The organism is Stenotrophomonas sp. JAI102 (assembly GCF_013409105.1).
Classification (GTDB): Bacteria; Pseudomonadota; Gammaproteobacteria; order Xanthomonadales; family Xanthomonadaceae; genus Stenotrophomonas; species Stenotrophomonas maltophilia_AA.
In genome coordinates this window covers 170,146-227,816 of record NZ_JACCCI010000002.1, presented here as the reverse complement: position 1 = coordinate 227,816, position 57,671 = coordinate 170,146, and the positions used below count along the sequence as shown (strand labels likewise).

39 protein-coding genes, 1 tRNA gene and 1 pseudogene (2 of these 41 only partly in view) are annotated in these 57,671 nt (G+C 68.8%); 21 read left to right on the top strand and 20 right to left on the bottom strand.

Annotated features, from left to right (window positions below; genetic code table 11):
- Together HDC96_RS09605 and ubiA are read right to left on the bottom strand one after the other, a co-directional pair.
- Positions 1–152, bottom strand: partial view of a TIGR00366 family protein gene (locus tag HDC96_RS09605; RefSeq protein ID WP_179459805.1) — the start only. The gene continues 1,273 nt to the left of window position 1, outside the view; the window shows 152 of its 1,425 coding nt (coding positions 1–152); its start codon is at positions 150–152; its stop codon lies off the left edge, out of view.
- A 121-nt stretch (positions 153–273) separates the two neighbouring features.
- The gene (gene ubiA, locus HDC96_RS09600; RefSeq protein WP_179459804.1) at positions 274–1,167 is read right to left on the bottom strand and encodes a 4-hydroxybenzoate octaprenyltransferase; all 894 of its coding nucleotides are present in this window, start codon (positions 1,165–1,167) and stop codon (positions 274–276) included.
- Between the two features lie 158 nt (positions 1,168–1,325).
- On the opposite strand from ubiA, the gene HDC96_RS09595 reads away from it, so the two are divergent.
- Positions 1,326–1,402: transfer RNA gene (locus HDC96_RS09595), tRNA-Arg, on the top strand.
- A gap of 186 nt (positions 1,403–1,588) precedes the next feature.
- Here the strand turns inward: HDC96_RS09595 and HDC96_RS09590 are convergent.
- The 10 genes from HDC96_RS09590 to HDC96_RS09545 form a co-directional block, all read right to left on the bottom strand.
- Positions 1,589–2,377, bottom strand: coding sequence for a SapC family protein (locus HDC96_RS09590; protein WP_179459803.1), 789 nt, complete (start codon positions 2,375–2,377; stop codon positions 1,589–1,591).
- A gap of 67 nt (positions 2,378–2,444) precedes the next feature.
- Positions 2,445–4,175, bottom strand: a complete 1,731-nt coding sequence (locus HDC96_RS09585; RefSeq protein WP_179459802.1) for a putative porin — start codon at positions 4,173–4,175, stop codon at positions 2,445–2,447.
- 50 nt (positions 4,176–4,225) lie between these two features.
- Positions 4,226–4,918 (bottom strand): energy transducer TonB, encoded by a 693-nt coding sequence (locus HDC96_RS09580; protein ID WP_343203008.1) that lies wholly within the window; start codon positions 4,916–4,918, stop codon positions 4,226–4,228.
- A gap of 4 nt (positions 4,919–4,922) precedes the next feature.
- Complete coding sequence (locus tag HDC96_RS09575; RefSeq protein WP_088433529.1) at positions 4,923–5,336, bottom strand: biopolymer transporter ExbD; 414 nt, start codon at positions 5,334–5,336, stop codon at positions 4,923–4,925.
- 10 nt (positions 5,337–5,346) lie between these two features.
- Complete coding sequence (locus HDC96_RS09570; protein WP_179459801.1) at positions 5,347–7,158, bottom strand: DUF2341 domain-containing protein; 1,812 nt, start codon at positions 7,156–7,158, stop codon at positions 5,347–5,349.
- A gap of 37 nt (positions 7,159–7,195) precedes the next feature.
- Positions 7,196–8,824 (bottom strand): ShlB/FhaC/HecB family hemolysin secretion/activation protein, encoded by a 1,629-nt coding sequence (locus HDC96_RS09565; RefSeq protein ID WP_179459800.1) that lies wholly within the window; start codon positions 8,822–8,824, stop codon positions 7,196–7,198.
- A gap of 151 nt (positions 8,825–8,975) precedes the next feature.
- The gene (locus tag HDC96_RS09560; RefSeq protein ID WP_179459799.1) at positions 8,976–22,550 is read right to left on the bottom strand and encodes a filamentous hemagglutinin family protein; all 13,575 of its coding nucleotides are present in this window, start codon (positions 22,548–22,550) and stop codon (positions 8,976–8,978) included.
- Between the two features lie 189 nt (positions 22,551–22,739).
- The gene (locus tag HDC96_RS09555; RefSeq protein ID WP_179459798.1) at positions 22,740–23,765 is read right to left on the bottom strand and encodes a DUF4880 domain-containing protein; all 1,026 of its coding nucleotides are present in this window, start codon (positions 23,763–23,765) and stop codon (positions 22,740–22,742) included.
- Positions 23,762–24,292 (bottom strand): sigma-70 family RNA polymerase sigma factor, encoded by a 531-nt coding sequence (locus HDC96_RS09550; RefSeq protein WP_179459797.1) that lies wholly within the window; start codon positions 24,290–24,292, stop codon positions 23,762–23,764. The genes HDC96_RS09555 and HDC96_RS09550 overlap by 4 nt, the downstream gene beginning before the upstream one ends.
- Entirely contained in the window at positions 24,292–25,056 is a 765-nt protein-coding gene (locus HDC96_RS09545) for an STN domain-containing protein (protein ID WP_179459796.1), read from the bottom strand. The genes HDC96_RS09550 and HDC96_RS09545 overlap by 1 nt, the downstream gene beginning before the upstream one ends.
- A gap of 71 nt (positions 25,057–25,127) precedes the next feature.
- Between HDC96_RS09545 and HDC96_RS09540 the strand changes: the two genes are divergently transcribed.
- Positions 25,128–25,475: a hypothetical protein gene (locus tag HDC96_RS09540; protein WP_179459795.1), complete on the top strand. Its 348-nt coding sequence runs from the start codon at positions 25,128–25,130 to the stop codon at positions 25,473–25,475.
- A 3-nt stretch (positions 25,476–25,478) separates the two neighbouring features.
- On the opposite strand, the gene HDC96_RS09535 is transcribed toward HDC96_RS09540, so the two are convergent.
- From HDC96_RS09535 to HDC96_RS09520, 4 genes are all read right to left on the bottom strand, one after another.
- Positions 25,479–25,943, bottom strand: a complete 465-nt coding sequence (locus tag HDC96_RS09535) for a hypothetical protein (protein WP_257018682.1) — start codon at positions 25,941–25,943, stop codon at positions 25,479–25,481.
- Between the two features lie 99 nt (positions 25,944–26,042).
- Complete coding sequence (locus HDC96_RS09530; RefSeq protein ID WP_179459794.1) at positions 26,043–27,398, bottom strand: Gfo/Idh/MocA family oxidoreductase; 1,356 nt, start codon at positions 27,396–27,398, stop codon at positions 26,043–26,045.
- A 53-nt stretch (positions 27,399–27,451) separates the two neighbouring features.
- Positions 27,452–30,424 carry a TonB-dependent receptor gene (locus HDC96_RS09525; protein WP_179459793.1) on the bottom strand — a complete coding sequence of 991 codons (2,973 nt, stop codon included), beginning with the start codon at positions 30,422–30,424 and terminating at the stop codon, positions 27,452–27,454.
- Positions 30,425–30,557: 133 nt separating this feature from the next.
- Positions 30,558–33,917, bottom strand: coding sequence for a TIM-barrel domain-containing protein (locus HDC96_RS09520; RefSeq protein ID WP_179459792.1), 3,360 nt, complete (start codon positions 33,915–33,917; stop codon positions 30,558–30,560).
- 332 nt (positions 33,918–34,249) lie between these two features.
- Here HDC96_RS09520 and HDC96_RS09515 point away from each other — a divergent pair, with 332 nt between their 5' ends.
- From HDC96_RS09515 to HDC96_RS09490, 6 genes are read left to right on the top strand one after another with little or no spacing between them, the layout of a single operon-like run.
- Entirely contained in the window at positions 34,250–35,407 is a 1,158-nt protein-coding gene (locus HDC96_RS09515; protein ID WP_179459791.1) for an SIS domain-containing protein, read from the top strand.
- 6 nt (positions 35,408–35,413) lie between these two features.
- The gene (locus HDC96_RS09510; protein ID WP_179459790.1) at positions 35,414–36,340 is read left to right on the top strand and encodes an ROK family protein; all 927 of its coding nucleotides are present in this window, start codon (positions 35,414–35,416) and stop codon (positions 36,338–36,340) included.
- A gap of 23 nt (positions 36,341–36,363) precedes the next feature.
- Positions 36,364–37,692 carry a D-tagatose-bisphosphate aldolase, class II, non-catalytic subunit gene (locus tag HDC96_RS09505; RefSeq protein WP_179459789.1) on the top strand — a complete coding sequence of 443 codons (1,329 nt, stop codon included), beginning with the start codon at positions 36,364–36,366 and terminating at the stop codon, positions 37,690–37,692.
- A gap of 34 nt (positions 37,693–37,726) precedes the next feature.
- Complete coding sequence (locus HDC96_RS09500; RefSeq protein WP_176987900.1) at positions 37,727–38,503, top strand: DeoR family transcriptional regulator; 777 nt, start codon at positions 37,727–37,729, stop codon at positions 38,501–38,503.
- Positions 38,500–39,615: an N-acetylglucosamine-6-phosphate deacetylase gene (gene nagA, locus HDC96_RS09495; RefSeq protein WP_179459788.1), complete on the top strand. Its 1,116-nt coding sequence runs from the start codon at positions 38,500–38,502 to the stop codon at positions 39,613–39,615. Before HDC96_RS09500 ends, nagA begins: the two co-directional genes overlap by 4 nt.
- Positions 39,616–39,668: 53 nt before the next feature.
- Positions 39,669–41,474, top strand: coding sequence for an MFS transporter (locus tag HDC96_RS09490; RefSeq protein ID WP_179459787.1), 1,806 nt, complete (start codon positions 39,669–39,671; stop codon positions 41,472–41,474).
- 25 nt (positions 41,475–41,499) lie between these two features.
- On the opposite strand, the gene HDC96_RS09485 is transcribed toward HDC96_RS09490, so the two are convergent.
- Complete coding sequence (locus HDC96_RS09485) at positions 41,500–42,000, bottom strand: hypothetical protein (protein ID WP_179459786.1); 501 nt, start codon at positions 41,998–42,000, stop codon at positions 41,500–41,502.
- A gap of 81 nt (positions 42,001–42,081) precedes the next feature.
- The gene (locus tag HDC96_RS09480; RefSeq protein WP_179459785.1) at positions 42,082–42,795 is read right to left on the bottom strand and encodes a ComF family protein; all 714 of its coding nucleotides are present in this window, start codon (positions 42,793–42,795) and stop codon (positions 42,082–42,084) included.
- Positions 42,796–42,865: 70 nt separating this feature from the next.
- On the opposite strand from HDC96_RS09480, the gene bioB reads away from it, so the two are divergent.
- The 5 genes and pseudogenes from bioB (at position 42,866) to bioC (ending at position 47,119) form a co-directional block, all read left to right on the top strand.
- On the top strand, positions 42,866–43,900 hold the full coding sequence (bioB, locus tag HDC96_RS09475; RefSeq protein ID WP_179459784.1) for a biotin synthase BioB: 1,035 nt from the start codon (positions 42,866–42,868) through the stop codon (positions 43,898–43,900).
- A 62-nt stretch (positions 43,901–43,962) separates the two neighbouring features.
- On the top strand, positions 43,963–45,174 hold the full coding sequence (bioF, locus tag HDC96_RS09470) for an 8-amino-7-oxononanoate synthase (RefSeq protein ID WP_179459783.1): 1,212 nt from the start codon (positions 43,963–43,965) through the stop codon (positions 45,172–45,174).
- A 16-nt stretch (positions 45,175–45,190) separates the two neighbouring features.
- A complete protein-coding gene (bioH, locus tag HDC96_RS09465; RefSeq protein WP_179459782.1) occupies positions 45,191–45,952 on the top strand; it encodes a pimeloyl-ACP methyl ester esterase BioH in 762 nt (253 codons plus the stop codon).
- Positions 45,953–46,011: 59 nt separating this feature from the next.
- A pseudogene (locus HDC96_RS09460) lies at positions 46,012–46,182 on the top strand (SDR family NAD(P)-dependent oxidoreductase); the annotation flags it as partial.
- A gap of 52 nt (positions 46,183–46,234) precedes the next feature.
- A complete protein-coding gene (gene bioC, locus HDC96_RS09455) occupies positions 46,235–47,119 on the top strand; it encodes a malonyl-ACP O-methyltransferase BioC (RefSeq protein WP_179459781.1) in 885 nt (294 codons plus the stop codon).
- Between the two features lie 52 nt (positions 47,120–47,171).
- On the opposite strand, the gene HDC96_RS09450 is transcribed toward bioC, so the two are convergent.
- The gene (locus tag HDC96_RS09450; protein WP_179459780.1) at positions 47,172–47,786 is read right to left on the bottom strand and encodes a YdcF family protein; all 615 of its coding nucleotides are present in this window, start codon (positions 47,784–47,786) and stop codon (positions 47,172–47,174) included.
- Positions 47,771–48,730 (bottom strand): pyridoxal-phosphate dependent enzyme, encoded by a 960-nt coding sequence (locus HDC96_RS09445; RefSeq protein ID WP_179459779.1) that lies wholly within the window; start codon positions 48,728–48,730, stop codon positions 47,771–47,773. The genes HDC96_RS09450 and HDC96_RS09445 overlap by 16 nt, the downstream gene beginning before the upstream one ends.
- Before the next feature lie 147 nt (positions 48,731–48,877).
- On the opposite strand from HDC96_RS09445, the gene HDC96_RS09440 reads away from it, so the two are divergent.
- From HDC96_RS09440 to HDC96_RS09405, 8 genes are all read left to right on the top strand, one after another.
- Positions 48,878–49,411: a hypothetical protein gene (locus tag HDC96_RS09440; RefSeq protein ID WP_179459778.1), complete on the top strand. Its 534-nt coding sequence runs from the start codon at positions 48,878–48,880 to the stop codon at positions 49,409–49,411.
- A 491-nt stretch (positions 49,412–49,902) separates the two neighbouring features.
- Positions 49,903–51,792, top strand: coding sequence for a tRNA uridine-5-carboxymethylaminomethyl(34) synthesis enzyme MnmG (gene mnmG / locus HDC96_RS09435; protein ID WP_179459777.1), 1,890 nt, complete (start codon positions 49,903–49,905; stop codon positions 51,790–51,792).
- A 61-nt stretch (positions 51,793–51,853) separates the two neighbouring features.
- Positions 51,854–52,384 (top strand): gamma carbonic anhydrase family protein, encoded by a 531-nt coding sequence (locus tag HDC96_RS09430; protein ID WP_179459776.1) that lies wholly within the window; start codon positions 51,854–51,856, stop codon positions 52,382–52,384.
- 153 nt (positions 52,385–52,537) lie between these two features.
- Complete coding sequence (locus HDC96_RS09425; RefSeq protein ID WP_179459775.1) at positions 52,538–53,227, top strand: RDD family protein; 690 nt, start codon at positions 52,538–52,540, stop codon at positions 53,225–53,227.
- A complete protein-coding gene (locus HDC96_RS09420) occupies positions 53,224–54,216 on the top strand; it encodes a stage II sporulation protein M (RefSeq protein ID WP_179459774.1) in 993 nt (330 codons plus the stop codon). The genes HDC96_RS09425 and HDC96_RS09420 overlap by 4 nt, the downstream gene beginning before the upstream one ends.
- Positions 54,206–55,897, top strand: a complete 1,692-nt coding sequence (locus tag HDC96_RS09415; RefSeq protein ID WP_179459773.1) for a DUF4129 domain-containing protein — start codon at positions 54,206–54,208, stop codon at positions 55,895–55,897. Before HDC96_RS09420 ends, HDC96_RS09415 begins: the two co-directional genes overlap by 11 nt.
- Positions 55,894–57,072, top strand: coding sequence for a DUF4350 domain-containing protein (locus HDC96_RS09410; protein ID WP_179459772.1), 1,179 nt, complete (start codon positions 55,894–55,896; stop codon positions 57,070–57,072). The genes HDC96_RS09415 and HDC96_RS09410 overlap by 4 nt, the downstream gene beginning before the upstream one ends.
- Positions 57,069–57,671, top strand: the 5' portion of a protein-coding gene (locus tag HDC96_RS09405) for a MoxR family ATPase (RefSeq protein WP_257018680.1). The gene runs 411 nt beyond the window's last position; 603 of the gene's 1,014 nt are visible here — the first part of the coding sequence; it begins with the start codon at positions 57,069–57,071; the stop codon falls past the right edge of the window. Before HDC96_RS09410 ends, HDC96_RS09405 begins: the two co-directional genes overlap by 4 nt.

Below are 57,671 nucleotides of genomic sequence, written 5' to 3'. Positions count from 1 at the left end.
GTCGCGCCGAAGCCCATCGCGGCGGCGGCGACGATGACCACGCCGAGCACCGCGAACACGTAGGCGTCGGGGAACCACTTTTCCGCCCAGGCCGCCGAGCGCAGTGCCGCGCGCGCCATCCAGCCGTCCTGTACCACCGTCGACGTGCTCATCGTCCCGCCCTCCCCGATCATTCAATGGGAGGGATTCTGGGCGTTGGGACCGGCGCTGTCAGTCGCCTGATGGTCGTAGTGCGCCTTACCGGTAGCACCCGACCGTTGGTCGGGCGTCGCCTCAGCGCACCGCCAGCGACACCGCGATGCCGGCGAACAGCGCCGCACCGACCCAGTTGTTGTGCAGGAAGGCCTTGAAGCACGGGTCGCGCTCGCGCTTGCGGGCGATCCAGAACTCGTAGGCGATCAACCCCGCCGCAACGCCTACGCCGACGCCGTAGTGGAACCCCAGCCCGGCCCGCAGGCCGACCAGCGCCATCGTGCCCAGGAACAGCGCGTAGAGAATGCCCTGGATCACCAGGTCCAGATCCCCGAACAGGATCGCGGTGGAATGCGAGCCCATCTTCAGGTCGTCATCGCGGTCGACCATGGCGTACCAGGTGTCATACGCGGTCGACCACAGGATGTTGGCGCCGTACAGCAGCCAGCCGATCACCGGCACCTCGCCCTGCACCGCGGCGAACGCCATCGGGATGCCCCAGCCGAAGGCCATGCCGAGATAGACCTGCGGCAGGTGGGTGTAGCGCTTCAGGTAGGGGTAGCTGGCGGCCAGGAACACGCCGATGAAGCTCATGCCGATGGTGAGCCAGTTCAGGGTCAACACCAGGGCGAAGGCGACGATCATCAGCCCGGCGAACAGGGCCAGCGCCTCGCGGCCGGAGACGGCGCCGCTGGCCAGCGGGCGGTCCTTGGTGCGCTTGACGTGCGGGTCCAGCCAGCGGTCGGCGTAATCGTTGATCACGCAGCCGGCCGAGCGGGTCAGCCAGACGCCGGCGGTGAACACGAACAGCGTCCACAGCGGCGGCAGCCCGCCGGAGGCCAGCCACAGCGCCCACCAGGTGGGCCAGAGCAGCAGCAGGGTGCCGATCGGGCGGTCGGCGCGCATCAGTTTCCAGTAGTGCCGCCAGCGCGACGGGGGCGCCGCCTCGGGCGCCTCAAAACGTTCGTAAGCCATCGGTAAAGGATACCCGCTGGGCTGGCCGGGCGCGCCGTCGCCCGGCGCATCGGTGCGGGGGGCAGACCTGCGCGGCGTTTACGGATAGAATGCTCCTCCCGCGCCGCTTTGGCGGTCCGTGGCCCCATCAGGCGGCCCGGCGGGACGCAGGACACAACGCGCTCGTAGCTCAGCCGGATAGAGTAGTGGCTTCCGAAGCCATTGGTCGGGGGTTCGAATCCCTCCGGGCGCACCATCCTCGCCATCTTCCCTTGCAGGTAGTTCCGCTGCTGCGCGCCTTGGTGCGCTCGGACGGAGTGCCGTGCCGGCTGCCGCGCGCGGACGCACCGGATCGGGTGCCGCACAGGTGACGCCACTCGAAGGGCTGGTCTTCCCACCGGCCTGGAGTGACGGCACCTGCACGGCGCCCCGGTAGAACAGATCAGCCTGTGGCGAGGTCGGCGAAGCGACCCAGCGAAGCCAGGTGGAAATACGCCGGCGCCAGCCAGCCCTGGCGATGCCAGTGCACGAGGGTGGCATCCGGCAGCGCATCCAGGCGCGCAGGATCGACGACATGGAAGCCCTGCAGGCTGTGGCGGCGGCCATCGGCCAGCACCACGTCAGCCTGGCGCTCGATCAGCACGCCGGCCTCGGCCAGCGCGGCACTGAAGGCGCGGGTGGCGATGTCTTCGCGGGTGAAGGCTTCGCAGAACTGCAGGGCGTGACGCGTCATCGCCGAAGGCTGGTCACCCTCGAACAGCGGCTGCCCTTCCTCGCCCTCCTGCACGATCATGTCCGCGTCGGCATCGATGGCCAGCACGTAGCCGTCCGGATCGGTGGTGCGTGCGAACACGAACGGGTAGCGCCGCACGTAGGCGGGAATGTAGGCGCCGGCCTGCCACTGGTCGGCGATGACGAAGCGGTTCTGCTCCGCCTCCAGGCCGAGCACGGCGATCGGCAGATGCTCGGGACCGGCGAAGACCAGCGGATACGCGCGCGAGGCCGCGGCGAATTCCCCGATCATCAGCGGAATCGAGTGACTGCCGGCGGCGAACGCGGCGCCGGTCTGGCGCACGCGCCAGTGGGCATGAAGCTGCGACGACAGCACCACCGGGCGGCGGTAGAGCATGGGCCAGCTGGCCGGTGGCGTGATGCTATCGGCCGCTGCCGAGACGGCGTCGGCATCGACGTCGTCGCCGGCATCCGGCGCGAGGGAAGTGTCGGTGTTCATGGTGAAAATCCAATGTGGGCAGCAAGGGAGGCGGCACGCCGCCTCCAGGAGACAGGCGTTGCGTCGGTCAGAAGCCTGCGTTGACTTCCAGCTGGAAGACGTCGATCGACAACGGGGCGCCGGTGACCTCCTTGGCGGCCATCCAGCGTCCGGTCAGCCACACGTTCCGGTCGAACATGTAAGAGCCGCTCAGGTAGTAGCCCTTGGCATTGGTGCCACCGAGGTGGAAGTTGGAATCGTTGTAGGCATCGGGCAGCGCATCGCCTTCCAGGCGCTTGTAGCCGAGCGCCAGGTTCCAGTCGCCGGTCTGCTTCATCGCCAGCTGGCCGAAGGTCGCCTGCGCCATGTAGGCCATGTCGCCGCTCTGGATGTCCTGCGGCCCGGCCACGCCGTTGGCGGCAGTGCCCAGGTTGGTGACGATGCCGCCCTGCGCGCGTTCCCACATCCGGTTGGGATCGTAGGCCAGGTTCTTGATCGCGTGCCCTTCCAGGCGCAGGGCATTGCCCGCGAACAGCGGCGTTTCCCAGGCCAGATTGAGGTCGAGCAGTTCGAACTCCGAGGCCAGGCCGACGTACTGCGGCATCGGGGTGTTGGCCGGGTCGAGCGGATTGAGCGCGATGTTCCGCAGCAGCATCAGCGTGTTGCCCTTCTGCATGAACGCAGGGCGCGACCAGTCGCTGCTGCAGAAGTCCGCGCCGGCATACAGCGCGCACGGCTGCGAGTACTCGCCGGCGGTGTTGCGGAAATCGTAGTAGCCGACCGCCGCGCGCAGTTTCTGCGCATCGCCGAACTGCCACTCGGCGCCGACCTGCACGCCGTTGAGCCACTTGTTCTCGCTCTTCATCTTGTCCTGGCGGGTGTTCGGGAAGCTGTCGGAGGAGTACTCCAACGGCGTCAGGCCCAGCGTGGCGAACAAGGACAGGCCGTCATCGCCGATCGGCTGCGCGTACTTGAACGCCAGGCCGTCGAAGTTGAGGTCGTTGGAGAACAGCGTGTCGGTGGACCAGTACGGGTTGCCGAAGCGGCCACCGAGGATGTCCAGGCCCGCCACCGGCGTCCACGACAGCCATGCCTGGTCGAGCCAGGCGTCTTTCTTGGCCAGGCCACCGCCCAGCGTCTGCGTGGAGGACACCGGGCCGTTGTCGTTGCCGGTCGCCAGGCGCACGCCGGCACGGGTGTGCTCACCCAGCTCGGCGATCACGCCCAGGCGTGCGCGGATCCGCCAGGAATTGTTGCGGTCCTGGCGGGTGTTGCGCAGCGGTGGCAGATCCAGGTTGGTGTTGCCGTTGACGTCGTATCCGTTGCCGGCGTTGATCCGCGCCCAGTCCACTTCGATGTCGCTGTTGCGCTCGGAATACAGGCGGCTCTCGTTGCGCACGCGCACGTCACCCTGCACGCGCAGGCGCTGGGTCCACTCGGGCACCTGGTCAGGCGCCGCCCAACGCTCGGCCTTGGCCTCGGCCATGACGCTGGCCTTGACCTCTTCGCGGATCTCATCGCGCACGGTCTGCGGGATGTAGGGCACCCGCACGTCGCCGGGCTGCGCGGCGATCGCGGTGGACGCCGGCGCTGCGGGGGCTGCGGCCGCTTCGCGCTGCGCCTCCAGCAACAGCGCCTGGCCGGCCTCGGGCTTGAGCGCGCCGCTGTCCATCAGGCCGCGGATCAGCTTGATCATGGTGCTCTCGCCGCCCGCTGCCTGGGCGTGGGCGCCGCCACTGGCCAGGACCAGGGCGACGCCGGTGGCGATGGCGGTGCTGCGCAGTCCCAGCAGCGCGGAGTGGAGGGTTGAACGGGTCATCGGCTTGCTCGCAGAAAGGAAAGATCAGGGAAGAAGGAAGACAGCGCAGCTCATCCGGCCGGGCGACGGCCCTGCACCAGCACGCGCGCGGGGAAGCTCAACGACGCCGGCGGCCGCTCGTCGATGCGGCCGATCGCACGGATCGCCTGCAGCACCGCTTCATCGGCTTCGGTGTTGCCGCTGCCGCGCGCGAGCTCGACGCGGGTCACCTGCCCGGCCTCGTCCAGCCAGACGTTGACGGTCAGCTGGAAGGCCAGGCGCTGCACCTTGGCGTCGCGTGCCACGGCCTGTTGCAGCACGTAGCCCAGGTAACGGCCGTAGCTCGCATTGCCGGCGCCACCGGCACCGGTACCGCTGCGCCCGCCCCCCGAGCCGGACTGGATGCCGAAGCTGTCGCCGCCGGCCTGCGCGTCGGCATCCATCGTCACCGGGTCGGCGGTGTCGGGCGTCGGCGCTTCTTCGGTGGGCTTGGGCACCTCGTCCAGCGGCTCGGGCTCGGGCATGACCTCTTCAGGGGTCACCACCGGCTCGGGCTCGGGCTCCGGTGGGGGCGGCGGCGGCGGTGGCGGCAACATCACCATCGGGATCTCGGCCACGGGCCGGCGCGTACTGGCGGTGTCCTTGAACAGCAGGTACCAGAGCAGCAATGCCAGGGCCGCCAGGCCGAGGATCAACGCCGCCACGGGCCACCAGCGGCGCCATGCAGGCACGCTGTCACCGCTGCGGGAGTGGAGGGAAGTCACGCCCTCACCCCTGCACTTTGCCGGTGACCAGGCCGACCTGGGTCAGCTCGATCTTCCGCAGCAGGTCGAGCACTTCGACCACGCGCGCGTACTGCACCTGCGCATCGCCGCGCACGATCACCGGGATGTCCGGATTCAGTGCCTTCTCCGTGCGCAGGCGATCCTCCAGCTCGGCCAGGCTGACCGGGTAGGCGTCCAGGAAGATCTGGCCGGCGTTGTCGACGGTGATCGCCTTGGTCTTGGGCTTCTCCAGCGCCATGCTGGAACTGGCCTTCGGCAGGTTGACCTCGATCCCGGGAATGGTGGCGTTGCTGGTGAGGATGAAGATCACCAGCACCACCAGCAGCACGTCCACGAACGGGGTGACGTTGATGCCTTTCTCGCGTTTCTTGATGCCGAACCGCTTTGCCCTGGCCATGGTGGTCTCCTCAGGCCAGCGCCGGGCGCGCTGCGGCGGCCGGTGCGGTGCGGTCGAACTCTTCGGCCAGGCGCGCGGTGAACTCGTCGACGAACACCGACATGTCCGCCGCGATTGCTTCAGCGCGCGAGGCCAGCCAGTTGTAGCCAAACAGCGCCGGGATCGCGACGCCCAGACCGGCCGCCGTACACAGCAGCGCCGCCGCCATGCCCGGGGCCACCGAGTTGATGTCCACCGCGCCGGCCATCGCCGCCACCGCGAACACCAGCATGATGCCGATCACGGTGCCGAACAGGCCGATGTACGGTGCGCCTTCGATCGTGGTGGACAGCCAGTTCATGCGCTTGGACATGCGCTCGGTCTCGCGCGTGACTTCGGCATCCATCGAGGCGCGGATCGAGGTGATCGCCGCGGCAGTGAGGCCGTGGTGGTGTGAGCCGCGGCCATCCATTTCGTCCATGGCGATGCGGTACAGCCGCCACAGCGTGGAGTTGTCGCGGATCTGCGGGGCCAGGCTGCCGGTGCTTTCCAGCGCCTGCAGCGACGCGACCGGTGCACCGGTGACTTTCTTGTACTGGACGGTGAAGGCCTCGTTGGCCTTGGCCACGGTGCCGAAGTAGCGGCTCTTGGCGATCATGATCGCCCACGACAGCAGCAGCATCAGACCGAGCACGATCACCACCACCCACGCGTCGACCGGCATCGCCTTGAGGATGAAACCGAAGTGGCTCACACCCGCCGACTGCTCGTCTTCGCCGAAGGCGATCAGGCGCGATTCGGCACCCTGCGCGGTGGCATCGGCCAGCAGCGCGGTGGCCGGGCGGGCCACCTTGGACACCCGCACTTCATCGATCACACCCAGGAACGGCTGCGCGGCCGGAAGGGCGGCCGCCTCGCCCGCCGCACCCGTGGCGAGCGCATCGCCACCGAGCAGCGCTTCACCGGTGAACGCCGGCAGGCCGGTGGCCAGACGCACCGCTTCGCGACCGGCGATATACAGGATCACCGCATTCTCGGTGCTGGTCACCGCCACGTGCGCCCACTGTCCGGCCACCAGCGCCGGGATCGGCTGGCTGCGCTGGTCGTTGACGCGCACGTAGGGCACGCCGTTGTCGAGGCCGACGATGAAGACGTTGCCGCCCTCGCGGCGGGCGTAGATCGCCTGGTCCGGGCCGAGCTGGTCCGGTTTGATCCAGGCCGAGACGGTCATCGCGCCGTTGGCCGCCACCGCCAGCGACGGCGCACCCGGCAGGTGCAGCGGCGCGCCGGCCAGCTGTGCACCGCGGCCGATGATTGCGCCATCGGCGGGCTTGAACTCACCGGTGAGCGTATTGACGTACGCCGTGGTGTCGCGTGCCTCGGTGCCGCTGTCGGCGAAGTGGTAGACCGCGCTGTAGTCCGGATCGAACACGCGCTGGCCATTGGCCGCTGCCGGTGCGCCGGCGTTGCCGTAGTACATCCAGATCGTCTGCGCCGCGGTGCCGCTGAGCGTGGGCACGTCGACCCAGATCAGGGCCATGCCCAGGGCCGCGTCGTACTGCTCGACCTGGTGGTTGAGCACGGTGTGGCCATCGGCTCCGACGAAGCGCAGGTCGTTGCCGCCTTCGGCGACGCCGTCGAAGGCGAAGTTGCCCGTGTGCAGGCGGATCAGCACGGGCGTACGGCCGAGATTGCCGCCCAGCGCGGCCCCGTTGGGGCTGGCATCGAGCGTGATCGGCTTGCGGTACTTCCAGTCGGCCTGCCACCACGCGGTCTCGGCATGGGCGACGCTGAGCGTGGACAGGCTCAGGCAGAACAACAACAGGGCAAGAAGGCGTTGCATGGACGGTATCTCCGGAAAATGCTTGGGAAAGTCAGGCTCAGTAGCTGGCGCCGACGCTCAGGTGCAGGCGGTTGGCATCTTTGGTCGTGGTCGGGCCGTCGTGCAGCGTCCGGCCGTAGTCGAAGCGGAGGTTGTAGTGCTCGCCGATGCGCAGGCTGCTGCCCACACCGACCGCGCTCATCGCGGCGCTGTCGGCCTGCTCGGGCAGCGGCCGGCGCAGGCCCAGCCAGGCACCGTCGAGGAAGCCGTAGAAGCGCCAGTCCTGCAGGCCCCACAGGCCGAGCGGGCGCGTGCGCCATTCCAGCGTGGCCAGCGCGCCGTAATCGCCGATGCCTTCGGCCGAGCGGTAGCCACGGGTGGTGAACATGCCGCCGGCGGCGAACTGCTCGCCGGAGACCAGCGGCTGGTCGGTCATCTGCGCCGACAGCCGCGCGAACCACTGCGCACCACTCTCCAGCGTGTAGGTGTCGCTCAGCTCCAGCTTGAGCGCGAAGAAGCTGGGATCGGCATACGCGCGCTTCCAGTCGAACTCGTCATCCGTGCTGCCGTAGCCGAACAGGCTGCGCGCACCGAACACCGCCTGCACGCCGACGTTGAGCTGGTGCCTGGTGCCCTGGCGGAAGCCGCTGTAGGCCACGGTCACCGGCGCGTACTTGAGCGGGGCGAAGTCCGAGGCCTGGCCGACCATCGCCACCGATTCGTCCAGGTCCTTGAAGTCGACACCGGCCGAGAGTTGATGCCACCAGGCGCCCGTCATCGGGAAGGTGTGGCTGAGCTTGACGCCGACCGCGTGGCCCTTGCCGGTGACATTGGTCTGGCCGGTGGACACCACGTTGCTGTCGGAGCGATAGCCGGAGAAATCCAGCATCCAGTCCGGGCTGCCCAGCGGCAGACCGTAGGCACCGGACCACACGTTGGCCTGGTCCAGGTCCTGCGGCGCGGCGAAGAACGTCAGCGAGGCGGTGTGCTCGCGCTGCCAGAGGTTGTCGTGGCCAACGGTGAGGATGCTGCGCAGCGGCTCGGTGTCCACGCTGTGGTCGTTGTTGAGCGTGGCGCTGTAGCGCCAGGGTGATTTGTCATCGACCTTGAGCTCCACATCCATCGTGCCGTCGGCGGCGCCGGGCTTGACCAGCGGCACCACCTGGCGCTTGCCGCCACGGTTGAGCTCGGTCAGCTGCGCCTGCGCGCGTTCGAAGTCCGGCACGGCGCCGGCCTGCAGCGCCGGCACGCGCTCGGCCAGACGTGCAGGATCGTTGTGCTCGGCGCCGACCACCTTGACCTGGCCGATGCGGGTCTCGGTGACCTGCAGGATCACCACGCCACCGCTGACCTGCTGCTCGGGCAGATCCACATACACCGACTGGTAGCCCTTGCCCTGGTAGACCGACTGCAGCGCCGCGCGCGCCGCTTCGACATCCTGCAGGGTGCGGTCCGGGCCGAGATGCGGGGAGACCGCCTGCTCGATGTCGCGCGCGCCGAGCACGGTGTTGCCGCGTACGAGGTACTCGTTGATGTTGACGCGGGCAGCCGGGGCCGCCGCGGCCGTCATCGGGGCGGCGACGGCGTCGGCATCGGCAGGCGCCGTCTGCGCGTTGGCCAGCGAAATCGCGCAGAGCAGGCCCAGTGGCAGGGATGCCCGTGCCAGCGCCGGGGAGATTGAAGACATCAGTGGCTTCTCAATGCGGAAAGGGAGTCAGATGCGCAGGAGGTGAGCGTGCGCAACGGCGGTAACAGCGCCGTTGCACCGGCAAGGCAGTTGCGTGCGCGCGCATGGCGTTGGCCATGCGCGCTGGCCAAGGGCAGGAAAGACATCGTCATCACTGTCGCTTCGTCGTCGCAGCGTCGAGGCGGGCGCGCTGCTCGGTGCTCAGCTCGCCCATGCCGACCACCTGCACCACGCTGTCCGGGTCGTAGCGGTCCTCGTGCTTCGGCGGTGCCACGCTGCTGGTTTCGCTGCCGAAGCCCAGCACCTGCACGCTGATCGTGGAGGGGCGGGTCTGCTGGGTCTGGCGCTTGACCATCTCCTGCGCGGCCTGCACCGCGGTGTTCGCCGCCGCGCTGGCCGAGGTCAACGCACTGACGTTGACCGCCGCGACCACCGGAATGCCCACTGCCTTGCCCTGCACCTGGATGTTGTCGGCGTTGAGCACCTGCAGCGCGGCCAGGTTGACGTTGCCCGAGACGCGGATGCCGGCCTCGCCCGCATCGATGGTGCCCAGCGGCGCGATCAGGTCGATGTCGCCCGGCGCGATCTCCGGAATCGGGTTGAGGGTGGCGATGCCGGCGCCGGTGCTGGGTGCATTCGGCGACAGGGTCACGTTGCCCACGGTGTCGTAGGCGCGGCGCTGCGGGGTATACACCACGGTGGTCTTGCTGCCGCGACCGGCGTTGATGTCACCCTGCGCCGACCACCCCAGGATGTTGCCGCCGAAGGTGGTGAAGATGCGGCTCTGGCCCATCAGGATGCTGTCGCGGGCGTAGATGGCGATATCGCCCTCGCCCTGCGTCATGACACCCGAGCCCGGTCCCGGCACGAAACCACCGTCGATGCCCACCAAGGTGCGGCCGCCGGGCGTCATGATCTGGATGTCACCGCCGAACTGGGTGTGGATGCCGGCATCCAGCACTTCGTAGTACGCCACCCCGTAGCTCGGGCTGCCCATGGCCAGCCACTCTTCCTTGCTGATGTACGTCTTGCCCGGCGTCGGGCGATCCTTGCCGATGCCATTCGTGCTGACGTACTCATCGATGTACTGCGCACTGCTGAACAGCGTGAGATCACCTTGGTAGCGCCCTGCGGTGTCTGCCCCCTCCGAACCCGGCAGGAGCGTGGCGATCGCCTCGCGGCCACGGATATAGCTGCCGAAGCGCCTGCCATCGGCGTCGTTGTACTCGCGACCGGCCGCCTTGAGTTCGGCGTAGTAGACGTTGCGCAGGAAGGCGCGCTGCTGCTCGGCCGGCAACCCATCGAAGAAGGCGCGCGCATCCATCGTGGCGGGATCGAACGTCACGCCCAGCCGGTTGATGCCGCCGAAGCGATCACTCAACCAATTGACCAGGTGCAGTTGGCTTTCCAGTCGATACTCACGAGCCAGCGAGCGGTTGGCCGCGCTGCCGCCCTCGGCGAGCGCTGCGTGCCGAACCTGCTCCAGCTCACTCTGCTTGGTGGCCAGGTAAGCGGCCGCACCTGCCTCATCGCCGCTGTACCCGAACTCTTCCCGCAGCCATCCGGCAAGCGACAGTTCCCCGTTGTAGAGGGTCACCGCCTTGCCGGTCTGGTCGGCCAGCGGGCGGTCAGGGTCGGCGAGATTGGCGGCATCCAGATAACGATCCGCGAATCCGTTCCAGTCCGCACCTGCGCCCATTCCGGCCGCCACCACGATGCTGGCACCGTTGCTGCGGTCGCCCGGCTTTACGTCGACCACCGCCCCCAGCGATTTGATCTCGCCCTTGTCGGCCAGATACACGTTGCGGCCGGCGGTGACTTCCAGCAGGCCAGGGCCGGCGACATAGAAGCTGCTGGCGCGGATATCACGGCCGGCCTCCACCACCGAAATGTCATCGGCATGACCGTGGACGATCAGGTTGCCATGGCCCTCGCCCACGGTGTCCTTCTGGCCGAGACGGGTGCCGCTGTCGGTGATGTCACGGCCAGCGCGTACGGCAACGGGAATCGAGCCGTCGTAGCGGATGCCGTCTCGTCCCTGGAAGCCGAGCGCGGCCACCTGGCCCATACGCAGGCCGACGATGTCGCCCTCCACGGCGTAGTAGCGGGCGGACTGCTGGCCCACCCCTGCATGGCTGGACGTGGCCTGGCTGCCGAAGTTCAGCAGGGATGCGTTGCTCAGGCGTCCATTGCCATCGCGGATCCAGTCATTGAAGCCGACATTGGCGGGGACTGCGTTGTATACCTGCACAGGATCGCTGCCGTACTGGCCGCCACCGGTCTGCGCGGTGATGCCCAGGAAAGCCGGACGGAACGGACTGCTCAACCCCGCCGGATCCGCGGTGGAGGCGGTGATCGCGTAGCCGCCGGCATAGATCGACCCAGCGGCAAGCAGACTCAGCTCACCGGTGCCGGTGACGTTGGTGAACTGGCTGCCCTGCGGTGAAGGCGCCAACGTGAGGCCACGCAGGATGCGCAGTGGCGTGGTGCCGAAGTTGTTGCGCAACGTGGCGGTGCCGACGCCGTAGTACATGCTGCCGTTGGCGGCCGCGGCCCGCAGGATGGACGGATAGAAGCTGCCATCGTAGGTGCCCGATGCGTTTCCGCCGCGGCGGCCAATCGCCACATCTTCACTCGGCCCGCCTTCGGCCCAGTCCGTGGTCGGTGTCAGGTTGCCACCGGCACTGAACAGCTCGACGCTGGTCGCCGGCGTCCACAGCGAAAACGCACTCCAGCCAAGGCCAGCGTGGTACTGCCCGTCGTAGCTGAACGGGGTGGAATTGAGCAGCTTGGTACGGCCCGCATCGGCGACGCCGCCCAGCACGAGGTCACCGCGCGTATCCAGCTTCGCTGCTGCATCGCCAAGGACCAGCACCGGGCCACCCCCAGCGTAGGCACGGCCGGCACTGAACGGATCGCCGCCGCGCGAGTCGAGGTGGTCGGCCACGCCGTACCGCAACTCGAGCCCGCCGAGTGCGCCGGCCTCCACCCGCAGCGCGCCGCGCAGGTTGACCAGGGTGCTGTTGAGATCGTGATCGTTCTGGCGGAGGCCGGCGTTGGGATTGAGGCTGCCGCCCAGCCGCAGATCGAGATCGCCACCACCGGTCAACATCAGTTCGCCCGCGGCGTTCATGCGCCCGGTGCTTGCCACGGCCAGGTTCAGACCCTGGCTGCGCGGTGCGAAGTTCGGCTGGCCGATCGCCCCGGTGGCATTCTCCGTGGCATCGCCGCGTGCCGCCATGATGCCGGCATTGCCACGCGCCTCGACCACCAGATTGCCACCGCCGAGTGTGCCTACACCGGTGAAGCCGACCAGATAGGGCTCGTTGACGAACAGCTCGCGCTCATACGGGTAGTAGCTGCCATCCACCTTTCCGGCCACGTAGGTGCCGAAGTTGATCCACCACGCCGCAGGCGTACCGTCGGCGCCGGGGGTGACGCTGCCGGTGCCCTGCCGCCACAGCCAGTTGGCTACTGACACCGTGCCGATCTGCGAACGCACCATGCCCAGCGGAAGGTCAGGCCGGATGTCGCCGCCGGACCCCACCAGATCCCCCTGGATGTCGCCACCGGCGCGCAGCAGCACGTTGCCACCCTGGTCCGGATACCAGGCGCTGTAGAGGCTCTGCGCGCCGCCATCGACCAGATGCTGGTACGGCATGCCCTCCTTCTTCCACAGAAGACTGCCATCGGTGAGCAGGCCACGCGGCAGGTTGTAGGGATCACGGCCATCGCGGGTCATCGTGGCCGCCGATGCGGTGCCGGCGGTGTAGACGCCGTACAGCGAGCGCATCTGCAGATCGCCGCCGGACACCAGGTCAAGATCCCCGGTACCGGTGCGCAATACACTGAACAGCTGCTCGCGTGCGGGGCGGGCAAGATTTTCGTAATCCGGCGCCGTACCCTCGCTTTCCTGCGCGATGGTATCGCCCAGTCCCCAGTCATTGAGCTCCAGCGGAGTCTCGCCGATGAACCCCCATTGGAACAGGATATCCAGGTCCTCCTGCGCGATGATCGCGCCGGGCACCAGCGCGAATGGCATGCCCATCAATTCCCAGTTCGCCACATCCAGATTCTCGGACCAGCGGTAGATCGCCGGCGAGCCGGTGCCGGGGATCGGGCTGAGCTCACTGCCCATGCCGTAATGGCTGTCACCCAGACGCAGTGTGCCGGTCCCGTTGACAGCAACGGCACGATTGTCGGCAGCGTCCAGATCGGCGCCGGCCACCAGACGGAGGTCGAACGAGCGCGAGCCGGCGGGCAGCATCGGGGCCAATGCCCAGGTGCGGCCCTGGTTGCCATCCGCATCGGCCGGGCGCAGATTCACCATCTCCGCTCCGCCGGGCAGCTTGACCTGGGTTTCGGAGGGAAGGATCGCGCCCTTGGCCAGCAGCAGCGGCTGCGCCAGTTGCATGCCCACCGGCAACGTCGCGCCCGCCGGCCAGATGCCTGCTGCGACGCGCGCATCCGCCGGCAGCTGGAATCCGGCCTCCAGGCGGGTGCCCGCCGGCAGGGTCACCGCTGCGGTTACAACACTGCCGGCCGCATGCAGTACCGCGCCATCGGCGTCGCGGATGGCTGCGCCGAGTACCACGCCCGGTGCGAGCAACAGCGGTCCGTCCAGCACCATGGTCGATGGCAGCACCACCCCTGCGGGCAAGGTCATCGCAGCGGCGGGCACGTCAAAGTTCAGTACACGGCCAAGCTGGAAGCTGGTGCCGGTATCCAGCGTCACCACGCCGCCGTGCGGAATGACCACTTCGCCGCCGAAGGGCAGGCGCCCCTGCGCCAGGACCCAGCCGCGATCATCCGGCGTGGTCCCCAGGGTTAGGCGCGAGCCGTCGAATCCATCGCTGATGCTGCCAAACACCTCCAGGTCACCCGCAGCACGCAGCACCAGTGCGCCGGCTTCCCCGGAGCCGTACACCGCGCTCTTCTGCGTGGCAGGATTCAGGCTGGCGTAGCGATGCCCTGACAGATCGATGTCGCCATCGATGTGCAGATCACCGTCGGCATTGCGCGAGGGATCGCCACTGGTGGCGATCTCCACGCCGGGGCGCAGGTGGAACTGGTCCCCGTACGCGCGAAGCCCGGCCAGCTTGCCATCGATCAAGCCCGGGTTGGCCAGCGCGTTGTCGATGAACGCAACGCTGTCGGCGTGCTTTCCGTCCAGGTAGGCCTGGTCGATCATCTGGTAGGTGCGCCCGTCACTGGTCGTGTCGGTGCCGATGGCTGCGTCGTCGTAGCGCTGGAAGGCGTTGACGGTGACCGACCGGGCGCCGTCGATACGGATCGGCGCGCCTGCATCGATGGCGATGTCGTTACCGCGTGCACCGCCCAGGCGCGGCGCATTCAATGCGACGCTGCCGAAGCTCTGCTCCGCGCCGGTGACGCCCAGGTCCAGCCGTGCGCCACCGGCGATCGACAGCACGCCTTGGCCCGAGTCGATCTCGATCACCGCACGGTTGGGCGCATCGATGGCCTGACCGTAACTATCCCTGCGCAACACGCTGGCATGCGCATCGAGCATGGCGCTGCCGGCGAGCGTGACGCCCTGCGAGGCCGCCAGGCGGATGCTGCCGACCTGCTCGCCACTGGCATCGATACGCCCATTGACACGCAGGTGTCCGTTATCCACGGAGACGTTGATCTCACGCGCCTTAAGCTCGTCGCCGATGACCAGATCGCCCTGTTTGAGCTGGATACTGCGGCCGCCGAAGAACTGCCCCTGGTTGAGGCGCGTGTTGAGGCTCGCGACGTCGCCGATGTGCTGTGCACGCAGGTCCAGATAGCCGCTGGCGTACGGCACCCAGGTTCCGCCGGCATCGTAGCGGCCACTGCCGCCACCGCTGAGATGGCCGTCCAGCATGACGGTGCCGGCGGCTGCATCGAGGGCGAACGCATTAAGCCGGCCGGCGCGGTTGTTGACCGCGGAGACATCGATACTGGAACCGGCTGCCTGCCGGATGTTGCCGCCGTAGCTCTCGAGAGTGACATCGCCACCCCAGCTGTAGCGGCTGACGTCGAAGAAATCGATCCTGCGTCCGGCAAGATCCAGCTGCGCGCCGGCATCCAGGATGACGTCGCGCTGCGCGGTGAGCGACAGCTTTCCGCTGGGCAGCAGCACGGCGGTATCCAGGGTCGCCCCTGCACCGGCATCGAGCGAAAGCTCGGCACCGAGCGCATCGGTCAGCGCCGCATTGTCGACGGGCGTACGGATGCTGGCCTGCGGCGCGCTGACGGAAATGTTGCCGCCCGCGCTGATGTGGTTCACTGAGCCTGCGTGGCCGGTGAGCAGCGGCGTACTGATCCGCAGATCACCGCCGGTGTAGCCGAACGCCTGTTGCTGGGCGTCCCAGTCACCCTGTGCCTGGTGCACCGCCAGGCTGCCCTGGTGATTGGCGGTGACCCGCTCGCTGGCATTGAGCGCCACCGTGGCGAAGCCCACGGTACGGCGGTCGTGCGAGGCCACCGTGTTGGGCTGGCTCTGCTCTGCATAGCCGAACACGATCTGTCGCGCATCGATCTGCAGTTGGCCGCTGCCCGTGCCGGCCCCTCCGGCCACCACGGCACCTGCCGGGGCAGCGCTGCCATTCCAGACCAGCGAATCGGTCTGGATGCGCGCGATGTCATCGGCACTGCCGAAACCATGGATCGCCGGCGTCGTAAGCACCAGTTCGCCCAGCGTGGACTTGCCGGCGCCGTCGAGCGTGGAGAGCTGCACCGTTTCGTAGAAGTTGACCGAATCGGCCGCCGTCAGCACCAGCCGCTCCAGCGCCGGTGCGCCCGTACTGGCATCGCCACGCAGCAGACGGTCCAGCACCTGCTGGTTCAGGGTCAGCCCCGGCGGCAACAGGCCCTCGGCCCCCAGCCTTGCCAGCGCGTCGGTGCTGCCAACGTTGATGCTGCCCACCGCCAGCACCAGATTGCGCGCGCCATAACGCGCGGATTCGGCCAGCTCGAACCGGGCAGTCGTTGCGGCGGTGAGCGTGCCACCGGCGTACAGCGCAGCGCTGCCGGTGCAGTCTCCCCCCATGGCGCACACACCGATGCGGATGTCACCCTGGCCCGACGCAGGGTCATTGCTAAGCGTGGGGGCCAGCATGTCCAGCCAGCCATTGGACACGGCCAGCACGGAGGCCTGGCCCGGGTCGAACATGTAACCGGCACGGGAATCCCATGCTGCGTCGCCGCGACCCAGGGTGGTGATGGTCGCGCCCTGCTCCAGCGTGATGCCGCCCTCCTTCTTGCCGGTCACCAGGAATACCTGTGCGGCGGCAAGCTCCGCAGCATCGCGCATCACGATGCTGCGGGCGGCGTTGTACACGTTGCCAAAACCCACTTTGTAGGCGTTCTGGGTGATACGGTTGAGCTGGAACAGCGAGGTCGGTCTGCCGCCGATGGTGACCGTGTTTGCGCCGACCGCGTTGATCGAATCGGCATGCAGCGACAGACCATCGAAGCCGGTCGTCGGCGACTGGCCCGGCCCCAGCAGTTCGATTGCCTGCGCGTTGCCCAATACGACCAGCTCGCTGCCGAAGCCGCCCGTGGCAGCCGCCTGGGCGACCGTGCCCGGTGCGATCGTCACCCCGGGCGCCTCGATCGGCCGCATGCCCAGGTCCAGCGTCAGTCGACCGGCATCGCGTTCCAGGCGGGGGCGCGGTGCGCCATCGCGCAGCGCCCAGTCCAGCCCGAACTGCGCGTAGCTGGTTTCGTTGTACTGCGAGTACTGCCGCAGCGTGTCCGCCGACGTCACGATGACCTGCGCGTTGACCGAATCCTGGATCTGCGTATTGGCGGTGCTGAAGCGCGCCGACGTGGTCCAGGAGCCATTGCGCATGGCCGTGCTGGCACCGAAGCGCGCCTGGCTCTCGGCCAGGCCGTTGACCTCCACACGGAAAGCACCCGGCATCAGGGCATACGTGGACGGCAACAACGTATAGACGCCGGCGGGCAACCCGGGCACGCCGTCGCCGATGTGGATCTGACGACCGATCCCCGGATCGCCGGCACCCTTTTCGGCCGCGATCGGCGCCGCCCCTGGCTGAGCACCAGGCAGGATCGCGTAGACCGGATTGGTGGACAGCCCGGGCAGCACGAAGCCTTCTCCATGGGGCGCGATCTGTACCAGCGGGTGCAGGCGTGCGTCGGTGGAACCGCCACGGCCACTCAGGAATGCCGCGCCGCTCAGTTCGCCGCCACCGGAGAGGTCGATCACCGCCCCCGCGTCCACCACGATCTGCTCGCCGCGCAGGGTGACACCGCCCAACTCGGCGCCGTCGCCGCCAATGCCTTTGTAGACGGCATCGATGCCGTCGTAGACATAGGTGAGGCCATCCTTGGTGCCGCCATAGGGCAGCCTCAGCCCAGCGCCGCTGGTGGAGCTGATGCTGCCCGGCTGCAGGTGCACCCGGGTGCCGGTGGCGATGGGACTGTACTCGGACTGGCCAAGAATCAGGCTGCCCAACGGCGCGCGCAGTACGCCGCCCTGTTCGATGTTTGCCGACATCAACTGCAGGCTGCCGAAGGCGCTCAGTGGCATCGCCGGGTCGGCACCCGCTGTCCGCTCTATACGCAGGTAGCGGTCCGGATCATATGCAACCGTGAATTGTCCGTCCGTGTCGACACGGCCCATCTTGCCCGCGCGGATCTCCGTGATCGCGTTGGTTGCCGGGTAGATCTGGCTGGCGGCCAGCACCAGATTGCCGATGGTATCGAGCGAGGTGCGATCGCGGACTTTCGACTTGAGCAGGCGCAGATCACCTTCGCTGCGCAGTTCCACCGTATCGAACCCGTCACGCTGCACTTCGATCTTGCCCGTGACCTGCGACAACTGGCCGGAGGTGCCGAAGGCCACGCTCTCTAAGATGTCCAGCGTGCCGGCGTCCACCCGCAGATAGGCGTCGTCGAGGACCAGCGGCAGACGGGTGATCTCCGGCAGCGGCAGCGTATGGTGATCCTTGCCGGTACGGGTACTGCCGGCCAGCCGGACATAGGGTGCGGCCAGCGTTACCTGGGCGCCGGGCGTGCTGTGCTCGGCAAGGCTGAGCGAGTTGCTGGTCAAGCGCAGGCTGTTGCCGAGCGCCAGGTCGACCTGGTCCTGGAAGCTGAGCACGCCGCTGACCAGCACACCCAGGGAGTCGAAGCCGCCGGCCTGCACCTGGTCGACCCCGAACGCCGCCTGACCGTACTGCAGGGATGGATCGGCCTGGCCCGGCTTCAGGTCGGCGGCCAGGCCGGAGCCGGCATGTGCCTGTGCCACGACCAGCTCGCGAAGCGAACGCACCCGCGCATCAGGGTTGGCTGTGTTCGGATAGTTCGGCGTCTCCAGCGTCAGCGACAGCGTGCCGCCCGCTGCGCCCTCGCCACCTGCCGCCGCACGCATCGCGCCATCCACGAACAAGCCGTTGAAACTGGCCAGATGCACTACGCCGCCGTCACTTGCCAGGGGGGTGGCACCCAGCTGCGGCAGGTCCAGAGTAGTCGCAGCGCCGGAGGCGTCCAGAAGGGCCCCGGGACGCACCACGACGAAGGCGTCCACGCCATCAGCGACCGTGGCATCGGGATCGTATCGGCCACCGATCTGGATACGCCCGCCGTCGGTCACGTGGCCGAACCGCTGCCCGGCTGCGTCGATCGCCGCATGGGCGGCACCGGACACGTCGAGCACGGCGTGTTCACCGATCCAGAACGAGCGATCGTGGCCCTGCGACGACGCACCCACCTCGCCGAAGCCGTGGTCCAGCAGGTTGATCTGGCCTGCCTTGGCCTGCAGGGTGCCATCCACCGACATCTGCCCGCCGGTGGTCAGGCCGATGCTGCGACCGCTGTCGACCTGCAGGTGCGCGCCGCGCCCGATCGACAACGTGGCGATGGAATCGACACCATACCCAGCTGTCAGCTGGAGGTCCGCGCCAAGGCGCTGCGACAACGTGCCCTTGGCAACGTCGGCCGTGAACTCCGGCGCCAACCAGCTCTGCAGTGCGTCTTCCGGCTCACTGCCCGTGGACAGGCCACGGGCCAGCAGCGGATCCAACCGCAGCACCGGCATGGTTACGCGGAGATCGGCATCCGGAGCCACCGCCAGACTCTGGTGGCCGGTCACCTCGTAGCGCGAGAAGCCGCGGTCGAACACCTCCGCATCCAGCTGGGAGGGACGGGCCACGGCGACATCGTGCGCCAGGACGTTACCGGCGCCGATACGGGTGCCCGCAGGCAAGAGCAGGTCGGTGGCCGCGATCGTGCCAGCGCGGATCATGGCCGCGCTTGGCTGGACACCGATGCCGCGTGGGAATGCGTCGCCCGGCACCACGTAGTTGACCGGGAATCCGCCCAGATTGGTGGTGATCTGATTGATTACCGTACCTGCGGGCAGCACGACCGGCGCGGACCAGAAGCTCACCGAATAGGCCAACCCGGTGCTGGTACGCACAACGTAGCTGTCATTGCTGCCCAACGGCTTGGGCAGCGTCCATGGCGCCTGCAGGGTCAAGTGGGACGCTGGATTGGCCGGATTCACCACGGGCTGGGCGCCGATGGATTCCCCTGCGCTGGCTTGCACACGGGTGTAGTGATAGTCCACCGGCAGGACGCTGCCGGCAGTGATCTGGATGCCCTCGGCCGCAATCAGGTCGACCGGGGAGGCCTCACCGGCCCGCAGGACGCCGTCGCTCCCGGCCACATGGCCGCCGATGACCACGGAATCACCCGTCTGCAGGCGCAACGTGCCGCCGCCCTTGACGCCATGACCGCGCAATTCGCCATCCAGCGTCAGTTGACCGGCCGGAGCTGCAATGGTGCCTACGGCGAAGCGACCGTTGGCAATGACCGACACGTCGCCGCCGCGGCCACCCTCCAGCGCATCGTCCGCCTTGAGCGTGGCACCGGAGGAAACATCCAGGCGCGCGCCACGCGATACCACGACATCATCGCTGCCGTGCAGCGTGATGGTGCCGCCGTCGATGAAGGGCAATCCAGCAATCCCCTCCGGGGTGGCCTGCAGGTTGTTCCAGATACCCCGCGCGTCAAGCAGCACGCCCTCGCCCAGGGCGGTGCGCGCGCGGGTGCCGGTGCGCGGCGCAGCGATCGGGCTGTCCAACCAACCATTGGAGGTCGTCCACTGCGACACCTGGTCACCCAGCGCGATCGACCCGCCCCGTGCCACCAGATCCGCATCGACCTGTACATCGACAGCGTGCAGCCCGATCCCGCCGCCCACAGCGACCTGTATCGCGTCTTCCATGTTCACGCTGTCGCGGGCGAATACCTGCAGGCTGCCCAATGCAAGTTCATTGAGCCAGGCCGCATCCAGGTGCACCCCTGCCGGTACAGGGGTCGTCTCGCTGGCGTCCCGATCCGGAGCCGCACCACCGATGGTCACCTGAGAGGTGATGGCCGAGGGCGAGTACTTCAGACCCCGGGTGCTTTTGTCATTGATCGCAGTGAGCTGGCCGATCACCAGCTGGCCATTGCGTGCCACCGCCGTCTGCGCCTGCAGGTAGCCATCCAGGTCCTTTTCGCGCGCGCGGATCTGGCGGTCGCCCTGGAAGGTCGTGGTTTCCACGTCACCGGCGAGTTCTGCCGATTGCGTGGCGATCACCAGCCGACCTGCATCCCGGCCGACCACATAGCCGTTCTCCAGCCGCTGCTGGCGACCGATCAACGGGTTGTAGTGGTAGTCGGTGGTGCCCCATCGCGCATGCGTGTCTTCAAAGCCACGATAGACACCGCTGTAGAGCAGGTCGCCGGGGGCCGTCGAAGCGTTGTAGAGCTTGCCGTCGGCGCCCTTGAGATGGGTCTGCTGGATATAGCCGGTCTGGACGTCCAGGGTGCCGCCGGACAAGTTGATGCTGGAGCCCCGCTGCGTCGTCAGGTTGCCGCCGGAGAACTGCACCGTGCCGCCCTGCGCCGACCATTCGCCGATGCCATGCCCGGTGACGCCCAGATAGCCGCCGACTTCCAGCAGGCCACCGGCGGTGTACCAGCGGTCGGTCTCATAGCCATTGGTACCGGCCGGGACCAGGACCAGGTCGCGGCGGTCCAGCCAGATGTTCCTGCTGTTGAGGGACTTGTCATCGCGGTTGACCGATGCATCGCGTTGCTCGTTGCCCTGTACGTTGATCTGGACGTTGTTGGCTTCCATCGCGATCTTGACGCCGACATGACCGGATACGTCAATGCGTGCGCCTTCGGCCACATCGCTGCGGCCCACCGCATCGACCATCACCTGGCCGCCAGTGGCCAGGGTGAGGCTCCCACCATCGATATCGACATCTCCACCACTGATGATCTGGACCAGCGACTGGTCGCGCCGATGCTGGATGCCATCGCCGACATTGACTGCGTCCAGCATCAGCGCCTCGCGCTGTACATCCAGCGCGGTGGTCGCTGTGTCGTCGAGGGCGATCACGGTCAGGCTGCCCGCGCCGAGCGTGACGTTGCCCTCCACGTCGTTGCGCTCGGTCTGCAGGTGGATGGTGCCGCGGGTGTTCACCGATGTGGTCGACACCAGTGCACCCTGCTGGCGCACGTCATGGCCGGCCAGGGTGATGTCACCGGTGGTGGCCTGGATCAGGCCGCTGTTGCTGACCACGCCGCTTGCCGTGCCCACCACGGTATCGTCTGGCACCGGCGAGCGCAGCGTGGTGACCACGTTGCCCCGGGTGGTGGAGGTCTGGTTCTGGTCGGTGCCCATGCCCTTGCGGATCACGAACGCATCGCCTGCAGCCAGCGTGGTCTGGCCGTTGGCGGTGGTGATCTGGCCGTGGTTGTGCACCTGGCGGCCGAGCAGCAGCACGTAGCCCCCCCCTTCGGTGACCGAGGTGGGCACCGCCGTGGTGATCTGCGCGCCCCGCTCCACCACCACGTCACCGGTGGCCGCGCCATGGGCGAAGCTGTTGGTGGTGGTGGTCAGTTCGTTGCCGAAGGTCGGGACGAAGGCATTGCCCTGCGCGTCGCTGTACAGACCTTTGCGGAACTGCGCATCACTGATGTTGACCGCCGAGGCGGCCAGGTTCTTGACGTTGACCTGGCTGCTGCCGTCGAACACCACGCCATTGCGGTTGACCAGCATCACCGTACCCTGGCCCTGGATGCGGCCGAGGATCTGCGACGGGAGCGCGTTGGGATCATTGACCCGGTTGAGCAGCGACCAGCTTGCCTGCTGGTCGAAATCGACCACGGTGTTGCGGCCGACGTTGAAGGTTTCCCAGTTGAGGATGGCCTTGTCGCCGGTCTGGGCGATGCTGACGGTGGTGGTGCCGTCCTTGCTGCTCTGGGTCGGGGCGCTGGCGTTGAACCAGCCGCGCGTCAGGGCGTCGTCATCGATCTTCAGCCCGCCCTCGCCCAGCCCATCGGGCACCTGGCCGGCGCGCAGCCGCGCGGCATCGCGCGCGGTCTGCTGCATGCGCTGCTGCATGGCGATCGCCTGCGCGGCCGTGTTGAGGTTCTCCAGCGAGGTCTTCAGCGTGTCGCGGGCCTGCTGCGCCTGCTGGTCGGTACGGACCAGGTTGGACGGCATGCCGTTCGGCAGGCGGCCGGTCTGCGCGGCGGTCTGCTGCTGCACGCCCTTGTTGGCGAACCATGCCGGGCTGAAGGCCTGCTGCGCGTTGACGCCCGCCGCGACGCCACCGGCCATCAGCAACACCGCGATGGCCTGCGACAGCGCGCGCACCTGCGGCACCTGCGGGGTCGTGCATCCGATCGAACCGCTCTGCTGCTTCACCATCGCTGTCACCCGTCGCAATATCGTTCGCTGATAAGGGCAAGCGCGTGCTTCCGTCCTGCAGCGCGATCCCGTCCATGGCAGGAGCGAGCGTGGCAGTGCAATGCGATGCGCTTGTTACGAGGGATAAGACGGGGGCCGGTGACAACGACTGAACCGTTGCAACAAAAAATTCATCTGCGCACGCGCCGCTCAGCTCAACAGCACGACACCGCCGGGCATGCTCACCACCTTTGCGCCATAGGCGTCGCGCACCAGATCGATGAAGGTATCGATGCGCGCCAGTGGAATGCGCGCTTGTACGCGCCGTGCCGGCAGTGCGCTGCCGGTCAGCACGATCCGGCCGGTGCGGTAGCGGTTGATTTCGTCCACCACGTCCTGCAGCGGCTGATCATCGAAGACCAGCCAGCCGCGCCGCCACGCGTCGATGCCATCGGTCGGCACCGGTGCCACGGAGGCGATCCGGTCCGCTGTCAGGCGTGCCTGCCACGAGGGCTGCAGCACCACGGTGCGTGGGCCACGCACCAGTTCGGCCCGCCCGGCCAGGCAGGTGATGCGGGTGTCGCCGCCGACGCAGCGCACATTCACCCGCGCGCCCGGCGACGGCATCAACCGGGCACCGTCGACACCGATCACGAAGCCGGTGGCCGCCGAGGCCGGCAACGCGAACTGGGCTTCGCCCTCGGTCACCACGATCCCGGCCGAACCGTCGGCGGGACGGCGCATCGTGGTGCGCGCGGCCATGGCCACGGCGACGCTGCCGATGCTGATATCGCGGCGCTCGCCGGTGGCGGTGCGGTAGTCGGCGCCCAGCGCGTCCAGCGCCGGCCACAGGCCCAGCGGCGACTGCACTGCCACCCAGCCGACCGCGGCGGCGGCCGCAGCGCCGCCCAGGAACGCGCGGCGGCCGGGATTGAAACGGCGGGGGCGTTGCCGCACCGGGAGGGCGGCTGCGGATGCGCTCAGCGGCACGCCAGCGTTCACCGCCGGTGCCTCCGCGGGCGCGGCACTGGCCTGCAGCGCCGGTGCCAGCGCTGCCCACAGCCGGCGTGCCTGGGCGAAGGCCAGCGCATGGCCGGGGTCCTGCGCGCGCCAGCGTCGGAATGCCTCGGCGTCGGCGGCCGTCACCGGGCCGGTCTGCAGGCGCAGCAGCCAGTGGTGCGCCTGCGCCTGCAGGTCAGCGGAAAGGGGGGCGGGCGTGGTCTTCATATCTGTCATGACGGTTTTCCCGCCCCGGGACCGAAACGCTGCACGAGCGGCCGGTCCAGCCGACCTGCGCAATGCTGCAGCGCCTTCTTGAGATCCTTGCCGATCATCCGCGAGGAGACCCCGTGCTGGTCGGCGATGGTATCGATCGGCTGCTGGTCGATCCGCGCGGCGATCAGGATGGCGCGCTGGCGCTCGGGCAACTCGCGCAGGGCGTCGGCCAGCGCCGCGATCTCGGCCTGGCCATGCGCCACGTCGGAGGGGTCCAGGGAATCCGGGGTTTCCTCCATCAGCGCCTCCACCTCGGCACCGGTCAGCACCCGGCCGTGGGCGATGCGCTGATCGGTGGCGGTATTGAGCGCCATGCGGAACAGATACGCCACCGGATTACGCTGCGGCTGCGCACTGCCCATGCGTTCCACGCGCAACCAGGTCTCCTGCAGCGCCTCCATGGCCAGATCGTCCGAGCCGAGCCGGCGCCGCAGGCGTTTGCGGAAGGCCTCGTAGTGATCCAGGAACAGGCTGCGCAGGCCCGCCATCACCGGCTCCGGCACGGTGGGGTCGCGCCGGTCGCTTCCGGCAGCAACAGCAGCGTGATCGGTTGAGGCAGGTCGGCCGGCAGGCCGGGCAACGGCAGGTCGCGCACCCGCCGGACGATCGCCGCGTCGCGCACCGGGTCGCCAGTGGACGCCAGCAGTTCCGGCGCGCGGATGCGTCGATCCGGTTCGGACAACCAGAAGCGCAGGCTGGCCCGATAGCTGCCCGGCCGGGTCAGTGCCGTAGCGCACAGCGCCTGCTCCAGCGCGTGCTGGATCACCTGGGCGCCGCGCTGGCGGGTCCGCTCGGGCAGCGACGGCGTGCGCATCGGTGTGGCATCGGGCAACGCCTCGTCGGCATCCACCGAGCCCACCGGCACCAGCGTGAACGCACCGTTCTCCACGAAATGCGGAGCCAGCCCGGTACCGCCCAGCATCCGCTGCAACGCGTCGCGCCGGGCGTACCGCCCCGACAGCGCGGTCGAACGCAGGCCACCCAACAAGCGGGCATCGATCAGTACCGCCACCCCGGTGATCTCCCCATACGACTGCAAGGCCTCCGGCAGCGGCTGCGCCGGAACATCGAACGTGTACTGCGTGTGCGCGGCATCGATGGCGTCCCGGGCCAGCGCCATCGCCGGCGGCCAGGTCATCGCGAGCAGCAGAAACAGCCAGGCACACGGGCGCAGAGCGTTCCTGCGCCGGCCGCCGATGCGTTTGCCTGCCCGCCCCTGTTGGTCATGCGCCCCAGTGTCATCAAACTGCATGCAAGACGCGCCAGCATCACAACGCCAAGCCGGTCACGTTAGGTCGGTTTCATTGCAGAGCGGTGACACCCATGCCGGACCTTCGATCACCCACCGCAGCGGGCCTGTGCATCGCCCTGCTGGCCGTGCCCTGGGTCGCCCGCGCGCAGGCAGGCCCCGCGCCGGCCTGCATCGAGGTGGAGGTCAACGGCGAGCGCATCCGCGATTACGCGTGTTTCAGCCGGCTGCTCGCGCCTGCGCCGGCCTCGGTGGCACCCGCACAGGCATCCGGCTCGCTGCTGATCGTCCGCCAGCCACCCTCGGCGCTGGGGTTGGCCCATCGCGCTGCTACCCAGCAGCGCATGGGCACTGCGTTCGGGATGTCGACGCAGCCGCAGCGCCCGCCGCCACCGCCGCCACCGGTCCGGCCGGGGCGATGACGCTCAGGGGACGGGCGCGTCGCCCGCCGCAGGGGATGCCAGGGACAGCCCGAGGTTCAACGGCTGCCGCATGTCCGGCGGTGGCGCGGCGGGCAACGGCGTGTCGCGCAGCAGCGCACGCAGATCGGCATCCGCCACGGCGTCACCCAGCGAGGCGAAACGGCTGTCGGTGATGGTGCCACTGGCATCGATCCACAGCGATACCGTCAACGATGCCGCCGGATCGCCGCGCTCGGCCAGCCGGGCCTGCAAGCGCTCGACACGCGGATCCGCCGGGTCGCCCAGACGCTGCGACACCACCTCACCGGCCTGCGCGGCGTAGGCCATCCAGTGCGCCGGTGCGGCATCGGCTGCCGTAGCCGCACTGGCCACGACCAGCCCACCCAGCACGCCCCAGCGACGGGCCTGCCGCCACCACTGCTGCAGCCGCTGCCGCCACGCATGCGTGTGTACTGCCACCACCGTCATGTTGCCCACCCCGAAAAAGAAACCGGGCCGCGCAGGGGCGGCCCGGTGGGCGATTACCGTGCCATGCGTCCGTGACAGAACGATGGCGGGGGGTGCGGCTCAGTACGTGCCGTCGAACGCGAAGATAGGTTTGCGCTGCTTCCACAGCCCGGCGGTGAAGTCCGGGAATTCCAGCGTCTGGAAGCTGTTGGCGATGGACTGCTCGGACAGCGGCGTGATCGCGCTCCAGGTGATCGCATCGTAGATGTCGATCGGCATCGGTGCCTTGGCCTTGAGGGCTTCCACGAAGGCGTGGATGACGAACCAGTCCATCCCGCCATGCCCGGCGCTGGCGGCGGTAGCGGCGTGCTGCTTCCACAGCGGGTGCTCGAACTGGTCCTGGTAGGCCTGGAACGGTTCCCACTTGTGCGGCGGGCTGCGGCCTTCGATGTGGATGGACTGGTTCACGTCCATCCACAGGCCCTTGGTGCCCTGCACGCGGAAGCCCATCGAGTACGGACGCGGCAGCGAGGTGTCGTGCTGCAGCAGGATCGTCTCGCCGTTCTCGCAGGCCAGCGTGGTGGTGACGATGTCGCCGAGCTTGAAGGTGACCTGGGTGCTGGGATGCGTGGTGCCGCCACTCTTGGCCACGGTGTAGTCGTGCAGGCCGCGTGCCTTGCTGGCAAACGCATTGATGTGGGTGAAACGGTTGCCACGGTTGATGCCGGTGTACATCGCGCACGGACCAATGCCATGGCTGGGGTACAGCTCGCCGTTGCGCTTCACCGAGTGCTCGGTGCGCCAGCGCGCCTCGGACCAGCCCTTGGCCCCGAACTCCACGCCGCTGTCATAGGGCTGGCTGGGATCGCCGGAGTTGAACTTCACGCCCCGCAGGTCGTGCTGGTAGCCGCCCTGCAGATGCACGAGCTCGCCGAACAGGCCTTGCCGCACCATCTGCAGCGCCGCCATCACGTCGCGGCGATAGCAGACGTTCTCCAGCAGCATGTAGGGGGTGCCGGTGGACAGCTGGGTCTTGAGCACGTCCCAATGATCCTGCAGGGTGATGCCGGCAACCACTTCGCAACCCACCGCGACCTTGGCCTGCATGGCCGCGATCGCCATCGGCGCGTGGTATTCCCACGGTGTGGCGATGATCACGCCGTCCAGCCCGCGCTGCTCGATCAGCCGCTTCCACGCGTTGACGTCGCCGTCCTGGCCGTAGGCCTTGGGCGCCGGCTTACCGGCCTTGGCGACCATGTCCATGCCGCGCTTGAGCATGATCGGCTCGATGTCGCACAGTGCCACCACCTCCACGTCATCGCGGCGGACCAGTTCCTTCAGCAATACCTGGCCGCGCATGCCGGTGCCGATCAGGCCCAGCCGCACCTTGCGCCCGCGCGCCCAGGCGGGCGTGTTGGGCAGCAGGCTGGTGGCGGCGACGGCCGCGCTGGCGGCGATGAATTCTCTGCGTTTCATGGACAGTACCTCATGTGAAGATCGCGCCGGCCGGAACCGGCGCGAGGGATGCATCAGAATTTGTAGCCCACGGTCAGACTGTAGCCGCGACCGAAGATGGTGGCGTAATCGCTGGAATCGCCGAGGAAGCTGTTCGGATCGTAGAACGGCAGGCGGTCGAACAGGTTCTTGACGGTGAACCCGACGTTCCAGTGCGCGTCCGGGCGCCAGGCCACGCTCAGATTGGCCGTCCACCACGACGGTGCGCCGTCGCACTTGCTCTGCTCCACCGGCAGGTAACCGGCGGTGCAGGTCTGCGGGTTGTTGTCTTCCTCGTCGATCTGCTGCAGCGCCCACTTGGTGCCGCCGACGTAGTTGACGAAGACGCTGGTGGTGACCTGCTTGTAGCTCCAGTCCGCGTTCAACGTGGCGCGCAGGCGCGGGTTGTTGTAGTAGCCGACCAGGTCGCCGTAGTACCAGCCGCTTTCGTCGTCCAGGTAGGAACGGTTGCGGTTGGCGATGGTGGCGGCCACGCCGATGTTCAGGTTGCCCCACTCGCCCAGCGAGAAGCGGCTGCGGGCATCGATGTCGAAGCCGTCGATCAGGGTCTTGCCGCGGTTCTTGTACTGGCCCACCACGCTGGCCACGTTGCCCACGCTGTAGCCGGGCAGCGTGCCGGGACAGGCCACGCCGCTGGCCGGGTCGGCGCACATCGCCGCCAGGGCGGCCAGGTTGGCGCGGTCGCTTTCAGTGATCGGCGAGCGCGTGGAGGCGATGATGTCCTCGTCACGGGTGAAGTCCGGGGCGACGATCTCGTTGCTGCGGTAGATGAACCAGTAGTCGGCCGACACCGACAGCCACTGCGTGGGTTCGTAGACGAAGCCCAGCGTGGTGATCTTGGCCTTCTCCGGCTTCAGCTCCGGGTTGGGCTGGGTCATGCGCGCCACGGTGCGGCTGCAGTCGGTGTTGAGCAGGGTCTTGCCCAGGTCGACATCCCCGCCGCGCTGCGATCGCAACAGCAGGTTCGCGATCGCGTTGGTCTCGTTGCAGCGCACCTCGTCGCGGTAGCCGCCCAGCTGGGCGAACACGCCGCCGTTGCCGGATTCGGCCAGGCTGGGCGCGCGGAAGCCGGTGGAGTACGTGCCGCGCAGCATCAGCTGGTCGAACATCTGGTACTTCAGGCCGATCTTCGGCGCCAGGTTGGCGCTGAAGTCCGGGTATTTGTCCACGCGCAGCGCGGCATCCAGTTCCAGCTTCTCGGTGAGTGGCGCCACCGTCTCGGCGAACAGCGCGTAGGTGTTGCGCTTGCCGTCGAACCACGAGCCACCCTGCTGGGTGATCAGGCCATTGGCCGCGTCCGGGTTGCCGGGCGTATAGAAGGTCTCGCGGCTGGCGTTGAAGCCGAACGCCGCACGCACTTCGCCGGCGGGCATCTGGAACAGCGGGCCTTCGATCTTGCCGTCCAGGGTATGCAGGCGGGTCCAGGACTGGATGTCGAAGGTCGGGAACGCCTCGCGGATCAGCGCGGCGTTGGCGTCGCTGATCTCGCCGAATTTGTACGCCGGGTGATCGGAGATGATCACGCGGCCGGTGCCCGGATCGACCGCGTACGGGCCGAAGGCCTTCTCGAAGCCGGCCAGGTTGACGTTGGTGGTCTGGTAGGTGACCGAGTGGCTGCCGGCAGTGGCGAACGCGGTTTCCCAGTTCCAGTCGCCGATGTCACCGCGCAGCCCGGCCACCACGCGGTAGCTCTGGTCGGTGTTGCGCTGGCCGAAGTGGTTGGCGCCCACGTCCTGCAGCAGGTACTGCAGGCCGACCACGCCGCCCATCAGCGCCTTCAGTTCGGGCGAGGCGTTGTTGTATTCGTTGTTCGGGCCCAGGTACGGATACAGGAACTGGTTGACCGTGGTGCCGGTGTTGCGCGAGAACCAGCTGGTCGGGTTGCCGGTGGTGGTGCCGTAGGCGCGCGGCGTGCCGCCGTTGGCGGTCAGGTCGATGTCGGTATAGGTCGCTTCGGCGAAGGCTTCGGTGCTGTCGCCGATCAGGAAGTGGGCGTTGACGTAGGCCGTGTTGCGCTCGGATTTGGCGCCGGCGTCGATCTCGTTGTTCATCCACGTCTCCCAGATACAGCGCGGGCCGGCCGCTTCGCTGGTGAGCACGTTGTTGCAGCCCGGGGCGGCTTCCTGCACGCGGCGGCCGGTGACCGGGTCGAAGGCAAAGTAGCTGCCGGGGTTGAACTCACCGGGCTTGCTGCCGGTACCCAGGCGCAGGTTGGGCAGGTAGTTGGGGTTGTTGACGTAGTACTGATCGGGCCGCTTGTCGTAGAAATCGCTCAGCGGGATCGCATCGCGCCGGTACAGATTGACCGAGGCGTACACGTTGTAGCGGTCTTCATCGAGGTCGCCGAAACCGGCGGTGATGCTGCCCTGGTGCTCGCCGTAGGAGCTGATCCGCGAGGACTTGTCCGTGGTGAGATTGATCTCCGCGCCCTGGTAGGAGCGCTTGGTGATGACGTTGATCACGCCGGCCACGGCGTCGGTGCCGTACACCGCCGAGGCACCGTCGGTCAACACTTCCATGCGCTCGATCGCCGCGGCGGGGATCGCATCGATGTTGACGAACTGGGTCTGGAAGCCGGCCGGCGCGCCGTAGTAGGACAGGCGGCGGCCATTCAACAGCACCAGCGTGCCCTGCGCGCCGAGACCGCGCAGGTTGGCCTGCGAGGCCCCGTCCGAGCCGGTGAACAGCGAGCGCGCATCCTGCTGGCCCGGGCGTGCCGCCGGCAGGTTGTCGAGCACCTGCAGCAGCGTGCGTGCGCCCATGTTCTCGATGTCCTGCTTGCTGATCACCTGCACCGGCGAGGCGGTTTCCACATCGCTGCGGCGGATGTTGGAGCCGGTCACCTCGATGCGCGACAGCTCGGTGGCTTTGGTGTCGGGTGTGGCGTCCTGGGCGCTGGCACTGCCGACCACCGCAACGGCCAGGCCGAGTGCGATGGACAAGGGGGTGGCGGTGATGCGGCGATGGCGATGGCGTTCGGTCAACATCTTGGGCTCCTTGTTCGATCCGCAGCGTGGGGCTGGCGGTGGATGGGTGTGTTCGGGCAAACGTCCCCCGTGCCGCGGCCGGACGGCCGCAGACGGGAAACGGGAGAGAGCGGTGTTTCGAAAGGCGGTTCGGTTACGGCGACACGATGCTGGCGGTATCGCCCTCCTGTCCGATCAGGGCGGCGTTCGCCCAGTTGCCACAGACCTGCGCAGGGTGATCGCCCTGCGCCCCGAGCGTGCGCAGGCTCAGCCGCTGCAGGCCGCGCACGTCCAGCTCCGGTTTGACCACGCCGGGTGCTTTGACCAGGCCGCTGTCGTACAGCAGCCGACCATCGCCCCAGACCTGGAACTGCATGCCGCCGGCGGTGCGGCATTGGTCATCGATCCCCAGGTCGGCGCGCAGCAGGCGCCAGCCGCCGCCCAGCTGCAGGTCGATCCGGCTGCTGGCGTTGACGCCCAGGCCGCGGCGGAAATGCAGGCCGTTCATGCGCATTTCGGCCTGGCCACCGAAGGCATGGTCGCTGGCAACGCTGGCCTTCAACGGGGCCGGCAGCGGCAACGCGGACAGGTACAGCTGCTGCGCGGGGCCCTCGGGCTGCGGATGCTCCAGCACGTGGAAGGTGGACAGCACGATCGGGCCGACATCGCGCGGCTGCAGCGCATCGACCGCCCGCGCCACGCTGCCCTGCGCCGCAGTCACCATCGGATCGGCACCGCTGGCGCCATCGCCGTCCGGGTTCTGCGTGCTCAGCACGCGGAAGCGCAGCAGGCGGCCGGCATGGGCGGGGAAGTCGATCTGCTGCATGCCCTGCTGCAGGGTCAGGCGGCCACGCTTGATCGGTTCACCCCACTCGCCGTTGCTGTCGGCCATGTAGATCTCGTAATCGCGGATCTGGCCGTTCTTCCAGTGCTGGTCGTTGCGCGGCGCCAGCTCGATGCCGTCGATCAGCTTGCGTTCGCCGAAGCCGAGCACCCACTCGTGCGCGCCGGTCTTGACCGCCTGATTGCGCACGGTGCGGAACCACGTGGCCGGATCGTCGTCGAAGGCCTTCTCCATCTCGTAGCCCTGCTCCTCGGCCGGGCGGTTGACCACCAGCAGGCTGTCGGAGGGCAGCGCGCGGCCCAGTTCCGGGGCGGCCGGGAAGGCATCGTCGGCCGGCGCGGCGGCGATCGGCAGATCCAGCTGCAGCGCGAGCGCCTGGCGGATGTCGGTCGGCGCGGTGCGCACGTGCAGGGTGCCGCGGCGCTCGGCCGCATCGAAGTACCAGCCCTCGCCCGCACCCTGCCACGCTGCCTGGTCGGCCAGCATCGGCAGCGCGCGTCCGTCCAGCGTCACCGTGGCCGGGCGCTGGCGGCTGAGCACGCGCAGCGCATAGCGGCGCTGCGGCAGCTGGCCGGCGTACTGGCCCTGCACCGGATCGATGCGCACCTGCACCGGGCCAGTGCCCTGCGCCGGGGCCTGCACCGTGATCGCCTGCGTGCTCGATTCGCCCTTCTCATAACGGCGGGTGGCGCCATCGTCTTCGTACAGCGTGTACTGCGAGGTGCCCTGCGGATACAGATCGAAGGTCACTTCGTCGAGCGGCTTTTCACCGTCATAGAGCATCGCCGGGTACATCGGGATGATCGCCCCGGCACGCACGAACACCGGGATCGTGGCCAGGTCGACCGGACGATCCAGCGCGCGGCCCTCGGCACCGGCCTGCAGCTGGCGGCCGTCCCAGTAATCGATCCAGCGGCCCTGCGGCAGGTGGATGTCGCGGCGCCAGCCACGGCTCGCCGCCTGGCTGCGGTACACCGGCGCGATCAGCAGCTCGCGGCCGAGCAGGAACTGGTACTTGTGCGCTTCGGTATACGCCTGCGGATCCTGCGGGTAGTCCCACATCAGCGCGCGCAGCAGCGGGGCACCGGTGGTCGCCGCGTCGTGCGCCAGCCCGTACATGTACGGGGTCATGCGCATTTTCAGCTTGAGGTAGTCGCGGTTGACGCTGCGGTAGGGCTCATCGAACCACCACGGATGCTTGCGCGCATTGCCGGACCAGCCGGACATGCCCATCAGCACGGGCGTGAAGCTCTTCCACTGCAGGTCGCGGGTGAAGGTCTCGGCGCTGCCACCGAAGATCGCGTCCACGTCACCACTGGCGTAGGCCATGCCGGACAGGCCCGAGCCGATCAGGGTCGGGATGTGCCAGCGGATGTAATCCCAGCTGCTGCTCTGGTCGCCGGTCCAGGCCACCGCGTAACGCTGGATGCCGCCCCAGCCCATCACCGTCCACAGGAACGGGCGCGAGTCGGAGTTGTGCAGGATGCCGTTGAACGCGGACTGGTTGGCATCCATCGCGAACTGGTAGCCCTTGCCGGTCCAGGCCACGTCCAGCTTCTGCACGCGGCTGCCGGCGGTGCCCACTTCCCAGGCGATCTTGTCGACGCCGTTCTCGGTCCACAGGCCGGTCTTGAAGCCATACTTCGCCAGGCCCTGCACGGTCTCGGGCAGCTTCTTGTAACCGCAGCCGTAGCCATCGTTGGGCAGGATCCAGCCACCGGGCATGTCATGGTCGCGGTACTGCCTGGCCACGCTGTCCACCACGTCCGGCGTAGTGCCGGTCGGGCCGTCGCTCCAGCCGTCGGGCACGCTGCCGGGCTTCTTGATGTTGTCGCCATCGTTGTAGCAGTCGGCGTCGCCATAGGAGAACGCCCAGCGCGGCAGCAGGCCGGCGCGGCCGGTCAGCGTGGTGTAGCGGTCCAGCAGGGTGTGCAGGCTCGGGCCGACGAAGTAGTACGCATCGAAGCGGTCTTCGCGATGCAGCAGCGTGGCCTGGTCGGCCTGTCGCAGATCGTAGGTGCCATCGCTCCAGGTGTTGCGCAGCATGCCCCAGCCGCGCGAGCTCAGCAGCATCGGCGCGGGGTTGGGCCGATCGCCCTCTTCCCAGCCGCCGGAGTACGACACCTCCAGCTCGCGGCCCTTGAATTCGAAGCGGCCGTTCTGCTGGCCACCGCCGTAGAAGTGTTCACCGGCCTCGCTGGAGAGCACCTGCACGCTCTGGTCCTTGTCCAGGTCCAGCGGCTGCAGTTCGCGCCACAGGGCGACGTCGCGGCCGCCCTCGCGGCGATCCAGCGACAGGCGCAGCGGCTGGCGCTGGATGCGCAGGACCAGTGCATCGGTGCGGATGCGCACCTCGTTGGCGTCTTCTTCCAGTTGGAAGGCGACCTTCGTCGCCGGCTGCGGCAGGACGATGGGTGCGGCCTTGTCGCCGGCAGCGGTCAGCGTGCCGTTGCGGCCGGCCTGCACGCGCAGGACGTCCTCGCGCAGCAGCTCCACGCGCAGGATGGCGCCGGTATCGCTGCTGAGCGTCCAGCCGGCGGTGCCGTCTTTGCCCGGGGTCGCGCTGATCGCACGCAGGTTGCCCACCGGCGCGGCGCTGGCAGTGCCGGCCAGGGCCACTGCAGCGAGCAGTGCGATCGTCAGACCAGTGCGTCGTAACCGGAAGTCCACCTTGCCCCCAAGCCCGCGGTCAGCGGGAAACTGAAACCAGTGCGGCCGACTCTAGGGCAGGGTCTCGAAAGATGTCAACAAATTGCAAAGAAAAAGGAAGGATATTTTAGTGCAAACGAAAGATGTGGCACAGCAGCACTTTCCAAACGCCGCCTGAATGCGCGTTTTCGTGCCACCTGAAACCTTGGTGCGGCGCGACATTGAAGCGTGTGTCGATGACGCCCCGGACGCGATCGGTAAAAATTGTGATCGAAGCACCTTTTCTTTATCTTTCGATATTTGACATTTCGAAAGAAAACGCAGAAGGTGCGTTCGCCCAACAGGAATTGCGAATGGACGCTTCTCTGCTCACTGATTTGCCCGCGTGGCAGCGCCTCGGTGGCGCCTATACCGCCGAAGAAATCGCCCAGCAGCCCCGGCTGTGGACGGCGCTGGCCGACCTTCTGGACGCCGCACAGGCGCGCATCGATGCCTTCCTCGGTGACGCCCTGCGCGATCCCGGCCAGCGGGTGATCTTCACCGGCGCCGGCAGCTCGGGCTTCATCGCCGAGATGGTGGCCGACCAGATCAATGCGCAGTGGCCCGCCGAGGTCCGCGCCGTGCATACCACCAGCCTGCTGACCCATCCGGCGCTGTACCTGCGCCGCGATCGACCGACCCTGCTGGTGTCGTTCGGGCGCAGCGGCTCCAGCCCGGAGAGCGTGGCCGCGGTGAACCTTGTCCGCGACCAGGTCGACCACGCGCGCTTCCTGGACATCACCTGCAACGCCGCGGGCGAACTGGCCACGCGTGGCCACGGCCGCAGTGACACCTTGTCACTGCTGATGCCGCCGGCCAGTTGCGACCGCGCCTTCGCCATGACCAGCAGCCTGAGCTGCATGCTGCTGGCCGCGCTGAGCACGTTCGACAGCGCTCCGTGGGCGCAGCGTCGGGAACGCCTGCATGCGCTGGGCACCCACGGCGCACGTGCGCTGGACGCCTGGGATGCCGCGGTGGCTGCCCTGGCCCAGGCGCCGTACGCGCGCGTCATCTATCTCGGCAGCGGTCCGCTGGAAGCCGTTGCGCGCGAGGCCGCGCTGAAGGTGCTCGAACTCACCGCCGGCCGCGTGCTGGCGCTGGCCAACACCCCGCTGGGGTTCCGCCATGGGCCGAAGTCCACCCTCAACGGCGAGACCCTGGTGGTGATGTTGCGCAGCGCACAGCCGCTGGCCCGCCGCTACGAGCAGGACCTGTTGAACGAACTGCGCCGCGACGGCATCGCTGGCCGGGTGCTGTCGATCGGGCCCGACGACGCGGACCGCGCAGACGGCGATTTCGTGCTCGATGCGCCCGCGCTGCCCGATCCGTGGCTGGCCCCGCTGTGGCTGCTGGTGCCGCAGTGTTATGCGCTGCAGCGTTCGGCCGCGCTCGGCATGACCCCGGACAATCCCTTCCCCGACGGCACGGTCAACCGTGTGGTGCAGGGCGTGACCATCCATCCCCACGGCTGAGCACGCATGCAGACCTGGTACGGCATCGACATCGGCGGCACCAAGATCGAACTGGTCGCGTGCGACGCGGCGCTGGTGGTGCATCACCGCCAGCGCGTGGCGACACCCACCCGCGACTACGCCGCGTTCCTGCAGGCCATCATCGATCTGGTCGATGCCGCCGACCGCGCGCTCGGCGAGCGCGGCATGGCCGTCGGCATCGGCCTGCCCGGCGTGCGTGATCGTGCCAGTGGCCGCCAGCTCAGCGCCAACGTGCCCAGCCTGACCGGCCAGACCGTCGGTGCGGACCTGCAGGCACGCCTGCAGCGCCCGCTGGAACTGGGCAATGACCTGCAGTGTTTCGCCTTGTCCGAAGCGCATGACGGCGCTGCCGCCGGCTACCCCAGCATGTTCGGGGTCATCCTCGGCACCGGCGCGGGCGGTGGCTTCTGCGTGGGCGGCCGGCTGATCGCCGGGCACAACGGCATCGCCGGCGAATGGGGGCACTGGAGCCTCCCCGCCACCCTGCGGCAGCGCCACGATCTGCCGGTGCTGGACTGCGGCTGCGGCCTGCGGGGCTGCCTGGAGCGCTACGTCTCCGGCAGCGGGCTGGCGATGATCCACGAACGCCGCGGTGGCGCGGCCCTGGATGCCGCCGCGGTGGTCTCCCGTGCGCAGGATGGGGATGCGATCGCGCAGCAGGCCCTGGCCATCCACCGCGACCTGCTCGGCTACAGCTTCGCCAGCCTGATCCTCGCGCTGGACCCGCACGTGATCGTGCTCGGCGGCGGGCTGTCCAAGCTGGAGCAGCTCTACCGCGACCTGCCGGCCGCGATCGCGCCCTACCTGTTCACCGGCGTACGCGTCCCCCCGATCCTGCCGCCCACCTTCGGCGATGCCGGCGGTGCGCGTGGCGCCGCCCTGCTCGCACGCCAGCATTTTTCCTCCCCCTGAACACCGTTGTTACTGGAGTTGCCATGTCCGCCGTCCAATCGTTGATCGCCGCCCACCGCCAGGGCCAACCCGTCGGGCTGTACAGCGTCTGCTGCAGCAACGCGCAGGTGCTGCTGGCGGCGATGCAGGTCGCGCAGCGCTACGACACCCTGCTGCTGATCGAGGCGACCTCCAACCAGGTCGATCAGTTCGGCGGTTACACCGGCATGACCCCGCCGCAGTACCGCGACTACGTGCTGCAGCTGGCGCGCGATGCCGGCTTCCCGGCCGAGCGGCTGGTGCTCGGTGGCGACCATCTCGGTCCCAACGCCTGGCAGAAAGGCCCGGCAGACGTTGCCATGGCAAACGCGCGCGACCTGATCGCCGCCTATGTCGCGGCCGGTTTCCACAAGATCCACCTGGACTGCAGCATGTCCTGCGCCGACGACCCGACCCCGCTGCCGGACGCCATCGTCGCCGCGCGCTCGGCCGAACTGGCGCGGATCGCCGAACGTACCGCCGCCGAACACGGCCTGCCGCCGCCGGTCTACGTGATCGGTACCGAAGTGCCGATCCCCGGCGGTGAGGCTTCGCTGGCCGGTGGCCTGCAGGTCACCACGCCGGCCGCGGCCACGACCACGCTGGACATCCACCGCGAGGCGTTCTCCGCCCCGGACCTGCTGCCGGCGTGGGAGCGCGTGATCGCGATGGTGGTGCAGCCCGGCGTGGATTTCGACCACAGCAGCGTGCACTACTACGACCCTGCCGCCGCCGCGGACCTCTCGGCCTTCGTCGAACGGCAGCCGCGCATCGTGTTCGAAGCACACTCCACCGACTACCAGACCGAGGCCGGCCTGCACGCGCTGGTCCGCGATCACTTCGCGATCCTCAAGGTCGGGCCGGCGGCCACCTATGCCTTCCGCGAAGCCGTGTTCGCGCTGGCCATGATCGAGCGCGAACTGCTCCCCGCCGCGCAGCGCTCGAACCTGATCGAGGTGCTGGACCGCTGCATGGTCGACACGCCGGGCAACTGGCGCAGCTACTACCAGGGCGACGAACACGCGCTGCGCCTGCTGCGCGCCTATTCGCTCAGTGACCGCAGCCGTTACTACTGGGGCGAGCCGGCGGTGCAGGCCGCGCTGGACACGCTGGTCGCCAACCTCACCGCGCAGGTGCCGCCGCAGATGCTGCTCAGCCAGTTCATGCCCGAACAGCTCAAGGCGATCGAAGCCGGTGAACTGCAGCCCGCACCGCTGGCGCTGATCCAGCACAAGGTCGCGTTGCGCCTGGCCGAATACGCTCGTGCCTGCAATCGCAACCGCTCAGGCACGCATAACGAAACCCGGCAGCCCAAGGAGCTTTCGGAACGGTAAGCTTCGGCTTTCCCTTTCGAACGGAATCGCCCCCATGCGGAACACCCGGCAGCGTCGCCAGCAGATACTCCAGACCCTGGTCGAGCACGGCAACGTGCAGGTCAGCGAGCTGGTGACGCGTTTTTCGGTCTCGGCGGTCACGATCCGTGCCGACCTGACCCACATCGAATCGCAGGGGCTGGCTACCCGTACCCACGGGGGCGCCACGCTGGTACGCACGCCGCCGCAGGAACAGGACATCCACGAGAAGGATGCGCTGAACCTGCCGATGAAGGACCGGATCGGCATCGAGGCGGCCAAGCTGGTCAAGGCCGGCGACAACATCATCATCGACTCGGGCTCGACCACGATGACGCTGGCGCGGCACCTGCGCGGGCATCGCGACGTCACGGTGATGACCAATGGCCTGAACATCGCCTGGGAGCTGGCCAATGCGCCCGGCGTGGAGCTGCTGCTCACCGGCGGCCTGCTGCGCAAGCAGTCGCTGTCGCTGCACGGCAGCCAGGCCGAGGCCAGCCTCAACACCTACAGCTTCGACACCCTGTTCCTGGGCGTCGATGGCCTGGACCTGCAGTTCGGCCTCACCACCCACCACGAGGCCGAAGCCAGCCTCAACCACCGCATGGTCGAGCGCGCACGTCGCATCGTGGTGCTCACCGACGCCTCCAAGTTCGGCCGGGTCAGCCTGCACCGCATCGCGCGGCTGGACCAGGTCCACACCATCATCACCGACGCCAGCATCGAGGCCGAGTACCTGGAAGGGCTGCAGCGGCTGGGCGTCGAAGTGATCATCGCCGAGTCCCCGCCTTGACCGAGTCCCGCTCCCTGCACGGCCGCCTGCTCACCGACACCGGTTGGGTCCGCGGCGACATCCACTTCGACCAGCGCATCACCGCCATCGATACCGCGCACGCCGATCCGCGCGGCGACGATGAGGTTCCGCTGATCCTGCCCGGCTTCATCGACCTGCATGTGCATGGCGGCGCCGGGGTGGACATCATGCAGGGCGGCACGACCGCGCAGACGGTGGCACGCGCGCATGCCCGGCACGGCACCACCGCGCTGCTGGGGACCACCATGACCGCGCAGGAGGACGACATCACCCGCGCACTTGAAGGCCTGTCCGCTGCAATCGCCACGCGCGAACCCGGCATGGCGCGCGTGCTCGGGGTGCATCTGGAAGGGCCGTTCATCAGTGCCGAGCGTCTGGGCGCACAGCCCCCGCTGGTGGTCGAGGCCACCCTGGCCGACGTGCAGCGCCTGCATGCGATCGCACCGATCAAGGTGCTGACCCTCGCCCCGGAGATCGGCCAGCACCTGGCGCTGATTCCGGCGCTGAGCGCACTCGGCATCCGCGTGCAGCTCGGCCACAGCGCCGGCAGCTACGAGGATGGCGTCGCCGCACTGAAGGCAGGCGCGGCCGGCTTCACCCATCTGTTCAACGGCATGACCGGCGTGGACCACTATCACCCCGGCATCGCAACCGCCGCGCTCGCGCATGCCGAGTACGCCGAGCTCATCCCCGATCTGCAGCACGTGCATCCCGGCGCGATCCGCACCGCCCTGCGCGCGATCCCGCGCCTGTACTGCGTCACCGATGCGACCGCCGCCACCGGCATGCCCGATGGCGAGTACGCGCTGGGCGTGCAGCGCGTGCACAAATGCCTGGGCTGTGTGCGGCTGTCGAGCGGCTCGCTGGCCGGCAGTGCGCTGACCATGGACCAGGCGCTGCGCAACCTGGTCTCGCTCGGCCTGGACATCGCCGATGCCTCGCACCGGCTGTCGCGCTACCCGGCCGACTATCTCGGCATCGACGACCGCGGCCGTCTCGCGACCGGTGCCTGGGCGGACCTGGTGGTGCTCGATCACGACCTGCGCGTGCGCGGCGTGGTGGTGGAAGGCGACGACATCGCGCTCGACTGAGCGTTGACTCCCGCGCCGCCACGGCGCACGCAGTTGCAGACAGGACCGGCATGATGAACGACGTTTCCGCAGCCCTCCCCGTGCACGCCGGCGCCTCCGCGCCGCGCTGGCCGGTACGCTATCTGTTGTTCATCGGCGGCATGGGTGGGCTGCTCTACGGCATCGACATCGGCATCATCGCCGGTGCCCTGCCCTACCTGGAGGCCACCGCGACCGCGAGCTGGCACCTGACCAGCCAGCAGCTGGGCTTCGTGGTCGCCGCCGTGCTGCTCGGCAGCGTGTTGTCCTCGCTGTTCGCCGGCATGGTCGCCGACCTGATCGGGCGTCGCGGTGCGATGCTGCTGGCCGGCGTGCTGTTCACTGCCAGCATCCCGGTGATGGCGCTGTCCGATGGCTATGGCGCACTGTTGATGGGACGGTTGCTGCAGGGCATCAGCGGCGGCCTGATCGGCGTGGTGGTGCCGCTGTACCTCGCCGAAGTCCTCAGCCCGGAACGGCGCGGGCGCGGCGCGGCGATGTTCCAGTTGCTGCTCACCATCGGCCTGGTGCTGGCCGCCGTGATCGGGCTGTACCACGCCCATGCGGTTGATGCGGCGACCGCCGCGGTGCGCCATCTGCCCGGTGCCGAGCAGCAGCGCCTGCTGTTCGACGTCAAGGACCATGCCTGGCGCACGATCTTCTGGAGCTGCCTGCTGCCCGGCCTGGTGTTCACCGGGGGCGTGCTGCTGATCAGTGAATCACCGCGCTGGCTGGTGCGCCGTGGCCGCATCGACAAGGCGCGCAGCGCGCTGCAGCGCACGGTCGCCGCGGCCGACGTCGAGCCGACCCTGCAGCGCATGCAGGCGCCGGAAGAACGTCAGCTCGGCCGCAACGGCAAACGCGATCCGCTGCTCAGCCGCCGCTACGTGTGGCCGTTCGTGCTGGCCTGCCTGGTGCTGGCCTTCACCCAGGCCACCGGCATCAACTCGGTGCTGGCCTACGCGGTCAACATCCTCAATCAGGCCGGTCTGCCCGGCTCGGTGGCCAATGGTGCGGATGTGGCGATCAAGCTGCTCAACGCGGTGATGACCGTGGTGGCGCTGGTGCTGGTTGACCGCAAGGGCCGCAAGTTCCTGCTGATGCTGGGCAGTGGCGGCATCACGCTGTCGCTGCTGGCGGCCGCCCTGCTGTTCGTGCAGAGCGAGCGCGGGCGGCTGGATGTGCAGGCCACGCTGCAGCAGCAGGTGAGCGGCACCACCCTGTCGCTGCCGCTGGATGCCGCGCAATGGCAGCGGCTGGACGGCACTGCCGGCACCGCGCCGCAACAGCTGACCGTGTCCTATGCCTACGGCGGCTTCAGCAATGTGCGCTCGCTGCGCAGCGACAACCCGATCGATGCCACCCTGCAGATCCGCCGCGAGGACGCGGTCTCGGCCGACAGCGTGATCGGCCGCTTCTTCCGCACGCTGCACCTCAACCCGTTCCCGGATCCCGCGCAGGCCGCCAACGCACCGCTGGTGATCGAACGCGCGGTGATCGGCCCGGTGCCCTCGCCCACGCACGGCTGGCTGGTCGCCGGCTGCATCCTGCTGTTCGTCGCGTTCTTCGCGGTGGGCCCCGGCGTGTGCGTGTGGCTGGCGCTGTCCGAGCTGATGCCGACCCGCATTCGTTCCAACGGCATGAGCATCGCGCTGCTGATCAACCAGTTCGTTTCCACGGTGATCGCGGCGATCTTCCTGCCCACGGTCGGTCACTACGGCTACGCCAGCATGTTCTTCTTCTGGGCCGGCTGCACGCTGCTGTACTTCCTGATCGCCGCGTTCTGGCTGCCGGAGACCAAGGGCAAGTCGCTGGAGCAGATCGAGGCGAACTTCCGCTGAGCGGCAGCTGCCCTGCCCGACGGGATCAGGGCGCCTTGCCGGTGATCTCGGTGAACAGCCGGTGCGCTTCGTCGCTGCCATCCAGTCCGGTCACCTGCATGGACTGCGCGAAGGGACCGGCGATGACGGCGACATTGAGGACCTGATCGCCGACGGTAAACGCCACCCGCTTGCCCACGCGTGCTTCGGTCGCGGCAAGAATGCGCGGTGCGGCTGCATCGGTGAAGCGCAGGACAAGGGTGTCCTGTCCGTTGTGTCCATCGGTGCCGACGGCAACCGAGGCGATGTCGGCCGTCGTGACGAAGGCGGGCTCGATCAACGAGAGCGTGTTGCCGTCGCGGTCCTTGAGCGTCGTGGCGCCGGGGCGTTTGGCATCCTCGGCCACCTCCCGCATCTGGATGCGTGCGTTCGCCAGCGGTGAGACACCCGCCGGCGCGTCTGCCGCCGCCGGAGGCGGGGATGTCTGCGTGCAGGCGCTCAGGCCGGACCCCAGCAACATCGTCATGATCAACAGGGAACTTCGCATGCGTGTCTCTCCATGAGTGGATGACAGCAGTATCGCTGCTGCGTGGGCGCAGCGGGCAGCGAAAACGCCGTACAGCTGCGCTCACGGCACCCGCGCACAGACCCAGACCTGCATCGGCCCGGCACCGGCGTACTGCAGCGCGCGCAGCGCGGCATCGGTGGTCGCCCCGGTGGTCATCACGTCGTCGACCACGGTCAGCCCGGCGGGCGGATGCCCGCGCACCGCGAACGCATCGCGCAGGTTGCAGCGGCGGGCATCGGCATCCAGATTCGACTGCGCGGCTGTTTCGCGGGTCCGTTGCAGGCCCTGCCAGAGCGGGCAGCACAGCCCGCGCGCCAGCGGCCGGCTCAATTCCAGCGCCTGGTTGTAGCCGCGCTGGCGCAGCCGCCGGCGATGCAGCGGCATCGGCTGCAGCGGCCCGGCCAGGAACGGCGGCACGCGCTGGAGCATCAGCTGTGACAGCAATCGGCCGGCGGCCAGGTCCTGGTGGAACTTGAACCGGATCAGCAGGCGGTCGATCGGCGCCGCGTACAGGAATGCCGCGCTGGCGGCGGCCTGGCGGGGATGCTCGTCGATGCAACGCCCGCAGTGGTCGTCCGTTTCTTCGCTGCGGTCGGCCGCTGCCAAGGGCAGCGCGCAGCGGCGGCAGGCATGGTCGTTCCAAGGCAACGCCCGATGGCAGGCGCGGCACAGGTCCATCCCGTCCTCGCCCGGGCACTCGCAGACCAGGCAGCGCAGCGGCAGGATCTGCCAGCGCAGCCACCCCAGGGCTCCGTAAACTTCTGAAATGATCATATGGTTGACAGATAGCAACCTCCTCACCAGACTGCCGCCCTTTCGTTCCCCTATCTGTCAGGACATCCCCATGGCTTCTGTCATCCGACACGACTGGCACCGCGAGGAGCTGCTGGCGCTGTTCGCACTGCCGTTCCCGGCGCTGCTGCACCGCGCGGCCAGCGTGCACCGCGAGCAGTTCGATCCGGCGGAAGTGCAGGTCTCGACCCTGCTCTCGGTCAAGACCGGCGGCTGTCCGGAAGACTGCGCGTACTGCCCGCAGGCACAGCGCTACAGCACCGGCGTGGACGCGCAGAAGCTGATGGCCACCGACGCTGTGGTCGCAAAGGCGCGCCAGGCCAAGGCCGCCGGCGCCTCGCGGTTCTGCATGGGCGCGGCTTGGCGCTCGCCGAAAGACCGCGACATTCCCAAGGTCGCGGCGATGATCCGCGAAGTGAAGGCGCTCGGCCTGGAGACCTGCGCCACGCTGGGCATGCTCAGCGGCGCGCAGGCCACCGCCCTGCGCGAGGCTGGGCTGGACTACTACAACCACAACCTGGACACCGCGCCGGACTACTACGACTCGATCATCCACACGCGCCAGTACCAGGACCGCCTGGACACGCTGGCGCACGTGCGCGATGCCGGGCTGAAGACCTGCTGCGGGGGCATCGTCGGCATGGGGGAGACGCGCGAACACCGCGCCGGCCTGCTGCTGGCGCTGGCCACCCTGCCCGCCCACCCGGACTCGGTGCCGATCAACCGCCTGGTGCAGGTCCCCGGCACCCCCCTGCACGGCACCGCCGCGCTGGACCCGTTCGAGTTCGTGCGGATGATCGCGGTGGCCCGCATCGTGATGCCGCGTTCGATGGTGCGGCTTTCGGCCGGGCGCGAGGCGATGAGCGACGAGCTGCAGGCGCTGTGCTTCCTGGCCGGGGCCAACTCCATCTTCCATGGCGAAAAGCTGCTGACCACCGGCAACCCGGACACCGAGCGCGACCTGGCCCTGTTCGAACGGCTGGGCCTGCGCCCGATGGCGATCACCGTGGACGCGCCGGGGCACGATCACCCGGCCACGGTCCACGCCGACATCACCGCTGGCGGCGGCTGTGGGCGGGCGGCCTGAGCCCCGAGCAGCGGGCCCGGCAACCGGGTACGCTAACGGCCCACCCGGAGCCCCTGACGACCATGGCCCGTCCTGACCTGCACGACCGCATCCAGGCCCAGCGCAAGCTCCGCGACGCGCAGGGGCGCCTGCGTGTCCGCCGCGTGGTGAGCCGGCGCGATGGCGTGCAGCTGGAAGTGGACGGCCAATGGCTGACCAACTTCTGCAGCAATGACTATCTGGGTCTGTCGCAGCAGTTCGGGGTGGTCAGCGCACTGCAGGATGCCGCCGCGCGCGAAGGCGCCGGCGCGACCGCCTCGCACCTGATCTGTGGCCACCATGCGCTGCATGAAGCGCTCGAACAGGAAATGGCCGACTGGCTCGGCTATCCACGGGCACTGCTGTTCGGCAGCGGCTTTGCCGCCAACCTGGCCGTGCAGCAGGCGCTGCTCGGCGAAGAAGACGATGTCTGCGTGCAGGACCGGCTCAACCACGCCAGCCTGCTTGATGCCTCGCGCCTGGCCGGTTGCCGGCTGCGGCGCTATCCGCACCTGGATACCGAAGGCGCGCTGCGCCAGCTCAAGCACGCGCCCAACGGCGCGGCGATGCTGGCCACCGACGGCGTCTTCAGCATGGATGGCGACATCGCCCCGCTGCGCTCGTTGTCGCTGGTGGCGCGCATGCAGGAAGCGCTGCTGTACGTCGATGACGCGCACGGTATCGGCGTGGTCGGCGAGCACGGCCGCGGCTGCGTGGCCGATGCGGGCCTGGGCGTGGACGATGTACCGCTGCAGCTGGCCACGCTCGGCAAGGCACTCGGCGGCAGTGGTGCGGTCGTGCTCGGCGACGAGGCGATGATCCAGCACCTGGCCGAAACCGCACGGCCCTACATCTACACCACCGCCGTGCCGCCGGCCCAGGCCGCCGCTGCACTGGCCGCCGTGAAGCTGGCGCGCCGCGACGACTGGCGCCGCGAGAAGCTCACCGAGTTGATCGGCCTCTTCCGCGCCGGTGCCCGCCAGCACGGCCTGGAGCTGATGCCGTCCGATACCCCGATCCAACCGCTGCTGTGCGGCGCCGAGTCGACGGTGATGGCGATGTCGGCCACGCTGGAGGCGGCGGGTTTCCTGGTCAGTGCGATCCGTCCGCCGACCGTGCCCGAGGGCAAGGCGCGCCTGCGCGTGACGCTGTCCGCACTGCATGCACCGGCGCAGGTGCGCGCGCTGGTCGATGCGATCGCGCACGCCCGCGATACCGTTGGGCAGCAGAACGCGTTGAATGCCCTGACCGCGTGACGCCACAGAGTTGAGCATGCATATCGATGTCATCGGCCAGGGCCCGGCGCTGGTCCTGATCCACGGCTGGGCCCTGCATGGCGGCGTGTTCGCGCCGCTGGTGGAGCGGCTGTCGCCGCATCTCCAGCTGCACCTGGTCGATCTGCCCGGCCATGGTGCCAGCCGCGACGACACCACCCCGTTGCGCCTGCCGCATGTGGTCAACGCCATCGCCGCGGCCACGCCGCCGGCAGTCTGGTGCGGCTGGTCGCTCGGCGGCCTGTTCGCCCTGCATGCCGCCGCGACGCTGCCGCAGGTGCGCGCCCTGGCGATGATCGCCGCCACCCCGCGATTCGTTCGCGGCGACGATTGGCCGCATGCGGTCGAGCCGGCGGTGTTCGGCCAGTTCGGCCAGGACCTCGCGCAGGACTATCGCGGCACGCTGGAGCGCTTCCTCGCGCTGGACGCGATGGGGTCCGAACACGCCCGCCAGGAACTGCGCACACTGCGCGAGATGCTGGTCGCGCGCGGAGAACCGGCCCCCCGTGCGTTGCACGAAGGCCTGCGACTGCTGGAGAACACCGATCTCCGCGGCGCCCTGGCCCCGCTGGGCAAACCCAGCCTGTGGCTGGCCGGCCAGCGCGACCGGCTGGTCTCGGCGCGGGCCATGCAGGCTGCCGGCGCGCTGGCCCCCGCCGCGCAGGTCCATGTGGTCGCCCACGGCGGGCATGCCCCGTTCCTCGGCCATGCCGACGAGGTCGCCGCGCAGCTGCAACACTTTGTTGCCGCACACTCTTGACCTCTCCCGGCCACGCATCGCCGATCATGTACGCCTGCCTCTCGCCACAGGACTGACCCATGGATCTTGGAATCGCCGGCCGCTGGGCCCTGGTCTGCGCCGCCAGCAAAGGCCTCGGGCTGGGCTGTGCGCGTGCGCTGGCACGCGAAGGCGTCAACGTGGTGATCGCCGCGCGCGGTGAAGCGGCGCTGGATCGCGCCGTGCTCGAGCTGCAGGCCCTGCCGGGCGCCCGCAGCACCTTCTGATTCCACCCGCACCACCGTTTTGAGCCGTGAGTACCCCATGACGTCCAGCTTCGATCCCCATCACGTCCGCCGCGCCTTCTCGCGCGCCGCCAGCAGTTACGATGCCGCCGCGGCGCTGCAGCGCGAGGTGGAAAAGCGCCTGCTCGAATCGCTGGACTACCTGGAAAACCGCCAGCCGCAGGTGGTGCTCGATGTCGGCAGCGGCACCGGCCACGCCAGCGCCGTGATGAAGAAGCGCTGGCCGAAGGCGCAGGTGATCGCGCTCGACCTCGCCCAGCCGATGCTGCGCGAGGCGAAGAAGCAGGCCGGCTGGTGGAAGCCGTTCTCGCGCGTGTGCGGCGATGCGCAGGCGTTGCCGGTGCTGGACCAGAGCGTGGATGTGATCTTCAGCAACCTGTGCCTGCAGTGGGTGGAGGATCTGCCGGCGGTGTTCGCCGGGTTCCGCCGCGCGCTCAAGCCCGGGGGCCTGCTGCTGGTCTCCACGTTCGGGCCGGAAACACTGATCGAACTGCGCGATGCGTTCGCCGCCGCCGACGACGTGCCGCATGTCAGCCGCTTCGCCCCGATCGCGCAGTTCGGCGATGCGCTGATGATGTCCGGCTTCCGCGATCCGGTGCTGGACCGCGACCTGTTCACCCTGACCTATGACGACCTGACCGCGCTGATGCGCGAGCTGCAGGCGATCGGCGCCACCAACGCACGCCAGGACCGCCGCCACACCCTGACCGGGCGCGGGCGATTCGATGCCGCGCGCGCGGCGTACGAGCCCTTGCGGCGCGAGGACGGCAAGCTGCCCAGCAGCTGGGAAGTGATCTACGCCCATGCCTGGGCACCGGAGGGCGGCGCGCCGATCCGCGAGCGCGGCCACGATGTCGCCACCGTGCCGATCTCGGCGATTCCGATCCGTCGGCGGACGACGTGATGCGCCGGCGTCTGGCCGGCGTTACGGCGTAGGGCCGGGGCGAAGCGCTGCGCTAGGACGCCGGAAACAGATCGCGGTGGAAGAAATAGATTTCCTGCGCCAGGAACCGCCAGCTGGTATGGAAACTGCGGAAGCGCGTGCTCGGCGTGGACGAGGCCAGCGCATCGATGCCCAGCTCACGGCACAGGCGCAGCGCGCGCGCCATGTGCAGCGGATCGCTGACGATGATCACGCGGTGCAGCTTGCGCTGGTCCATCAGGCGCCGTGCCTCGATCAGGTTCTGCCGGGTGGTGCGTGAAGCAGTCTCGATCAGGATCGCGTCATCCGGTACGCCCTGCTTGAGCGCGTAGCGACGGGCCACCTGCGATTCGGAAAAACGCGCGCCGGAGCCACCGTAGCCACCGGTGAAGATCAGCAGCGGCGCATAGCCCTGCTGGTACAGATCCAGGCCGTGCCGGATGCGCTCTTCGAACACCGGCGAGGGCTTGGCGTCATACGCCGCCGCACCGAGCACGATGATCGCATCGGCCTTCTGTGCCTGGTCGCGCTCGCCGATCCAGACGATCCACGCCGTGACCCCGAGCAGCCACACGGCCAGCACGATGCACAGCCGCCACAGCCAGCCGAAGAAACCCACCCCGGTGCGCCGGCTCATGCCGCGCTCCACGGCAGGGCGTCCAGGTCGACGTTGCCGCCCGACAGCACCACACCGACGCGTTTGCCGGCAAAGCGCGCCGGTTCGGCGAGGATCGCCGCCAGCGCGATCGCCGAGGACGGCTCGACCACCTGCTTGAGCACCTGCCAGATCAGCCGCATCGCGGCGATGGTGGCGTCATCGGCAACGGTGATCACCTGCGCCGCGCCGTGCAGCAGCGCGAAGTTCGGCATGCCCAGCGTGCCGCGCAGGCCATCGCAGACGGTATCGGGGGTGAAATCGATGCGGCGCTCGCCGGCCGCCAGCGAGCGCGCCGTATCGGCCGCGCCCAGCGGTTCGGCCAGGACCAGCTCAACCCCCGGGGCGGCGCCCTGCAGCGCCAGCCGCGTGCCCGAGGCCAGGCCACCGCCGCCCACCGGCACCACCATCATGTCCAGGCCCTCGCTGGCGTGCAGCAGCTCCAGCGCAGCCGTACCCTGGCCGGCGATCACCTGGGGGTCGGTATACGGATGCACCAGGGTCGCCCCGGTCTCGGCCTGGACCTGCGCGCACATCGCTTCGCGCGCGGCGATCGAGGCGTCGCAGCGCCACAGCGTGGCCCCGTGGCGACCGATGTTGGCCAGCTTCGCCGCCACCGCCCCCTCGGGCACGATCACATGGCAGGCGATGCCGCGGGTGCGCGCGGCCAGCGCCAGGGCGGCGCCATGGTTGCCCGAGGAGTGGGTGACCACCCCGCGCCGGGCCTGGTCATCGGCCAGCGCCCAGACGGCATTGCACGCGCCGCGGAACTTGAAGGCGCCGCTGCGCTGCAGGTGTTCGGCCTTGAAGAAGATCGTGGCGCCGGTCATCGCATCCAGCGTGCGCGAGCGCAGCACCGGGGTCACGCAGGCGTGCGCGGCAATGCGCGCCGCCGCCGCCAGCACGTCGTCAACACAGGGCAAGGGTGAATCGCTCATGACGCAAGATTAACGTATGCCCCACGGCCACATGCGCCCTGATGAACGTGTCAGCATGGCAACCATTCATTCAGATCGGGCCGAGTTAAGGGCCGATTCAACGCCGTGGGCCGAAGCTGGCCCTACAGCCCTTTGGGGGGACCCATCATGAAAATGCGCCTTGTTCTTGCCGGTGGCCTGTTGTTGGCCCTGTCCGGCTGCGCGACGTACGACTATGTCGGCGGTGGCGGTGGCGGCAGTGGCTACTACCACGGCGCACCGTCGGTCGAGTATCGCTACCCGGCCGGCTATCCCTACGGCTACGGCAGCGGCTACTACGGCGGTGGCGGGTATTACGGTTATGGCGGCGGCTATGGCGGTGGTTACGGCTACCCGGTGTATCGCCCCTATCCGAACTACCGTCCGCCACACCATCATCGCCCGCCGCCGCGCCCCGGCAACGGCAATGGGGGTCATCCGACCCGTCCGCCGGATCGTCCGCGCCCGACCAACGGCGGCTCGCCGTGGCGGAACATGGATTCGGTGGGGGGCCCGCGCCGGCCGCAGCAACAGCAGCAGCAGCGACCCTCGCGTCCGCCGCAGGCACGCCCGGCCCAGGCCCCGCGTCCGGCTGCGCCGAGGATGAACGGCTCCCCGTGGCGGAATCTCAACAATGCGAACCAACGCACAGTTGAGCCCTGAGATGGCTTGATTTTCACGCGCCCGGCGGTTCACTCTAGCCGGGCGGTGACTGCCACGGTCACAAAGTGTCAAAAGCGACAAGTGGCGTCACATTCGGCTCTATGTCGATATCCGCCAGGAACATCTGGATCCCCCCTGTTCCGGCCCTGTCGGATGTCGGCACCTTAAACGCAGAAGGCCCCGCTACTGGCGGGGCCTTCTGTTTTTGGGCCGCCCGGCACGGCCGGGAACGGCAAAAAAACAGGGCCGGCAGTCCCCCGACTGCCGGCCCCTCTGCTTCCCCACGATGCGCTTGGACCGGCCCCTGTTCCAATTCCGGTCCGTTGCGCACAAGGCGCATGCCATCCTGGGTGCTATTGGGTTATCTGCAGAAAACGTGCCAACTTGAGGGTGGATTTCATACCCCCCGACGAATGGCGCTAAAATCGCCACCCGCGCCCTGTCGCCAGGGCTGATCCGGGCCGCCCGGCCCCGTCCCGAGCTCCTCCGCCATGACTGACTCCTTCTACCGCTACGACGTGATCGTCATCGGCGGCGGCCACGCCGGCACCGAGGCCGCGCTCGCGGCCGCGCGCAGTGGTGCACGCACCCTGCTGCTGACCCACAACGTGGAAACGATCGGCGCGATGAGCTGCAACCCGGCCATCGGCGGGATCGGCAAGGGCCATCTGGTCAAGGAGATCGATGCCCTGGGCGGCGCGATGGCGCATGCCGCCGACCGCGCCGGGATCCAGTGGCGCACGCTCAACGCCTCCAAGGGCCCGGCCGTGCGCGCCACGCGCTGCCAGGCCGACCGCAATCTCTACCGCATGGCGATCCGCCAGATCGTCGAGGCCCAGCCCAGCCTGACCGTGTTCCAGGCGGCGGTCGATGACCTGATCATCGAAGGCGACGCCGTGCGCGGTGCGATCACCCAGACCGGCCTGCGCTTCAGCGCGGCGGCCGTGGTGCTCACCGCTGGGACCTTCCTGGCCGGCAAGATCCACGTCGGTGAATCCCAGTACGCCGCCGGCCGCATGGGCGACCCGCCGGCGACCACGCTGGCCGCGCGCCTGCGCGAGCGCCCGTTCGTGATCGACCGCCTCAAGACCGGCACGCCGCCGCGCATCGATGGCCGCTCACTGGACTACAGCCTGATGGAAGAACAGCCCGGCGACGATCCGCGCCCGGTGATGTCCTTCCTGGGCAGCGTGGCCGAGCATCCGGCGCAGGTCAGCTGCTGGATCACCCACACCAGCGAGCGCACCCACGAGATCATCCGCAACGCGCTGCACCGCTCGCCGCTGTACAGCGGGCAGATCGAAGGCATCGGCCCGCGCTACTGCCCGTCCATCGAGGACAAGGTGGTGCGCTTCGCCGAGAAGGCCAGCCACCAGATTTTCGTCGAGCCCGAAGGGCTGGACGTGGTCGAGATCTACCCCAACGGCATCTCCACCTCGCTGCCCTTCGATGTGCAGCTGGACCTGGTGCGCAGCATGCGCGGCTTCGAGAACGCGCATATCACCCGGCCGGGCTACGCGATCGAGTACGACTTCTTCGATCCGCGCGGGCTGAAGAACACGCTGGAGACCAAGACCGTCAGCGGCCTGTTCTTCGCCGGCCAGATCAACGGCACCACCGGCTATGAAGAGGCCGCCGCGCAGGGCCTGCTGGCCGGCCTCAACGCCGCCCGCTTCACCCGCGACGACGCCGGCTGGTGCCCGCGCCGCGACGAGGCGTACCTGGGCGTGCTGGTCGACGACCTGATCACCCATGGCACCACTGAGCCGTACCGCATGTTCACCAGCCGCGCCGAGTACCGGCTGCAGCTGCGCGAAGACAATGCCGACGTGCGCCTGACCGGCCCCGGCCGCGAACTCGGCCTGGTCGATGACCGTCGCTGGAGCGCGTTCCAGACCAAGCAGGACGCCGTCGCACGGGAAACGGCGCGCCTGCGTGCACTGTGGGCGACGCCGGGCAATGCGCTCGGCCGCGAAGTGGAGGCCACCCTGGGCGTGGCGGTCAGCCGCGAAACCAACGTGCTGGACCTGATCAAGCGTCCCGAACTGGATTACGCCACGCTGATGCAGGTGCCCTCGCTCGGGCCCGCCGTGGCCGATGCCAAGGTCGCCGAGCAGGTCGAGATCGGGGTGAAGTACGCCGGTTACCTGGACCGCCAGCGCGATGAGATCGCGCGCCAGCAGCGCCACGAGAACACCGCCATCGCCGCGGAGTTCGATTACGCCGGCGTGCGCGGCCTCTCGGCCGAGGTGCAGCAGAAGCTCGAACGGGTGCGGCCGCAGACCATCGGCCAGGCCCAGCGCATCCCCGGCATGACGCCGGCGGCGATCTCGCTGCTGCTGGTGCACCTGGAACGCGCGCGGCGCAGCAGAGTCGCCTAAGAACAGCGCCCGGTATCATGACCCCGCGCCCAGCAGGGCGCGTCCTTGTCTGGAGTACCGCATGTCCCCGATCCGCCCCTTCCTCGACAAACTCCCCGTGCTCGGCGAGCGCGTCTACATCGACCCGGCCTGCACGATCATCGGTGACGTGGTGCTGGGCGATGACGTCTCGGTGTGGCCGGGCACGGTGATCCGCGGCGATGTGAACCACGTGCGGATCGGCGCGCGCAGCAACATCCAGGACGGCACCATCATCCACGTCAGCCACCACAGCCCGTTCAACAAGGGCGGCTACCCGACCCTGATCGGTGAAGGTGTGACGGTCGGCCACGGCACCATCATCCATGCCTGCACCATCGGCGATTACTGCCTGATCGGCATGGGTGCGTGCATCCTGGATGGTGCCAAGGTGGGCACGCATGGCTTCCTCGGCGCGGGCGCGGTGCTCGGCCCCGGCAAGGTGGTCGGCGAAGGCGAATTGTGGCTGGGCAACCCGGCACGGCTGGCACGCACGCTCAGCGACAAGGAGATCGAGTCGCTGCACTACTCGGCCGATCACTATGTGCGCCTGAAGGATCAATACCGGGGTTGATTGCGATCACCCGGCTGGGCATCGGCGCGTGTGCGCGGTAAAGTCCTCAGCCGACCAGGAAGCAGTCGAGACCCGCATGCCCCCGCTGGCAGACCGGAGAGGAATCCGGCGTCCCCTGTGGCCTTCCGTACGATCCAGCGTGATGTGCCGCCGATGAGCGCGCCCATGCTGGATACCTACCGGGAGGTCATCACCCCCGAAGGCGTGCCCCTGCACCTGCCCGTGGCCGGTCCGTTGCCGCGTGCACTGGCCTGGGCGATCGACTTCGTGATCCGCATCGGCGCGCTGATGATCCTGAGCATTCCGCTGGGCTTCCTCGGGGGCTTCGGCCAAGGGCTCTACCTGGGCCTGATGTTCCTGTTGCTGTGGGCCTACACCATCGTCCAGGAAGCGTGCTGGGGCCGCACCCTGGGCAAACGCGCGATGGGCCTGCGCGTGGTCGCGCGCGATGGCGGACCGATCGGCTGGATGAGCGCGATCACCCGCAACCTGCTGCGCACCGTGGACATGCTGCCGTTCGGCTACGCGCTCGGCCTGCTGTCGAGTCTGTTCGATGCGCATGGCCGCCGCCTCGGCGATCTGGTCGCCGGCACCGTGGTGATCCACCAGGGTGCGCCGCCGCTGGGCGGCAGCGTGCCGGTCGGCAGCGTGCTGGTGCCACCGCACCCTTTGCAGCCGGCCGAGCAGGCGGCCGTGGTCGCCTTCGCCGAGCGTGCGCCGCGGCTGTCGACTCCGCGCCAGCAGGAGCTGGCCGATATCGCCGCACCGCTCACCGGAAGCCGCGGCCAGGTCGGCGTGCTGCGCCTGTATGCGATGGCCAACTGGCTGTTGGGACGCCGATGAGACAGGAACAGTTCGTCGCCCGCTACCAGGCCGAATGGCAGGCGCTGGAGCAGTGGCTGACCCAGCGCGGCGAGCATCCACGGCAGGCACGCCGGCAAGCCGCCCACGAGGGCCTGGACGACGGTGATTTCCCGCAGCGCTACCGCCGCCTGTGCCAGCAGCTGGCGCTGGCGCGCCGACGCGGTTACAGCCCGCAGCTGGTCGCGCGGTTGCAGCAGTTGATGCAGCAGGGCCACACCCTGCTCTACCGCACGCCGCGACCGCAGTGGCAGCGCGCGCTCGCCTTCCTGTTCGCCGATTTCCCGCAGCTGGTGCGCAGCCAGGCGCGCAGCATGTGGGTGGCCGCGGCGTTGTTCGTGGTGCCGCTGGTCGGCAGTTTCGCGCTGATCCTGTGGCGCCCGGAGCTGATCCACCTGCTGCTGGACAACGCGCGCATCGCCGAGTTCGAGCGCATGTACGATCCGGCCTCGCCGAACCTGGGCCGCGACAGCGGCACCAACTGGACCATGTTCGGCTACTACATCATGAACAACATCAGCATCGGCCTGCGCACGTTCGCCTTCGGGTTGATCGCCGGCGTCGGCACGGTGCTGGTGATGCTGTTCAATGGCGTCGGCATCGGCTCGGTCGCCGGCCATCTGCAGCACATCGGCCACGGCGATCCGTTCTGGCGCTTCGTGGCCGGCCATGGCGCGTTCGAGCTGACCGCGATCGTGATCGCCGGCGGCGCCGGCCTGCAGCTGGGCATGAAACTGCTTGCCCCCGGGCGGCGGCGGCGCATCGATGCGCTGGTCGAGGGCGGCATGATCGGGGCCAAGCTGTGCGTGGGGGTCGCGGCGATGCTGCTGATCGCCGCCTTCATCGAAGCCTTCTGGTCCTCGATCGCGGCGATCCCGGCCTGGGGGAAATACAGCGTGGCCGCGGTGCTGTGGACCACGGTGTTCGTCTGGTTGTGGCGCGGTGGACGCGGGGCGGCCGATGCAGATTGATCGGCTCAACGTCGTGCTGCGCGCACGCTCGGGCTGGGAGGCCATGGAGCTGGGCATGGCCCTGGTGCGCCGCCATGCGGCCGCAGTGTGGGCGCCCTGGGTGGCCGTGTCGCTGCCGGTGTTCGTGCTGCTCAACGCCGTGGCGTGGTGGACCGACAGCTTCGGCTGGGCCTGGCTGGCGATGTGGTGGCTCAAGCCGCTGTTCGAGCGCATCGCGCTGTACGTGATCGCGCGCGGCGTCTTCGGCGATGCGTCGACGACCCGGCAGACGCTGCGTGCGCAGCGCTCCTGGGGCTGGCAGGGCTTCTGGGGCTATCTCGGCTGGCGACGCCTGAGCCCGCTGCGGTCGGTGCTGCTGCCGGTCAACCTGCTGGAAGGTGCTGATCCGGCGCATCGGCGCCAGCGGCGCCGTGCGATCGCCGGGGGCGCGATGGGCCATGCGCTGCTGCTCACGCTGGTGTGCATGATGTTCGAGATCGTGCTGGTGGCCGGCGGCATCGCCGCGGTATTCCTGTTCATTCCGGTGGACCTGTTGTCCGAATCCTGGCGCGCGGCGTGGGAGCTGGCCAAGCAGGACATGCCGGCGTGGATGCAGCTGGGCGTGAACCTGCTGTTCTGGGGCGCGGCCACGGTGATCGGTCCGTTCTACGTCGGCGCGGGCTTCGGGCTGTACCTGGACCGGCGTACGCAGATGGAAGCGTGGGATCTGGAGATCGCCTTCCGGCGCCTCCGCGTACGCCTGCAGCAGGCGGCGCCGCTGCTGATGCTGGCCGTGGTGCTGATCTGGCCGGGCGCGGCACTGCACGCCCAGCAGGGGCGGCCGTCGAACGCCAAGGGCGCGGTGGCGGCACCGGCCGGTGATACGCCGTCGCTCGAGGACGGCCTGGCGCCCGCCTCCGATGCAGCCGACACAGCCGACGCCGCTGACGAAGACGGCGAAGAAGTAGCCGAAGAAGACGATCCACCGCTGACCTACGACAACGATCCGGACAACACGCTGGTCGGCATCTTCGGCAACGAGCCGGTGGACACGGCCGGCTTCCGCCAGGCCGTGCAGCGCGCGTACGAAGACCCGCTGCAGAGCCCGACCCGCGAGGTGACCGAGTGGAAGCGCACGGACACCGACACGGCCGAAGCCGAGAAGGCCAAGCGCGAGGCCGCGGCCAAGGGCAGCTCCCAACGCGGTGCCAAGGGTCCGTTGTTGCCGGCACAGATCGCCGAGTGGACGCTGTGGGCGTTCGTGGGGTTGCTGGTGGTACTGCTGCTGGTTACCGCGCCGCGCTGGCTGCCGTGGCTGCGCGGCTCCGGCCGGCGCCGTCGCGCAACGGCCACGGCGGTCGTGGAAGACGCGATCCGGATACCGGACGTGGCACCGCCCGATCCCGCCGCACGTGCGCGCGCGCTGTGGCAGGAGGGACGCCCCCGCCAGGCGCTGGCGCTGTTGTATCGCGCCAGTGTGGACACCATGAGCGAACGCGCGCAGGTCAGCCTGCCGCCGGGGGCCACCGAAGCGCAGTGCCTGCGCGCTTCGCGACGGATGCCGGTCGAGGCCGACCGCAATCTGTTCGCGCGCATCGTGCGGGTCTGGCAGTACGCCGCCTACGCGGGCCAGTTGCCGACCGATGACGACTTCGACACGCTGGCCACCACCCTGCAGGCCCAGTTCGGGTGGCGCGCATGAGCGCCCGCCTGCGCTGGCTGCTGGTTGGCCTCGTGCTGCTGGTGATCGCGGTGCCGCTGGCGATCCTGTTCCTGCGCACGCACGAGCGGGTGACCGAGGTGGAACGCCTGCCCCCGCAGGGCGAAGCGAGCTACAACCCGCTGTATGTGCTCGGCCAGGCACTGCGTGCGGACGGCCTCACGGTGCAGTCGCGGCCGCGCCTGGACCTGACCCGCATGCCGTTGGCGCCGGGCGATACCGTCGTGCTGCTGCAGGACAGTGCGGAGGTTCCGGCGCCCGCCGTCACCGCCCTGATGGCCTGGGTGGCACGCGGCGGGCATCTGATCGTGCGCACGCCACCGATCGGCAAGGACGACGCGCGCAACGGGCCGCTGCTGGACGCGCTCGGTGTGGACAGCGAAGGCCAAGAGAGCGACTGCCAGCCGTTCCACGTGCGCGATGACCCGCAGCATGTCGAGTTCTGCAATGGACGCCGCTTCGCGGTCGCGCCGCCCACCGGCATCACGCTCGAGCGGGGCTGGGGAGACGAGGAAAGCCGGGTCTTCGCCCGCCTGCGCCACGGCCATGGCCGCATCGATGTGCTGGCCGACATGGCCTTCATGCACGGCAAGGGCCGACCCAACCCGGCGGTTCCCCCGAACGCTGCCAACGCGATCATCGATGGCCTGCACGACAAGGCGCACCGCGATCTGACCCGTTACGTGCTGGCGCCGAACCATGGCAAGGGCACGATGTGGCTGGTCTACGCCTCCCGTCCGCCCTCGCTGTGGAACCGCGTGTTCTACCTCGGCTGGCCGGTGTGGGCGCCGTTGCTGCTGGCCCTGCTCGGCTGGCTGTGGCAGCGTGCGCAGCGGCTGGGCAGCGAACTGCCCTCGCCGCCGGCTGAACGCCGCTCCCTGCTGGAACACATCCGCGCCAGCGGCGAGCACCTGCTGCGCTTCGGCAAAGCGCCGCTGTTGTATGACGCGGTCCGCCGGGCCTTCCTGGCTCGCCTGCGACGCCGGTCACCGACGGCCGCCGCGCTGGCCGGCGAGGCCCGGGTGCACGCCATCGCCACCCTGCTGCAGTGGTCGCACGCACGCGTGCAGACCGCCTTGACCCCACCCGCTGCCCACGACGTCGCCGGCCTGCGCGACCGCATCCGCCTGCTGATCCAGATGAGAAACCTGCTATGACCGAGCCGACGCTTCCGCCGCCGCTGTCCCCTCCTGCCGTGACCGCGCCGCCGTCGCCGTCGCCGTTGTCCGAGCGCGTCGATGCCGTGCGCGACGCCGTCGGCCGCGCCTTCATCGGCCAGCCCGAGGTGCTCGACCAGATCCTGATCGCCCTGCTGGCCGGTGGCCATGTGCTGATCGAAGGCGTCCCCGGGCTGGGCAAGACCCTGCTCGTGCGTGCCCTCGCCCAGGCGCTGGAGCTGGACTATGGGCGCGTGCAGTTCACCCCGGACCTGATGCCCAGCGATGTCAGCGGCCACGCGGTGTACGACCCGAAGACCGAGAGCTTCAAGATCCGTCGCGGTCCGGTGTTCACCAACCTGCTGCTCGCCGATGAAATCAACCGCGCCCCGGCCAAGACCCAGTCGGCCCTGCTGGAAGTGATGCAGGAAGGCCAGGTCACCATCGAGGGCAAGGCGTTCGCGCTGACCCCGCCGTTCCTGACCCTGGCCACGCAGAACCCGGTCGAGCAGGAAGGCACCTACCCGCTGCCCGAAGCGCAGCTGGACCGCTTCCTGCTCAAGGTGCTGATCGATTACCCGACGCTGGACGACGAGAAG

What these genes read in the sequence shown, in the direction of transcription:
- HDC96_RS09430 (WP_179459776.1), top strand. Translation starts at nt 51,854, where the DNA reads ATGTCCCCGATCCGCCCCTTCCTCGACAAACTCCCCGTGCTCGGCGAG.
- HDC96_RS09575 (WP_088433529.1), bottom strand. Translation starts at nt 5,336, where the DNA reads ATGGCCAGGGCAAAGCGGTTCGGCATCAAGAAACGCGAGAAAGGCATC.
- HDC96_RS09515 (WP_179459791.1), top strand. Translation starts at nt 34,250, where the DNA reads ATGGACGCTTCTCTGCTCACTGATTTGCCCGCGTGGCAGCGCCTCGGT.
- bioH (WP_179459782.1), top strand. Translation starts at nt 45,191, where the DNA reads ATGCATATCGATGTCATCGGCCAGGGCCCGGCGCTGGTCCTGATCCAC.
- HDC96_RS09550 (WP_179459797.1), bottom strand. Translation starts at nt 24,292, where the DNA reads ATGGCGGGCCTGCGCAGCCTGTTCCTGGATCACTACGAGGCCTTCCGC.
- HDC96_RS09535 (WP_257018682.1), bottom strand. Translation starts at nt 25,943, where the DNA reads ATGACGGTGGTGGCAGTACACACGCATGCGTGGCGGCAGCGGCTGCAG.
- HDC96_RS09425 (WP_179459775.1), top strand. Translation starts at nt 52,538, where the DNA reads ATGAGCGCGCCCATGCTGGATACCTACCGGGAGGTCATCACCCCCGAA.
- HDC96_RS09590 (WP_179459803.1), bottom strand. Translation starts at nt 2,377, where the DNA reads ATGAACACCGACACTTCCCTCGCGCCGGATGCCGGCGACGACGTCGAT.
- HDC96_RS09505 (WP_179459789.1), top strand. Translation starts at nt 36,364, where the DNA reads ATGTCCGCCGTCCAATCGTTGATCGCCGCCCACCGCCAGGGCCAACCC.
- HDC96_RS09480 (WP_179459785.1), bottom strand. Translation starts at nt 42,795, where the DNA reads ATGATCATTTCAGAAGTTTACGGAGCCCTGGGGTGGCTGCGCTGGCAG.
- HDC96_RS09440 (WP_179459778.1), top strand. Translation starts at nt 48,878, where the DNA reads ATGAAAATGCGCCTTGTTCTTGCCGGTGGCCTGTTGTTGGCCCTGTCC.
- HDC96_RS09525 (WP_179459793.1), bottom strand. Translation starts at nt 30,424, where the DNA reads ATGTTGACCGAACGCCATCGCCATCGCCGCATCACCGCCACCCCCTTG.
- bioC (WP_179459781.1), top strand. Translation starts at nt 46,235, where the DNA reads ATGACGTCCAGCTTCGATCCCCATCACGTCCGCCGCGCCTTCTCGCGC.
- HDC96_RS09560 (WP_179459799.1), bottom strand. Translation starts at nt 22,550, where the DNA reads ATGGTGAAGCAGCAGAGCGGTTCGATCGGATGCACGACCCCGCAGGTG.
- HDC96_RS09570 (WP_179459801.1), bottom strand. Translation starts at nt 7,158, where the DNA reads ATGCAACGCCTTCTTGCCCTGTTGTTGTTCTGCCTGAGCCTGTCCACG.
- HDC96_RS09410 (WP_179459772.1), top strand. Translation starts at nt 55,894, where the DNA reads ATGAGCGCCCGCCTGCGCTGGCTGCTGGTTGGCCTCGTGCTGCTGGTG.
- HDC96_RS09490 (WP_179459787.1), top strand. Translation starts at nt 39,669, where the DNA reads ATGAACGACGTTTCCGCAGCCCTCCCCGTGCACGCCGGCGCCTCCGCG.
- HDC96_RS09530 (WP_179459794.1), bottom strand. Translation starts at nt 27,398, where the DNA reads ATGAAACGCAGAGAATTCATCGCCGCCAGCGCGGCCGTCGCCGCCACC.
- bioF (WP_179459783.1), top strand. Translation starts at nt 43,963, where the DNA reads ATGGCCCGTCCTGACCTGCACGACCGCATCCAGGCCCAGCGCAAGCTC.
- HDC96_RS09555 (WP_179459798.1), bottom strand. Translation starts at nt 23,765, where the DNA reads ATGACAGATATGAAGACCACGCCCGCCCCCCTTTCCGCTGACCTGCAG.
- mnmG (WP_179459777.1), top strand. Translation starts at nt 49,903, where the DNA reads ATGACTGACTCCTTCTACCGCTACGACGTGATCGTCATCGGCGGCGGC.
- HDC96_RS09510 (WP_179459790.1), top strand. Translation starts at nt 35,414, where the DNA reads ATGCAGACCTGGTACGGCATCGACATCGGCGGCACCAAGATCGAACTG.
- HDC96_RS09445 (WP_179459779.1), bottom strand. Translation starts at nt 48,730, where the DNA reads ATGAGCGATTCACCCTTGCCCTGTGTTGACGACGTGCTGGCGGCGGCG.
- bioB (WP_179459784.1), top strand. Translation starts at nt 42,866, where the DNA reads ATGGCTTCTGTCATCCGACACGACTGGCACCGCGAGGAGCTGCTGGCG.
- HDC96_RS09545 (WP_179459796.1), bottom strand. Translation starts at nt 25,056, where the DNA reads ATGCAGTTTGATGACACTGGGGCGCATGACCAACAGGGGCGGGCAGGC.
- HDC96_RS09485 (WP_179459786.1), bottom strand. Translation starts at nt 42,000, where the DNA reads ATGCGAAGTTCCCTGTTGATCATGACGATGTTGCTGGGGTCCGGCCTG.
- HDC96_RS09420 (WP_179459774.1), top strand. Translation starts at nt 53,224, where the DNA reads ATGAGACAGGAACAGTTCGTCGCCCGCTACCAGGCCGAATGGCAGGCG.
- HDC96_RS09540 (WP_179459795.1), top strand. Translation starts at nt 25,128, where the DNA reads ATGCCGGACCTTCGATCACCCACCGCAGCGGGCCTGTGCATCGCCCTG.
- HDC96_RS09585 (WP_179459802.1), bottom strand. Translation starts at nt 4,175, where the DNA reads ATGACCCGTTCAACCCTCCACTCCGCGCTGCTGGGACTGCGCAGCACC.
- HDC96_RS09565 (WP_179459800.1), bottom strand. Translation starts at nt 8,824, where the DNA reads ATGTCTTCAATCTCCCCGGCGCTGGCACGGGCATCCCTGCCACTGGGC.
- ubiA (WP_179459804.1), bottom strand. Translation starts at nt 1,167, where the DNA reads ATGGCTTACGAACGTTTTGAGGCGCCCGAGGCGGCGCCCCCGTCGCGC.
- HDC96_RS09500 (WP_176987900.1), top strand. Translation starts at nt 37,727, where the DNA reads ATGCGGAACACCCGGCAGCGTCGCCAGCAGATACTCCAGACCCTGGTC.
- HDC96_RS09415 (WP_179459773.1), top strand. Translation starts at nt 54,206, where the DNA reads ATGCAGATTGATCGGCTCAACGTCGTGCTGCGCGCACGCTCGGGCTGG.